Annotated in this window: 53 protein-coding genes and 5 tRNA genes (1 of these 58 cut by a window edge); 43 read left to right on the forward strand and 15 right to left on the reverse strand. The window is 56.3% G+C overall.

Going from position 1 to position 57,484, the window contains the following annotated elements; translation table 11 throughout:
- Positions 1–121: 121 nt before the first annotated feature.
- Positions 122–197, forward strand: a tRNA-Trp gene (locus IM271_RS17575).
- 98 nt (positions 198–295) lie between these two features.
- Here IM271_RS17575 and hdfR read toward each other — a convergent pair.
- Complete coding sequence (hdfR, locus tag IM271_RS17580) at positions 296–1,117, reverse strand: HTH-type transcriptional regulator HdfR (RefSeq protein WP_028014823.1); 822 nt, start codon at positions 1,115–1,117, stop codon at positions 296–298.
- A gap of 118 nt (positions 1,118–1,235) precedes the next feature.
- On the opposite strand from hdfR, the gene IM271_RS17585 reads away from it, so the two are divergent.
- A complete protein-coding gene (locus tag IM271_RS17585) occupies positions 1,236–1,574 on the forward strand; it encodes a DUF413 domain-containing protein (RefSeq protein WP_008501577.1) in 339 nt (112 codons plus the stop codon).
- A gap of 27 nt (positions 1,575–1,601) precedes the next feature.
- On the opposite strand, the gene IM271_RS17590 is transcribed toward IM271_RS17585, so the two are convergent.
- Positions 1,602–3,122, reverse strand: coding sequence for a YifB family Mg chelatase-like AAA ATPase (locus tag IM271_RS17590; protein WP_193052949.1), 1,521 nt, complete (start codon positions 3,120–3,122; stop codon positions 1,602–1,604).
- A 340-nt stretch (positions 3,123–3,462) separates the two neighbouring features.
- Here IM271_RS17590 and ilvL point away from each other — a divergent pair, with 340 nt between their 5' ends.
- The 7 genes from ilvL (at position 3,463) to ilvA (ending at position 10,013) form a co-directional block, all read left to right on the forward strand.
- Entirely contained in the window at positions 3,463–3,561 is a 99-nt protein-coding gene (gene ilvL / locus IM271_RS17595) for an ilv operon leader peptide (RefSeq protein WP_001311244.1), read from the forward strand.
- Positions 3,562–3,647: 86 nt separating this feature from the next.
- On the forward strand, positions 3,648–3,698 hold the full coding sequence (gene ilvX / locus IM271_RS17600) for a peptide IlvX (RefSeq protein WP_166792073.1): 51 nt from the start codon (positions 3,648–3,650) through the stop codon (positions 3,696–3,698).
- 2 nt (positions 3,699–3,700) lie between these two features.
- Positions 3,701–5,347 carry an acetolactate synthase 2 catalytic subunit gene (ilvG, locus tag IM271_RS17605; protein ID WP_193052950.1) on the forward strand — a complete coding sequence of 549 codons (1,647 nt, stop codon included), beginning with the start codon at positions 3,701–3,703 and terminating at the stop codon, positions 5,345–5,347.
- A complete protein-coding gene (ilvM, locus tag IM271_RS17610; RefSeq protein WP_003860184.1) occupies positions 5,344–5,607 on the forward strand; it encodes an acetolactate synthase 2 small subunit in 264 nt (87 codons plus the stop codon). The genes ilvG and ilvM overlap by 4 nt, the downstream gene beginning before the upstream one ends.
- Positions 5,608–5,625: 18 nt before the next feature.
- The gene (gene ilvE / locus IM271_RS17615; protein WP_193052951.1) at positions 5,626–6,555 is read left to right on the forward strand and encodes a branched-chain-amino-acid transaminase; all 930 of its coding nucleotides are present in this window, start codon (positions 5,626–5,628) and stop codon (positions 6,553–6,555) included.
- A 60-nt stretch (positions 6,556–6,615) separates the two neighbouring features.
- A complete protein-coding gene (gene ilvD, locus IM271_RS17620) occupies positions 6,616–8,466 on the forward strand; it encodes a dihydroxy-acid dehydratase (RefSeq protein ID WP_047362662.1) in 1,851 nt (616 codons plus the stop codon).
- Positions 8,467–8,468: 2 nt separating this feature from the next.
- Complete coding sequence (gene ilvA / locus IM271_RS17625) at positions 8,469–10,013, forward strand: threonine ammonia-lyase, biosynthetic (RefSeq protein ID WP_032660750.1); 1,545 nt, start codon at positions 8,469–8,471, stop codon at positions 10,011–10,013.
- On the opposite strand, the gene ilvY is transcribed toward ilvA, so the two are convergent.
- Positions 10,010–10,900: an HTH-type transcriptional activator IlvY gene (ilvY, locus tag IM271_RS17630; protein WP_008501572.1), complete on the reverse strand. Its 891-nt coding sequence runs from the start codon at positions 10,898–10,900 to the stop codon at positions 10,010–10,012. The genes ilvA and ilvY overlap by 4 nt on opposite strands.
- 152 nt (positions 10,901–11,052) lie before the next feature.
- On the opposite strand from ilvY, the gene ilvC reads away from it, so the two are divergent.
- Positions 11,053–12,528 (forward strand): ketol-acid reductoisomerase, encoded by a 1,476-nt coding sequence (gene ilvC, locus IM271_RS17635; RefSeq protein WP_021242831.1) that lies wholly within the window; start codon positions 11,053–11,055, stop codon positions 12,526–12,528.
- Between the two features lie 86 nt (positions 12,529–12,614).
- Here the strand turns inward: ilvC and ppiC are convergent, their stop codons facing one another.
- On the reverse strand, positions 12,615–12,896 hold the full coding sequence (ppiC, locus tag IM271_RS17640) for a peptidylprolyl isomerase PpiC (protein WP_004886861.1): 282 nt from the start codon (positions 12,894–12,896) through the stop codon (positions 12,615–12,617).
- 85 nt (positions 12,897–12,981) lie between these two features.
- On the opposite strand from ppiC, the gene rep reads away from it, so the two are divergent.
- Positions 12,982–15,006, forward strand: a complete 2,025-nt coding sequence (gene rep, locus IM271_RS17645) for a DNA helicase Rep (protein ID WP_028014817.1) — start codon at positions 12,982–12,984, stop codon at positions 15,004–15,006.
- Positions 15,007–15,057: 51 nt separating this feature from the next.
- Here rep and gppA read toward each other — a convergent pair whose 3' ends face one another.
- Together gppA and rhlB are read right to left on the reverse strand one after the other, a co-directional pair.
- Complete coding sequence (gene gppA, locus IM271_RS17650) at positions 15,058–16,542, reverse strand: guanosine-5'-triphosphate,3'-diphosphate diphosphatase (RefSeq protein WP_048957430.1); 1,485 nt, start codon at positions 16,540–16,542, stop codon at positions 15,058–15,060.
- 6 nt (positions 16,543–16,548) lie between these two features.
- Entirely contained in the window at positions 16,549–17,817 is a 1,269-nt protein-coding gene (rhlB, locus tag IM271_RS17655; protein ID WP_028014815.1) for an ATP-dependent RNA helicase RhlB, read from the reverse strand.
- Positions 17,818–17,961: 144 nt separating this feature from the next.
- Between rhlB and trxA the strand changes: the two genes are divergently transcribed.
- The 17 genes from trxA (at position 17,962) to IM271_RS17740 (ending at position 33,122) form a co-directional block, all read left to right on the forward strand.
- Positions 17,962–18,291 carry a thioredoxin TrxA gene (gene trxA / locus IM271_RS17660; protein ID WP_006179218.1) on the forward strand — a complete coding sequence of 110 codons (330 nt, stop codon included), beginning with the start codon at positions 17,962–17,964 and terminating at the stop codon, positions 18,289–18,291.
- 344 nt (positions 18,292–18,635) lie between these two features.
- A complete protein-coding gene (gene rho, locus IM271_RS17665) occupies positions 18,636–19,895 on the forward strand; it encodes a transcription termination factor Rho (protein ID WP_008501566.1) in 1,260 nt (419 codons plus the stop codon).
- Between the two features lie 242 nt (positions 19,896–20,137).
- Complete coding sequence (wecA, locus tag IM271_RS17670; RefSeq protein WP_048959810.1) at positions 20,138–21,241, forward strand: UDP-N-acetylglucosamine--undecaprenyl-phosphate N-acetylglucosaminephosphotransferase; 1,104 nt, start codon at positions 20,138–20,140, stop codon at positions 21,239–21,241.
- A gap of 13 nt (positions 21,242–21,254) precedes the next feature.
- Positions 21,255–22,301 (forward strand): ECA polysaccharide chain length modulation protein, encoded by a 1,047-nt coding sequence (gene wzzE / locus IM271_RS17675; RefSeq protein WP_048959809.1) that lies wholly within the window; start codon positions 21,255–21,257, stop codon positions 22,299–22,301.
- Positions 22,302–22,357: 56 nt separating this feature from the next.
- On the forward strand, positions 22,358–23,488 hold the full coding sequence (gene wecB / locus IM271_RS17680) for a non-hydrolyzing UDP-N-acetylglucosamine 2-epimerase (protein ID WP_193052952.1): 1,131 nt from the start codon (positions 22,358–22,360) through the stop codon (positions 23,486–23,488).
- Positions 23,485–24,747, forward strand: a complete 1,263-nt coding sequence (wecC, locus tag IM271_RS17685) for a UDP-N-acetyl-D-mannosamine dehydrogenase (RefSeq protein WP_028014811.1) — start codon at positions 23,485–23,487, stop codon at positions 24,745–24,747. The genes wecB and wecC overlap by 4 nt, the downstream gene beginning before the upstream one ends.
- Positions 24,744–25,421, forward strand: a complete 678-nt coding sequence (gene rffC, locus IM271_RS17690) for a dTDP-4-amino-4,6-dideoxy-D-galactose acyltransferase (RefSeq protein WP_028014810.1) — start codon at positions 24,744–24,746, stop codon at positions 25,419–25,421. The genes wecC and rffC overlap by 4 nt, the downstream gene beginning before the upstream one ends.
- 4 nt (positions 25,422–25,425) lie before the next feature.
- Positions 25,426–26,556 (forward strand): dTDP-4-amino-4,6-dideoxygalactose transaminase, encoded by a 1,131-nt coding sequence (rffA, locus tag IM271_RS17695; protein WP_041911819.1) that lies wholly within the window; start codon positions 25,426–25,428, stop codon positions 26,554–26,556.
- Position 26,557: 1 nt separating this feature from the next.
- On the forward strand, positions 26,558–27,808 hold the full coding sequence (gene wzxE, locus IM271_RS17700) for a lipid III flippase WzxE (RefSeq protein ID WP_045260999.1): 1,251 nt from the start codon (positions 26,558–26,560) through the stop codon (positions 27,806–27,808).
- Positions 27,805–28,884: a TDP-N-acetylfucosamine:lipid II N-acetylfucosaminyltransferase gene (locus tag IM271_RS17705; protein WP_193052953.1), complete on the forward strand. Its 1,080-nt coding sequence runs from the start codon at positions 27,805–27,807 to the stop codon at positions 28,882–28,884. The genes wzxE and IM271_RS17705 overlap by 4 nt, the downstream gene beginning before the upstream one ends.
- Positions 28,881–30,233 (forward strand): ECA oligosaccharide polymerase, encoded by a 1,353-nt coding sequence (wzyE, locus tag IM271_RS17710; RefSeq protein WP_028014806.1) that lies wholly within the window; start codon positions 28,881–28,883, stop codon positions 30,231–30,233. The genes IM271_RS17705 and wzyE overlap by 4 nt, the downstream gene beginning before the upstream one ends.
- 12 nt (positions 30,234–30,245) lie before the next feature.
- Positions 30,246–30,986 (forward strand): lipopolysaccharide N-acetylmannosaminouronosyltransferase, encoded by a 741-nt coding sequence (gene wecG, locus IM271_RS17715; RefSeq protein WP_193052954.1) that lies wholly within the window; start codon positions 30,246–30,248, stop codon positions 30,984–30,986.
- A 197-nt stretch (positions 30,987–31,183) separates the two neighbouring features.
- A complete protein-coding gene (locus tag IM271_RS17720; protein WP_192972111.1) occupies positions 31,184–32,569 on the forward strand; it encodes an amino acid permease in 1,386 nt (461 codons plus the stop codon).
- Between the two features lie 102 nt (positions 32,570–32,671).
- A tRNA-Arg gene (locus tag IM271_RS17725) sits at positions 32,672–32,748 on the forward strand.
- 68 nt (positions 32,749–32,816) lie between these two features.
- Positions 32,817–32,892 (forward strand) — tRNA-His (locus IM271_RS17730).
- Positions 32,893–32,913: 21 nt separating this feature from the next.
- Positions 32,914–32,999, forward strand: a tRNA-Leu gene (locus IM271_RS17735).
- 46 nt (positions 33,000–33,045) lie between these two features.
- Positions 33,046–33,122, forward strand: a tRNA-Pro gene (locus IM271_RS17740).
- Positions 33,123–33,629: 507 nt separating this feature from the next.
- Here the strand turns inward: IM271_RS17740 and IM271_RS17745 are convergent.
- The 5 genes from IM271_RS17745 to hemC form a co-directional block, all read right to left on the reverse strand.
- Complete coding sequence (locus tag IM271_RS17745; RefSeq protein ID WP_193052955.1) at positions 33,630–34,841, reverse strand: MFS transporter; 1,212 nt, start codon at positions 34,839–34,841, stop codon at positions 33,630–33,632.
- Between the two features lie 173 nt (positions 34,842–35,014).
- Positions 35,015–36,214, reverse strand: coding sequence for a protoheme IX biogenesis protein HemY (gene hemY, locus IM271_RS17750; RefSeq protein ID WP_028014802.1), 1,200 nt, complete (start codon positions 36,212–36,214; stop codon positions 35,015–35,017).
- A 2-nt stretch (positions 36,215–36,216) separates the two neighbouring features.
- The gene (hemX, locus tag IM271_RS17755) at positions 36,217–37,404 is read right to left on the reverse strand and encodes a uroporphyrinogen-III C-methyltransferase (RefSeq protein ID WP_041911826.1); all 1,188 of its coding nucleotides are present in this window, start codon (positions 37,402–37,404) and stop codon (positions 36,217–36,219) included.
- Positions 37,405–37,424: 20 nt separating this feature from the next.
- Entirely contained in the window at positions 37,425–38,165 is a 741-nt protein-coding gene (gene hemD, locus IM271_RS17760) for a uroporphyrinogen-III synthase (protein WP_028014800.1), read from the reverse strand.
- Positions 38,162–39,103: a hydroxymethylbilane synthase gene (gene hemC / locus IM271_RS17765; protein ID WP_032644935.1), complete on the reverse strand. Its 942-nt coding sequence runs from the start codon at positions 39,101–39,103 to the stop codon at positions 38,162–38,164. The genes hemD and hemC overlap by 4 nt, the downstream gene beginning before the upstream one ends.
- Positions 39,104–39,453: 350 nt before the next feature.
- Between hemC and cyaA the strand changes: the two genes are divergently transcribed.
- Positions 39,454–41,997, forward strand: coding sequence for a class I adenylate cyclase (cyaA, locus tag IM271_RS17770; protein ID WP_069733806.1), 2,544 nt, complete (start codon positions 39,454–39,456; stop codon positions 41,995–41,997).
- Between the two features lie 43 nt (positions 41,998–42,040).
- Here cyaA and cyaY read toward each other — a convergent pair whose 3' ends face one another.
- Positions 42,041–42,361: an iron donor protein CyaY gene (gene cyaY, locus IM271_RS17775; protein ID WP_063155593.1), complete on the reverse strand. Its 321-nt coding sequence runs from the start codon at positions 42,359–42,361 to the stop codon at positions 42,041–42,043.
- Positions 42,362–42,496: 135 nt separating this feature from the next.
- Between cyaY and IM271_RS17780 the strand changes: the two genes are divergently transcribed.
- The 8 genes from IM271_RS17780 to corA all read left to right on the forward strand — a co-directional run bounded on the left by IM271_RS17780 (position 42,497) and on the right by corA (position 49,429).
- Positions 42,497–42,700: a lipoprotein gene (locus IM271_RS17780; RefSeq protein ID WP_041911830.1), complete on the forward strand. Its 204-nt coding sequence runs from the start codon at positions 42,497–42,499 to the stop codon at positions 42,698–42,700.
- Between the two features lie 35 nt (positions 42,701–42,735).
- Complete coding sequence (dapF, locus tag IM271_RS17785; protein WP_136486841.1) at positions 42,736–43,560, forward strand: diaminopimelate epimerase; 825 nt, start codon at positions 42,736–42,738, stop codon at positions 43,558–43,560.
- Positions 43,557–44,264, forward strand: coding sequence for a DUF484 domain-containing protein (locus IM271_RS17790; RefSeq protein ID WP_045260992.1), 708 nt, complete (start codon positions 43,557–43,559; stop codon positions 44,262–44,264). Before dapF ends, IM271_RS17790 begins: the two co-directional genes overlap by 4 nt.
- Complete coding sequence (gene xerC, locus IM271_RS17795) at positions 44,261–45,163, forward strand: tyrosine recombinase XerC (protein WP_048959724.1); 903 nt, start codon at positions 44,261–44,263, stop codon at positions 45,161–45,163. Before IM271_RS17790 ends, xerC begins: the two co-directional genes overlap by 4 nt.
- The gene (yigB, locus tag IM271_RS17800; protein WP_193052956.1) at positions 45,163–45,879 is read left to right on the forward strand and encodes a 5-amino-6-(5-phospho-D-ribitylamino)uracil phosphatase YigB; all 717 of its coding nucleotides are present in this window, start codon (positions 45,163–45,165) and stop codon (positions 45,877–45,879) included. The genes xerC and yigB overlap by 1 nt, the downstream gene beginning before the upstream one ends.
- Positions 45,880–45,958: 79 nt before the next feature.
- Positions 45,959–48,121 (forward strand): DNA helicase II, encoded by a 2,163-nt coding sequence (uvrD, locus tag IM271_RS17805; protein WP_041911833.1) that lies wholly within the window; start codon positions 45,959–45,961, stop codon positions 48,119–48,121.
- A 149-nt stretch (positions 48,122–48,270) separates the two neighbouring features.
- On the forward strand, positions 48,271–48,327 hold the full coding sequence (gene ysgD / locus IM271_RS20245; protein ID WP_212743980.1) for a YsgD/CorL family protein: 57 nt from the start codon (positions 48,271–48,273) through the stop codon (positions 48,325–48,327).
- A gap of 151 nt (positions 48,328–48,478) precedes the next feature.
- The gene (gene corA, locus IM271_RS17810; RefSeq protein ID WP_008501540.1) at positions 48,479–49,429 is read left to right on the forward strand and encodes a magnesium/cobalt transporter CorA; all 951 of its coding nucleotides are present in this window, start codon (positions 48,479–48,481) and stop codon (positions 49,427–49,429) included.
- Between the two features lie 42 nt (positions 49,430–49,471).
- Here the strand turns inward: corA and rarD are convergent, their stop codons facing one another.
- The gene (rarD, locus tag IM271_RS17815; protein ID WP_048959726.1) at positions 49,472–50,368 is read right to left on the reverse strand and encodes an EamA family transporter RarD; all 897 of its coding nucleotides are present in this window, start codon (positions 50,366–50,368) and stop codon (positions 49,472–49,474) included.
- Positions 50,369–50,419: 51 nt separating this feature from the next.
- Positions 50,420–50,887 carry an acyl-CoA thioesterase YigI gene (gene yigI, locus IM271_RS17820; protein ID WP_028014789.1) on the reverse strand — a complete coding sequence of 156 codons (468 nt, stop codon included), beginning with the start codon at positions 50,885–50,887 and terminating at the stop codon, positions 50,420–50,422.
- A gap of 162 nt (positions 50,888–51,049) precedes the next feature.
- Here yigI and pldA point away from each other — a divergent pair, with 162 nt between their 5' ends.
- From pldA to rhtC, 3 genes are all read left to right on the forward strand, one after another.
- Positions 51,050–51,919: a phospholipase A gene (gene pldA / locus IM271_RS17825; RefSeq protein WP_028014788.1), complete on the forward strand. Its 870-nt coding sequence runs from the start codon at positions 51,050–51,052 to the stop codon at positions 51,917–51,919.
- Positions 51,920–52,009: 90 nt separating this feature from the next.
- Positions 52,010–53,839 carry an ATP-dependent DNA helicase RecQ gene (gene recQ / locus IM271_RS17830; RefSeq protein WP_032644788.1) on the forward strand — a complete coding sequence of 610 codons (1,830 nt, stop codon included), beginning with the start codon at positions 52,010–52,012 and terminating at the stop codon, positions 53,837–53,839.
- Positions 53,840–53,900: 61 nt separating this feature from the next.
- Positions 53,901–54,521: a threonine export protein RhtC gene (rhtC, locus tag IM271_RS17835; protein ID WP_010426287.1), complete on the forward strand. Its 621-nt coding sequence runs from the start codon at positions 53,901–53,903 to the stop codon at positions 54,519–54,521.
- Here rhtC and rhtB read toward each other — a convergent pair.
- Entirely contained in the window at positions 54,518–55,138 is a 621-nt protein-coding gene (gene rhtB / locus IM271_RS17840; protein ID WP_028014786.1) for a homoserine/homoserine lactone efflux protein, read from the reverse strand. The genes rhtC and rhtB overlap by 4 nt on opposite strands.
- A gap of 111 nt (positions 55,139–55,249) precedes the next feature.
- Between rhtB and pldB the strand changes: the two genes are divergently transcribed.
- The 3 genes from pldB to IM271_RS17855 form a co-directional block, all read left to right on the forward strand.
- Entirely contained in the window at positions 55,250–56,242 is a 993-nt protein-coding gene (gene pldB, locus IM271_RS17845) for a lysophospholipase L2 (protein ID WP_041911835.1), read from the forward strand.
- Between the two features lie 25 nt (positions 56,243–56,267).
- Positions 56,268–57,068, forward strand: coding sequence for a sugar/pyridoxal phosphate phosphatase YigL (yigL, locus tag IM271_RS17850; RefSeq protein WP_028014784.1), 801 nt, complete (start codon positions 56,268–56,270; stop codon positions 57,066–57,068).
- Between the two features lie 82 nt (positions 57,069–57,150).
- Positions 57,151–57,484, forward strand: partial view of a carboxylate/amino acid/amine transporter gene (locus IM271_RS17855; protein WP_032644934.1) — the 5' end (the start) only. 566 nt of this gene lie beyond the right edge of the window; only the first 334 of its 900 coding nucleotides appear in the window; its start codon is at positions 57,151–57,153; the stop codon falls past the right edge of the window.

A 57,484-nucleotide genomic window follows, 5' to 3' on the forward strand; every position in this document is an offset into this window, starting at 1 on the left:
TTCAGTCGGTTAGAATACCTGCCTGTCACGCAGGGGGTCGCGGGTTCGAGTCCCGTCCGTTCCGCCACTTATTAAGACGTTAAGCCTGCCAGTAATGGCAGGCTTAATGGCAAAAAACTTTAGGGGCGTAGCTCAGTTGGTAGAGCACCGGTCTCCAAAACCGGGTGTCGCGAGTTCGAGTCTCTCCGCCCCTGCCATATAGAATCCTTTGCTTCGGCAAAGGATTTTTTTTGCCTGAAACCCGGTGAAATTTCAGCATTCTTAAATGCAGCCAGCGTCCCTGCTGGCCTCAGCCTCAATCCATTACATTGATTTTTAATAGATCTTTTATTTGCGATTGCTTGTCGCTATTTTGCAACCAAATCGCATACAGCGGCCGCGAAAGGGTAGTGGAATCCACCACGGTATGCAGTCCAGGCTTGGTATCTGCCCAACGGACTGGTAACCAGGTGCAACCCTTCAGCAAGGGGAGTTGCTGACAGGCAATCTCGGCAGAACTGGTTGTTAACTGTGGAACATCATCAGGTGCGATCAATCCCGTCTCATGTTGCTGAAAATCAGGTCCCCACTCCAGCCGCAAATAGGTCAGGTCTGCTTTCATCTTTGAGGGTTCAGAAGCATAAAGAGCCAGACCGAACTGTCCAACAATCTGGCTGCTAAATTCGTCCATCTTGGGGGCTTCTGTAGTTATCAGCAGATCCAACTGACGCTCATGAAGTTGCTTAACCAGCGACTGACGTTGCGCAATTCTGGCTTCAAATTGTAAATGGCCATGGGAGTGATATAGCCGGGTAAGCCACTGACTGAGCATGCATTCCCACAGAGATGCGCTGGCCCCTATCGAGAACTCGTTGTGCCTCGACGTATGCGCAACCTCTTTGCGCGCTGCCTGCCAGGTATTCATCAATGTCTCCGCATACGGAAGCAGTTTTTCACCGGCAGGCGTGAGGCGGATATTGTTGCGATGGCGGGTAAAAAGATTCACACCCAGTTGATTTTCCAGCTGTCGAATACGAAAACTGACTGCTGACTGCGTCAGGTAAAGGGCTTCAGCGGCTCGCCCGAAGTGACGCGTTCTGCTCACTTCAAGGAAAGTTTTTAGCAATTCCGTATCCACATCTTTCTCCGCAAAATAATTTGTCGTTATGATTTAAATGTTTTGTTTTACACTCTGTCAAGCGTAACTAATACTCCGCGCCATAAATAGCTCGGCCAAAGAATTAGGAGCGTGTAGGATGGCGGAAAGCTTTACGACGACTAATCGTTTTTTCGACAATAAACATTATCCGCGCGGGTTCTCTCGTCACGGCGATTTCACCATCAAAGAGGCGCAGCTGCTTGAGCGTCATGGTTATGCCTTTAACGAGCTGGATCTGGGTAAACGTGAGCCTGCAACTGAAGATGAAAAACAGTTTGTCTCAGTGTGCCGTGGTGAGCGTGAGCCGCAGTCTGAAGCAGAACGTGTATGGATCAAGTACATGGCTCGCATTAAGCGTCCAAAACGTTTCCATACGCTGTCTGGCGGTAAACCGCAGATGGAAGGTGCAGAAGACTACACCGAGTCTGACGACTAATAAAAAAAGGGGCTACGGCCCCTTTTTTTATGCCAGTAACTTTTGCAGATGCAAAAGCAAACGATCGATCGCCCGATAGCTCAGCGCTTCCTGCAAGTGTTTCCTCGCAATATCAGTACAGCCCTCCACGTCCGCAATGGTTCTGGCTACTTTTAACAAGCGCTGCCACGCACGTATGGAAAGCCCAAAGCGCGTCAACGTCTCCTCCAGCCAAGCCGCATCTTCAACGTTAAGAGAACAAAACTGTCGGATCCCTGCATTATCCAGTCGTGCATTCAGCCTGTTTTGACGGGCATACTGTCTCGCCTGTGCCGCGATAACCCGCTCGCGAACATGCGCGGAGCTTTCACCCAGTTTATCCCTCTGCCTGAGCAGGCCCGGCGGCGGAAGGGGGATTTCCAGTGATAAATCGAAACGGTCGAGAAACGGGCCAGACAGCTTTCCCAGATAGCGCAGCGTCTGCTCTGGCGTACAGCGGTTATGGTTGCCCTGATAATGCCCCGTCGGACTGGGGTTCATCGCCGCCACGAGCTGAAAACGGGCGGGATAGCTTATTTTGGCTCGCGTGCGTGAAATATGTATCTCACCGGATTCAATGGGCTCCCTCAGCGCATCCAGCACGCGGCGCTCAAACTCAGGCAGCTCATCGAGAAACAGAATGCCATTGTGTGCCAGCGAGATCTCACCCGGCCCCGGAATAGACCCACCGCCGACCATTGCCGTCAGTGACGCGCTATGATGCGGGGAACGAAAGGGACGTCGACGCCACTGTTTGTGCAACGACGTCGAACCGATCAGGCTATAGATGGCGGCGCTTTCCAGCGCTTCATGGTTATTAAGCGGCGGGAGCAACCCGCTTAGCCTGCTCGCCAGCATGGTTTTGCCCGTACCCGGCGGGCCAATCAGCAGGAGATTGTGCCCACCCGCTGCCGTAATCTCCAGCGCCCGTTTCCCTTGCTCCTGTCCCATGATCTCGCTGAGGTCTTCTGGCGCATCCGCCATAGCCTCGTCGCACTCTTCCGGCTCGGACAGTTCATGGCGGCCTTCCAGCCAGGCGCACACTTCCTGAAGATGCCCGGCGATGAGACATCCCTTTTCTGCAATAAGACTCACTTCTGATGCGTTTTCATTGGCCACAACGATTTGCCGCCCTGCACGTATGGCTTCCAGCGCTCCCGATATCGCACCGGGAACGCCTCTCAGTGCGCCTGTGAGCGCGAGTTCACCCACGAACTCATACGAGCCTAGCCTGGTCGTATTAAGCTGCTCAGAAGCCGCGAGAAGCGCAATTGCGATAGGTAAATCGTATCGCCCACCCTCTTTGGGCAGGTCGGCGGGAGCAAGGTTGATGGTGATCTTCTTTGCGGGGAAGGTATAACCGCTGTTTATTATTGCGCTACGAACGCGGTCCCTGGCCTCTTTAACCGTGGTTTCAGGTAACCCGACAAGCGTGAGTCCGGGCAGCCCATTACTCAAATGAACCTCTACGGAAATAAGCGGAGCCTTTACCCCGAGAGCTGCTCGCGTATAAACAACTGACAGTGACATTTGTACTACCTCCTGGTCTGACTATGCCAGTGCCTGTTTTCTCTGTTTAGCGTCTTTTTACGTATTTACGCCGCCTGTTCAGAGATTTTCAGGGAGCATTGAAACCATTGCATCACCGTGGAAGCACACTCGCAAAATGTAAAAAGGCGCGCTTTAACGGTTAGATCTGCAATAAAAAATGAAAAATATTCACTTCCAAATTTCCTTATATAAAACAATGCGTTCATGAAATTTGGTTCGCTTGCTAACCAAATCCTTCATAAATAAATCTTGTGTTTGATTTAAAAACTGTGATAACTCTTTAGGTATTCCTTCGAACAAGATGCAAAAAGAACTGAAAATGACAGCCCTTCTACGAGTGATTAGCCTGGTCGTGATTAGCGTGGTGGTGATTATTATCCCACCGTGCGGGGCTGCACTTGGACGAGGAAAGGCTTAGAAATCAAGCCTTAACGAACTAAGACCCCCGCACCGAAAGGTCCGGGGGTTTTTTTATGACTAAAAAACTTAAATGAGGAGCAGAGAATGACGACTAGCACAAAATTCTGTTTCTCCAGATTTATGACGGGGAACTAACTATGAATGGGGCACAATGGGTAGTACATGCGTTGCGCGCGCAGGGAGTCGAAACCGTATTCGGTTATCCGGGTGGCGCAATTATGCCGATTTACGATGCACTGTATGACGGCGGCGTGGAACACCTCTTGTGCCGGCACGAGCAGGGCGCAGCGATGGCAGCCATTGGTTATGCCCGCGCGACCGGTAAAACCGGTGTGTGCATGGCGACCTCAGGTCCGGGTGCAACGAACCTGATCACCGGCCTGGCTGACGCGCTGCTCGATTCTGTTCCTGTCGTGGCGATTACCGGTCAGGTGGCCTCTCCGTTCATCGGCACCGATGCCTTCCAGGAAGTAGACGTCCTCGGCTTATCGCTGGCCTGCACCAAGCACAGCTTCCTCGTTCAGTCCCTCGAAGAGCTGCCGCGCGTGATGGCCGAAGCGTTCGAGGTTGCCAGTTCTGGCCGTCCTGGCCCGGTTCTGGTGGATATCCCGAAAGATATCCAGGTTGCACCTGGCGATCTGGAGCCGCATTTCTCCACCGTGAAAAGCGACGATGCGTTTCCGCATGCAGAGGTTGAAGAGGCGCGTCAGATGATGGCGGAGGCGAAGCAGCCGATGCTGTACGTCGGCGGCGGGGTAGGTATGGCGCAGGCTGTTCCGGCGCTTCGCGCGTTCCTTGCAACCACGCAAATGCCCGCCACCTGCACCTTGAAAGGTCTGGGTGCGGTAGACGCGGACTACCCGTACTACCTCGGCATGCTGGGAATGCACGGCACTAAAGCGGCAAACCTGGCGGTGCAGGAGTGCGACTTGCTTATCGTCGCAGGCGCCCGTTTTGACGACCGCGTCACCGGCAAGCTGAATACCTTCGCGCCGAATGCCAAAGTGATCCATATGGATATCGACCCGGCGGAGATGAACAAACTGCGTCAGGCGCACGTGGCGTTGCAGGGCGATCTTAACGCGCTGTTACCGGCGCTGGAGCAGCCGCTGGATATCAACGCATGGCGTCAGCACACCGCAGACATGCGCGCTGAGCATGCCTGGCGTTACGATCACCCAGGCGATGCCATCTATGCGCCGCTGCTGTTGAAGCAGTTGTCCGACCGTAAACCCGCCGACAGCGTGGTGACGACCGATGTGGGCCAGCATCAGATGTGGTCAGCCCAGCACATGACCTACACCCGCCCGGAGAACTTCATCACCTCCAGCGGCTTAGGCACGATGGGCTTTGGCCTGCCGGCAGCCGTAGGCGCACAGGTGGCTCGCCCGAACGATACCGTGATCTGTATCTCCGGTGACGGCTCCTTCATGATGAACGTTCAGGAGCTCGGCACCGTGAAGCGCAAGCAGTTACCGCTGAAGATCGTGTTGCTCGATAACCAGCGTTTAGGGATGGTTCGCCAGTGGCAGCAGCTGTTCTTCCAGGAGCGTTACAGCGAAACAACCCTGACCGATAACCCCGATTTCCTCACCCTGGCCAGCGCCTTCGGCATTCCTGGCCAGCACATCACCCGTAAAGACCAGGTTGAAGCGGCACTCGACACCATGCTGTCAAGCGAAGGGCCATACCTGCTTCATGTCTCAATCGACGAGCTTGAGAACGTCTGGCCGTTGGTACCGCCCGGTGCCAGTAACTCACAAATGCTGGAGAAATTATCATGATGCAACATCAGGTCGCCGTGCAGGCTCGCTTCAACCCGGAAACGTTAGAACGTGTTTTGCGTGTGGTCCGCCACCGTGGTTTTCAGATTTGCTCTATGAATATGGAAACGGCCACCGACGCCCAGAACATCAGTATCGAATTAACCGTTGCCAGTCCGCGGCCGGTCGACTTACTGTTTAGTCAGTTATCAAAGCTGGTAGACGTTGCCCATGTTGCCATCTGCCAGAGCACAACCACATCACAACAAATCCGCGCTTGAGCGTGACAGGACGAAAAAATGACGACAACAAAAGCTGATTACATTTGGTTCAATGGTGAGATGGTTCGCTGGGAAGACGCGAAAGTTCACGTGATGTCCCACGCGCTGCACTACGGTACCTCCGTGTTTGAAGGCATCCGTTGCTACGATTCTCACAAAGGGCCAGTGGTGTTCCGCCATCGCGAACACATGCAGCGTCTGCATGACTCAGCCAAAATTTATCGTTTCCCGGTCTCTCAAAGCGTTGATGAGCTGATGGAAGCCTGCCGCGAAGTGATTCGCCAGAACAAACTGACCAGCGCCTATATTCGTCCGCTGGTCTTCGTGGGTGACGTGGGCATGGGCGTGAACCCGCCGGCCGGTTACAACACCGATGTGATCATTGCTGCGTTCCCGTGGGGCGCCTACCTGGGCGCAGAAGCACTGGATCAGGGGATCGACGCAATGGTTTCTTCCTGGAACCGCGTGGCGCCAAACACCATCCCGACTGCCGCAAAAGCGGGCGGTAACTACCTCTCCTCACTGCTGGTCGGCAGCGAAGCGCGCCGCCACGGCTATCAGGAAGGCATCGCCCTCGACGTGAACGGCTACATCTCAGAAGGCGCGGGCGAAAACCTGTTTGAAGTAAAAGACGGCATTCTGTTTACCCCGCCGTTCACCTCTTCCGCGCTGCCGGGCATCACCCGCGACGCGATCATCAAGCTGGCGAAAGATCTGGGTATCGAAGTGCGCGAGCAGGTGCTGTCCCGCGAATCCCTCTACCTGGCAGACGAAGTGTTCATGTCCGGTACCGCGGCTGAAATTACGCCGGTTCGCAGCGTAGACGGTATCCAGGTGGGCGAAGGCCGCTGTGGCCCGGTCACCAAGCGCATTCAGCAAGCGTTCTTTGGCCTCTTCACCGGCGAAACAGAAGATAAATACGGCTGGTTGGATCAGGTTAATCACTAAATATAAATGTGGGACGGCACGCACCGTCCCATTAAATAGTCAGACGGGAGTCAATAAAGCATGCCTAAGTATCGTTCAGCCACCACCACCCACGGCCGTAACATGGCGGGTGCCCGCGCATTGTGGCGCGCCACCGGAATGACCGACGCCGATTTCGGCAAGCCAATTATCGCCGTGGTGAACTCTTTCACCCAGTTTGTACCGGGCCACGTGCATCTGCGCGATCTCGGTAAGCTGGTTGCCGAGCAAATCGAAGCCTCCGGCGGCGTGGCGAAAGAGTTCAACACCATTGCGGTGGATGATGGTATCGCAATGGGCCACGGGGGAATGCTCTATTCACTGCCGTCGCGCGAGCTGATCGCCGACTCGGTGGAGTATATGGTCAACGCCCACTGCGCCGATGCGATGGTCTGTATCTCCAACTGCGACAAAATCACCCCGGGGATGCTGATGGCCTCCCTGCGCCTGAACATTCCGGTGATCTTCGTCTCCGGCGGTCCGATGGAGGCGGGTAAAACCAAGCTCTCCGACAAAATCATCAAGCTCGACCTGGTCGATGCGATGATCCAGGGCGCAGACCCGAAAGTCTCTGACGAACAGAGCGATCAGGTGGAACGCTCCGCGTGCCCGACCTGCGGCTCCTGTTCCGGCATGTTCACGGCCAACTCCATGAACTGCCTGACCGAAGCGCTGGGCCTTTCCCAGCCGGGCAACGGCTCGCTGCTGGCGACCCACGCCGACCGTAAGCAGCTGTTCCTCAACGCCGGTAAACGTATCGTTGAGCTGACCAAACGCTACTACGAGCAGGACGATGCCAGCGCGCTGCCGCGCAATATCGCCAGTAAAGCGGCGTTCGAAAACGCCATGACGCTGGATATCGCTATGGGCGGCTCCACCAACACCGTTCTGCACCTGCTGGCCGCCGCGCAGGAAGCCGAAATCGACTTCACCATGAGCGACATCGACAAACTCTCCCGCAAAGTTCCGCAGCTGTGTAAAGTCGCGCCGAGTACCCAGAAGTACCACATGGAAGACGTGCACCGTGCGGGTGGCGTCATCGGTATCCTGGGCGAGCTGGATCGCGCCGGGCTGCTGAACCGCGACGTCAAAAACGTCCTCGGCCTGACGCTGCCGGAATCGCTGGAACAGTACGACGTGATGCTGACCAAAGACGACGCGGTGAAAAAGATGTTCCGCGCCGGCCCTGCAGGTATTCGCACCACCCAGGCGTTCTCGCAGGATTGCCGCTGGGACACGCTGGATGACGACCGTGCTGAAGGCTGCATCCGCTCGCTGGAGCACGCCTACAGCAAAGACGGCGGTCTGGCGGTGCTGTACGGTAACTTTGCAGAAAACGGCTGCATCGTGAAAACCGCAGGCGTGGACGACAGTATCCTGAAATTCACCGGTCCGGCGAAAGTGTACGAAAGCCAGGACGAGGCGGTAGATGCCATCCTCGGCGGCAAAGTGGTGGAAGGCGACGTGGTTGTCATTCGCTACGAAGGGCCGAAAGGCGGCCCGGGCATGCAGGAGATGCTCTACCCGACCACCTTCCTGAAATCGATGGGCCTCGGTAAAGCCTGTGCGCTGATCACCGACGGTCGTTTCTCCGGCGGCACGTCTGGTCTCTCCATCGGCCACGTCTCCCCGGAAGCGGCAAGCGGCGGCAACATCGCGATCATCGAAGATGGCGATCTGATTGAAATCGACATTCCGAATCGCGGCATTCAGCTCAAGCTGAGCGACCAGGAGATTGCGGCCCGTCGTGAAGCGCAGGAAGCCCGCGGTGACAAAGCCTGGACGCCGAAAGATCGCCAGCGCGAAGTCTCCTTCGCCCTGCGCGCCTATGCGAGCCTTGCAACCAGTGCAGATAAAGGCGCGGTGCGCGATAAATCTAAACTTGGGGGCTAATGATGGCCGAGTCACAACCCTTATCCGCCGCCCCTGAGGGGGCGGAATACCTGAGAGCGGTGCTACGCGCGCCGGTCTATGAAGCTGTGCAGGTCACGCCCCTGCAAAAAATGGAAAAACTCTCCTCGCGCCTCGACAACGTCATTCTGGTGAAGCGCGAAGACCGCCAGCCGGTGCACAGCTTTAAGCTGCGCGGTGCCTACGCGATGATGGCGGGGCTGACGGATGAGCAGAAAGCGCGCGGCGTCATTACCGCGTCGGCGGGCAACCACGCCCAGGGCGTTGCCTTCTCCTCGGCCCGTCTGGGGCTGAAGGCGCTGATCGTGATGCCGGTCGCTACCGCAGACATTAAAGTCGACGCGGTGCGCGGTTTTGGCGGAGAAGTGCTGCTCCACGGCGCGAACTTTGACGAAGCCAAAGCCAAAGCGATTGAGCTGGCGCAGCAGCAGGGCTTCACCTGGGTGCCGCCGTTCGACCACCCGATGGTGATTGCCGGGCAGGGTACGCTGGCGCTGGAACTGTTGCAGCAGGATGCCCATCTCGACCGCGTCTTCGTCCCGGTGGGCGGCGGCGGGCTGGCCGCAGGCGTGGCGGTGCTGATTAAACAGCTGATGCCGCAGATCAAAGTCATCGCCGTTGAGGCGGAAGACTCTGCATGCCTGAAGGCGGCGCTGGACGCCGGTCATCCGGTAGACCTGCCGCGTGTCGGGCTGTTTGCCGAGGGCGTGGCGGTGAAGCGCATTGGCGATGAAACGTTCCGTCTGTGCCAGGAGTATCTGGACGATATCGTCACCGTCGACAGCGACGCCATCTGCGCGGCAATGAAAGATCTGTTCGAAGATGTGCGTGCGGTAGCGGAACCCTCCGGCGCGCTGGCGCTGGCGGGGATGAAAAAATACATCGCCCAGCACAACATTCGCGGCGAACGTCTGGCGCACGTGCTCTCTGGTGCGAACGTGAACTTCCACGGCCTGCGCTACGTTTCCGAGCGCTGTGAGCTGGGTGAGCAGCGTGAAGCGCTGCTGGCGGTGACCATCCCGGAAGAGAAGGGCAGCTTTCTCAAGTTCTGCCAGCTGCTGGGCGGTCGTTCGGTAACGGAGTTCAACTACCGCTTTGCCGATGCGAAAGATGCCTGCATTTTTGTCGGCGTACGTCTGAGCCGGGGCGTGGAGGAACGTAAAGAGATCCTCAGCCTGCTGCACGATGGCGGCTACAGCGTGGTCGATCTGTCCGACGATGAAATGGCGAAGCTGCACGTGCGTTATATGGTTGGCGGTCGTCCCTCAAAGCCGCTCCAGGAACGCCTGTTCAGCTTCGAGTTTCCGGAATCACCGGGCGCGTTGCTCAAGTTCCTGCACACGCTGGGCACGCACTGGAACATCTCTCTGTTCCACTACCGTAGCCACGGCACCGACTACGGCCGCGTGCTGGCGGCGTTCGAGCTGGGCGAGCACGAGCCGGATTTCGAAACGCGCCTGAACGAACTGGGCTATGAATGTCATGACGAAACCCATAACCCGGCGTTCAGGTTCTTTCTGGCTGGCTAGTGGTTCGGCAATATCGTCCAGAACGCATCAATAAGCGGCTCATGCAGCCGCTTTTTTTGTGCGCACACGCCTAGCTCAAACGGCGTCTTCTCGTCGCTGCGCTCCAGAATCATCACGCGATTGCGCACCGGTTCCGGGCTGTTTTCCAGCACCACTTCCGGCAGCAGCGCCACGCCGCAGCCAAGCGCCACCATCGACACCATCGCCTCATGACCGCTAACGGTGGCGTAAATCGAAGGATTGCTGATTTTCTGACGGCGGAACCACAGCTCGATGCGGCGGCGCACCGGCCCCTGATCGGCCATGATAAACGGCACCGTCGACCAGTCCGGTTTTTCTACCGATACCTGATTACGCACCGGGCAGGGCAGCGCCGGGGCAATCAGCACCACCGCCAGATTCTCCAGCATCGAGAACGCCACCGCGCCCGGCAGGGTTTCGGGTTTTCCGGCAATGGCCAGATCCGCTTCGCCGGTCACCACTTTTTCCATTGCGTCGGCGGCGTCGCCGGTGGTGAGCTTAATTTCAACCGACGGATGCGCCGCGCGGAAGCGGTCAAGGATGGGGGGCAGATGGCTGTAGGCGGCGGTCACGGAGCAAAAAATATGCAGCTCACCGGAGAGTGATGGCCCCTGCTGATCAATAGAGTGCCGCAGCTGCTGGTACTGTAACAGCGTCTGCTGGGCAAAAATGCGCAACTCTTCGCCCGCTTCCGTGAGGGTAACGGTACGGTTATCGCGCACGAAAAGCGGCTGGCCGAGGTCTTCCTCAAGGCGCTGGATCTGGCGCGAAAGCGTGGACGGGCTGACGTGCATCGCCCGGGCGCTGCGGCCAAAGTGACGGCTTTCCGCCAGGTGCAGGAACATTTTTAGATCGCGTAAATCCACCGATTCCACTCCCTCTTTTTACATTGCAAAAATTGCAATGTGACGTTGTGAATATATCAATTTCCGCAATAAATTTCCTGTTGTAATGTGGGTACATTCTCGCTGAAACGCGAACCGAACAATAAGACACACAACATCACGAGGTATCACCCATGGCTAACTACTTTAATACACTGAACTTGCGCCAGCAGCTGGCGCAGCTGGGCAAATGCCGCTTCATGGCGCGCGATGAATTTGCCGATGGCGCAAGCTACCTTCAGGGTAAAAAAGTGGTCATCGTCGGCTGTGGCGCACAGGGCCTGAACCAGGGCCTGAACATGCGTGACTCCGGTCTGGATATCTCTTACGCCCTGCGTAAAGAAGCGATTGCCGAAAAGCGCGCTTCATGGCGTAAAGCGACTGAAAACGGCTTCAAAGTGGGTACCTATGAAGAGCTGATCCCGCAGGCGGACCTGGTCGTTAACCTGACGCCAGACAAGCAGCACTCTGACGTGGTGCGTTCCGTACAGCCGCTGATGAAAGACGGCGCCGCGCTGGGTTACTCCCACGGCTTCAACATCGTTGAAGTGGGCGAGCAGATCCGTAAAGACATCACCGTAGTGATGGTGGCGCCGAAGTGCCCGGGTACGGAAGTGCGTGAAGAGTACAAGCGTGGCTTCGGCGTGCCGACGCTTATCGCAGTTCACCCGGAAAACGATCCGAAAGGCGAAGGCATGGCGATTGCCAAAGCCTGGGCTGCTGCGACCGGCGGTCACCGCGCTGGCGTGCTGGAATCTTCCTTCGTTGCGGAAGTGAAATCTGACCTGATGGGCGAGCAGACCATTCTGTGCGGCATGCTGCAGGCGGGTTCTCTGCTTTGCTTCGACAAGCTGGTGGAAGAAGGTACCGACCCGGCATACGCAGAAAAACTGATTCAGTTCGGCTGGGAAACCATCACCGAAGCGCTGAAGCAGGGCGGCATTACGCTGATGATGGACCGCCTGTCCAACCCGGCAAAACTGCGTGCTTACGCGTTGTCTGAACAGCTGAAAACCATTATGGCGCCGCTGTTCCAGAAACATATGGACGACATCATCTCCGGCGAATTCTCTTCCGGCATGATGGCGGACTGGGCCAACGACGACAAGAAACTGCTGACCTGGCGCGAAGAGACCGGTAAAACCGCGTTCGAAACCGCGCCGCAGTATGAAGGTAAAATCGGCGAGCAGGAGTACTTCGATAAAGGCGTACTGATGATTGCGATGGTGAAAGCAGGCGTTGAGCTGGCGTTCGAAACCATGGTGGATTCCGGCATCATCGAAGAGTCGGCGTACTACGAATCTCTGCACGAGCTGCCGCTGATCGCGAACACCATCGCCCGTAAGCGTCTGTACGAAATGAACGTGGTTATCTCTGATACCGCAGAATACGGTAACTATCTGTTCTCTTACGCCTGCGTACCGCTGCTGAAAGAGTTCATGACCACGCTGCAGACGGGCGATCTGGGCAAAGCGATTGCGGAAGGTGCGGTAGACAACGCGCAGCTGCGCGACGTAAACGAAGCGATTCGCAGCCACCAGATCGAGAAAGTGGGCCACAAACTGCGCGGCTACATGACTGATATGAAACGTATTGCTGTAGCAGGTTAACAACCTTGTCGGGTAGCGCTTCGCTTACCCGACCTACAAAAACGTAAGATGTAGGCCGGGTAAGGTGCAGCCGCCACCCGGCTTTTTTATTTGCGATACAGCACTTTAATAATGTGATAACCGAACTGAGTATGCAGCGGACCGGTTGGCTCCAGCACCGGGCAGGAGAAGACCACTTTATCGAACGCCGGAACCATCTGGCCCTGACGGAATTCGCCTAAATCGCCGCCACGCTTGCCTGACGGGCAAATAGAGTGCTTCTTCGCCAGCTTGCCGAAGTCGGCGCCGTTTTTGATCTGCTCCAGAAGATCCAGAGCCAGTTTCTCTTCTTTAACAAGAATATGCAGTGCTGCTGCTGTTTTTGCCATGATCGTGCCTTGAGTGGTATGGATTAGGCTCGCTATACTACCACGCTGTTATTCTCCCCTCCTGACTTTCATTGAGCGATCATTTATGCGTCTAAATCCCGGACAACAACAAGCCGTCGAATTTGTAACCGGACCGTGTCTGGTGCTGGCGGGCGCAGGATCCGGTAAAACGCGCGTCATCACCAATAAGATTGCGCACCTGATCCGCGGCTGCGGCTATCAGGCCCGCCACATTGCGGCGGTTACCTTTACCAACAAAGCGGCGCGCGAGATGAAAGAGCGTGTTGGCCAGACGCTGGGGCGCAAAGAGGCGCGCGGGCTGATGATCTCTACCTTCCACACGCTGGGGCTGGATATCATTAAACGTGAATACGCCGCGCTGGGGATGAAATCCAACTTTTCGCTGTTCGATGACACCGACCAGGTGGCGTTGCTCAAAGAGCTCACCGAGGGGCTGATCGAGGATGATAAGGTGCTGTTGCAGCAGCTGATCTCAACGATCTCGAACTGGAAAAACGATCTGATGACCCCAGCTCAGGCTGCGGCGATCGCCAAAGGCGAACGGGATCGGATCTTTGCCCACTGCTATGGTCTGTACGACGCGCACATGAAAGCGTGCAACGTGCTGGACTTCGACGATCTGATCCTCCTACCGACGCTGCTTTTACAGCGAAATGAAGAGGTGCGCGAGCGCTGGCAGAATAAAATCCGCTACCTGCTGGTGGATGAATATCAGGACACCAACACCAGCCAGTACGAGCTGGTGAAGCTGCTGGTGGGGCAGCGCGCGCGCTTCACCGTGGTTGGCGATGATGACCAGTCAATTTACTCCTGGCGAGGCGCACGCCCGCAAAACCTGGTGCTTCTGAGCAAAGATTTCCCCGCGCTGCAGGTGATTAAGCTGGAGCAGAACTACCGTTCCTCCGGGCGCATCCTGAAGGCGGCAAACATCCTGATTGCCAATAACCCGCACGTTTTTGAAAAGCGTCTCTTCTCCGAACTTGGCTACGGTACGGAGCTGAAGGTGCTCAGCGCCAATAATGAAGAGCATGAGGCGGAGCGCGTGACGGGCGAACTGATCGCCCACCACTTCGTCAATAAAACCGAATACAAGGATTACGCGATCCTCTATCGCGGCAATCACCAGTCGCGCGTCTTTGAAAAGATGCTGATGCAGAACCGCATTCCGTACAAAATTTCCGGCGGCACTTCGTTCTTCTCGCGGCCAGAAATTAAAGATCTGCTGGCCTATCTGCGCGTGCTCACGAACCCGGATGACGACAGCGCGTTTCTGCGCATCGTGAATACACCAAAGCGCGAGATTGGTCCGGCGACGCTGCAAAAGCTGGGCGAATGGGCGATGACCCGCAATAAGAGCCTGTTTACCGCCAGCTTTGATATGGGGCTGAGCCAGACGCTGACGGGGCGCGGGTATGATAATTTAACCCGCTTCACCCACTGGCTGGGTGAAGTGCAGCGCCTGGCTGAGCGCGAGCCCGTGGCGGCGGTACGCGATCTGATCCACGGCATTGACTACGAATCCTGGCTGTACGAAACCTCTGCCAGCCCGAAAGCGGCAGAAATGCGTATGAAAAACGTTAACCAGCTTTTTAGCTGGATGACCGAAATGCTGGAAGGCTCTGAGATAGATGAGCCGATGACGTTAACGCAGGTGGTCACCCGCTTTACCCTGCGCGACATGATGGAGCGCGGCGAGAGCGAAGAAGAGGCCGACCAGGTTCAACTGATGACGCTGCATGCGTCAAAAGGGCTGGAGTTCCCGTATGTGTATCTGGTCGGTATGGAAGAAGGTTTATTGCCGCACCAGAGCAGCATTGATGAAGATAATGTCGACGAGGAACGCCGTCTGGCCTACGTGGGGATCACCCGCGCGCAAAAGGAGCTGACGTTCACGCTCTGTAAAGAGCGCCGTCAGTACGGTGAACTCGTGCGCCCGGAACCCAGCCGTTTCCTGCTGGAACTGCCGCAGGACGATCTGATCTGGGAACAGGAGCGCAAAGTGATTACCGCGGAAGAGCGGATGCATAAAGGGCAGGCTAACGTGGCGAACATTCGCGCCATGCTGGCAAAAGCCAAAGAGAAGGGATAATGATGAGTAGGCCGGGTAAGGCGAAGCCGCCACCCGGCAGTGTTCAGCGTATTACTTCACCTCAAGCACCCAGTGCACATAGCTCTGCCACTGGCACTCCTGATCGATCATCTCTGCCCCAAGCGGGTGATTCTCAATCCAGTTTTCCGGCAGCGTCAGCGTCAGCTTCTCATCATCGGCTAGCAGATTAATGGCGGGTAACAAATCATCGCGGCGGCGGCTGGCAAACAGAATTGCCAGACGCAGCAGGCGACACATATGCTCGGCCACGCGCGGCGGTACGGCATTTTGCTGATGCAAAGAGGAGAGATCGACGGCGTTGGTCTGGTTCAGCAGTAGCGTTGCCAGCAGCTTTTTCTGTGCGGGCGTGTAGCCCGGCAAATCCAGGTTGCGCACCAGATACGCTGCGTGAGCAGGTGCCTGCTTAAAATCTATGCTGAGCCCCACCTCGTGCAGCGCACAGGCGCTCAGCAATAAATCGCGGCTCAGATGATCAAGATCCCAGGTGTTAGCGACCTGGTCGGCAAAGCGTGATGCCAGCTGTGATACGCGACCAGCCTGATCGATATCAACCAGAAAACGACGCTGGACGTTGCGCAGCGTACGGTTGCGGATGTCCTGATCCACCGACAGATGCAGCATTCCATAGACCAGACCTTCGCGCAGCGCGCCGCCGGCCAGGGTCATACACTGGATATTTAGTTCGGTGAATATGGCGATTAGAATGGCCAGCCCGCTTGGGAAAACCAGGGCACGTTCCAGCGTCAGGCCTTCAATTTCCAGCTCTTCCAGACGTCCGCACTGAATGGCACGCTGTTTAAGCTGCTGAAGTTTGGCAAGCGTGATCCGCTCGTCCATGCCCTGCGCCATCATGATTTCCTGCAGGGCCTGCACGGTACCCGAAGCCCCGACGCAGACTTTCCAGCCGTGATAGCGCAGTTCGTCCATTACCGGGCGTAGCACTGCGCGCGCGGCGTTTTCCGCCTCGTCGAAGTTCTCTTTACCCAGATTCCGGTCAGTAAAGTAACGTTCAAGCCAGGTTACGCAGCCCATCGACAGGCTGAACAGCGACGTCGCCTGCGCGCCGGTGCCAGTTACCAGTTCGGTACTGGCACCGCCGATATCCACCACCAGACGGCGATCGTCACCCCCGGTGGTGTGGGCAACGCCCTGGTAGATCAGGCGTGCTTCTTCTTCACCGCTGATAACCTGAACCGGACACCCCAGAATTTCCTGCGCTTTGGCAATAAAATCTACGGCGTTAACCGCCAGTCTGAGCGTCGCTGTGGCGACAACGGTGATTTGAGCATGCGGGATATCCTGCAGACGCTCAGCAAAGAGCCGCAGGCACTGCCAGCCACGTTCCATGGCTTCAGGCGAGAGGTAATTATCACTGCTCAGACCCGCCGCGAGGCGGACCTTGCGCTTAATGCGCGTCAGCGTTTGTATGCTTCCCGCCACCTCACGCACAACCAGCATATGAAAACTATTCGAACCGAGATCAATTGCCGCATAGAGCGAGGTGGAGCTGAGCATAATGTATTAACCTGAACGACGACGATTACGCGGTGCGCCGCCTGAACGACGCGGACCATTGCCGGAGCGCGGGCGGGAAAGACGCTTAGGCGGCGGCAGTTCGCTTAACAGCGCTTCCGGATTGTATTTACTCTGCGGAATAGAGTGACCGATGTAGGTCTCAATGGCTGGAAGATTCAGCGCATACTCTTCACACGCAAGGCTAATCGAGTGACCGCTTGCGCCCGCACGACCAGTACGACCGATACGGTGTACGTAGTCTTCGCAGTCGTCTGGCAGATCGTAGTTAAAGACGTGCGTCACGGCTGGAATGTGTAAACCACGTGCCGCCACATCGGTTGCGACCAGAATATCAAGATCGCCACGGGTGAACTCGTCGAGGATACGAAGGCGTTTTTTCTGCGCCACGTCGCCGGTCAACAGGCCAACACGGTGACCGTCGGCAGCCAGATGGCCCCAGATGTCTTCACAGCGGTGTTTAGTGTTCGCGAAGATAATGGCGCGATCGGGCCACTCTTCTTCGATCAACGTTTGCAGCAGACGCATTTTCTCTTCATTGGAAGGATAGAAGAGCTCTTCTTTAATGCGGTGGCCCGTTTTCTGCTCCGGCTCCACTTCCACATACTCGGCGTTGTTCATCTGCTCGAACGCCAGTTCGCGTACGCGATAAGAAAGGGTGGCAGAGAACAGCATGTTCAGGCGCTGATTTGCCGGCGGCATGCGGCGGAACAGCCAGCGGATATCTTTAATGAAGCCCAGATCGTACATGCGGTCAGCTTCATCAAGCACCACAACCTGGATGGCACCGAGGTTGATATGGTTCTGTTTGGCGTAGTCGATAAGACGGCCGGTGGTCCCAATCAGGATATCCACGCCGCTTTCCAGCACTTTCAGCTGCTTATCGTAGCCGTCGCCGCCATAGGCCAGGCCAAGCTTCAGGCCAGTAGCCTGTGCCAGGGGTTCAGCGTCTGCATGGATCTGTACCGCCAGTTCTCGCGTCGGGGCCATAATTAGCGCGCGCGGCTGGTTAACTTTGCGGTCTGCAATCGCTGGGTGAGAAAGTAAATAATGGAACGTTGACGTTAAAAACGCCATCGTTTTGCCGGTACCGGTTTGCGCCTGCCCTGCAACATCGCGACCGGCCAGCGTCAGCGGCAGGGCGAGAGCCTGAATGGGCGTGCAGTTATGAAACCCTTTTGTTTCAAGGGCTTCGATCACTTTTGGGTGCAGGGCGAAGTCGGAAAACTTCTGTTCTGTTAAATGTGTTTTGCTCATAGTGTGGTAGAATATCAGCTTACTATTGCTTTACGAAAGCGTATCCGGTGAAATAAAGTCAACCTTTAGTTGGTTAATGCGACATCAACACGTCGTTGGTGGAGACAAAACCAACGTACCAGGCTTATTCCTGTGGAGTTATATATGAGCGATAAAATTATTCACCTGACTGACGACAGTTTTGACACGGACGTACTTAAGGCTGACGGGCTGATCCTCGTCGATTTCTGGGCTGAATGGTGTGGTCCTTGCAAAATGATCGCCCCGATTCTGGATGAGATCGCTGACGAATATCAGGGCAAACTGACGGTTGCCAAGCTGAACATCGACCAGAACCCGGGCACCGCACCGAAATACGGTATCCGTGGCATCCCGACCCTTCTGCTGTTCAAAAACGGCGAAGTGGCGGCGACCAAAGTGGGCGCGCTGTCCAAAGGTCAGTTGAAAGAGTTCCTGGACGCTAACCTGGCGTAAGGTTTCTCCGCTGTGCGTCCAGAGCCCACGGCTAAATGATGTGGAACTCTGGACGCCCGGCTGAAGTCGTGCTAAGTTAGCTATGACTTCGTTTTAAACATATCTATTGTTTGAATCTTGTTTTACCCGATACTTCCCTTTGTTGACATGAACAATGCGTGAAGTGGCTAAATTCCGGGCTTGTCACTCAATCCGTCTTGTCGTTTCAGTTCTGCGTTCTTTCCCTGTGACCAGACAGCGAACAGACATGAGGTGATGGCCGCTAAACAGGCATGGATGACCCTGCCATACCATTCACAACATTAAGTTCGAGAATCACTCCGAGTTTAAGAACCCACACCATTATGAATCTTACCGAATTAAAGAATACGCCGGTTTCTGAGCTGATCACTCTCGGCGAAAATATGGGACTGGAAAACCAGGCTCGTATGCGCAAGCAGGACATCATTTTCGCCATCCTGAAGCAGCACGCTAAGAGTGGCGAAGATATCTTTGGCGACGGTGTGCTGGAGATATTGCAAGACGGATTTGGTTTCCTCCGCTCTGCAGACAGCTCCTACCTCGCCGGCCCTGACGACATCTACGTATCCCCCAGCCAAATCCGCCGTTTCAACCTCCGCACTGGTGACACCATTTCAGGTAAGATTCGTCCTCCTAAAGAGGGTGAACGCTACTTTGCGCTGTTGAAAGTCAATGAAGTTAACTTCGATAAACCAGAAAACTCGCGTAACAAGATCCTCTTTGAGAACTTAACGCCTCTGCACGCGAACTCTCGCCTGCGCATGGAGCGTGGTAACGGTTCTACCGAAGACTTAACCGCGCGCGTCCTGGATCTGGCATCGCCAATCGGTCGCGGCCAGCGTGGTCTGATTGTGGCCCCGCCAAAAGCGGGTAAAACCATGCTGCTGCAGAACATCGCGCAGAGCATTGCCTACAACCACCCAGACTGCGTGCTGATGGTGCTGCTGATTGACGAACGTCCGGAAGAAGTGACCGAGATGCAGCGTCTGGTTAAAGGTGAAGTGGTTGCTTCTACCTTCGACGAGCCAGCATCTCGCCACGTTCAGGTTGCGGAAATGGTTATCGAGAAGGCGAAACGCCTGGTTGAGCACAAGAAAGATGTGATCATCCTGCTTGACTCCATCACCCGTCTGGCGCGTGCCTACAACACCGTGGTGCCAGCTTCCGGTAAAGTGTTGACCGGTGGTGTGGACGCTAACGCCCTGCACCGTCCAAAACGCTTCTTCGGTGCGGCACGTAACGTGGAAGAGGGCGGTAGCCTGACCATCATCGCAACGGCGCTGATCGATACCGGCTCCAAAATGGACGAGGTTATCTACGAAGAGTTTAAAGGTACAGGTAACATGGAGCTGCACCTCTCTCGTAAAATCGCAGAAAAACGCGTCTTCCCGGCTATCGACTACAACCGTTCCGGTACCCGTAAAGAAGAGCTGCTCACCACCCAGGAAGAGCTGCAGAAAATGTGGATCCTGCGCAAAATCATCCATCCAATGGGTGAAATTGACGCGATGGAGTTCCTCATTAACAAACTGGCGATGACCAAAACCAACGACGATTTCTTCGACATGATGAAGCGCTCGTAACGTAAATAAAGCCAGCGAACGCCACGTTTTTACGTGGCGTTTTTCTTTTATGGACTATACGCTAGTATCGCCTACTCCCAATTTTGACCGGTCAGTGCGACAATAAGACCGTTTGTACAGTCAAAGTAATAATTGTTTGAAAAATATACAAAGGGAGTTGTAGGAAGCCATCTTTATTACTTCTGAGGTAATGGCTTCATGGTTATACTTCCGGGACTAACATTTGTTGAGAGCAATCCATTGTGAATCTATTCACCGCCGTTACTGAACTGATCAGCATTTTTTTATTCACAACCTGTTTTTTGTTCATCGCGCGCAAGGTGGCAAAAAGAATAGGGTTAGTGGATAAACCCAATTTTCGTAAACGCCATCAGGGGCTTATTCCTTTAGTTGGCGGGATTTCTGTATATGCAGGGATTTGTTTCACGTTTGGTATTGCTGATTATTATATTCCGCACGCCGCCCTCTACATTGCCTGTGCCGGCGTCCTGGTATTAATCGGGGCCCTGGATGACCGCTTCGATATCGCGGTAAAGATACGTGCCACCGTTCAGGCGGCCATTGGTGTGATTATGATGGTAGTCGGCGGGCTGTATCTGAGAAGCCTTGGCTATGTGTTTGGCCCCTGGGAATTAGTTCTGGGTCCCTTTGGCTTCTTCCTGACGCTTTTTGCCGTCTGGGCGGCGATTAATGCTTTCAATATGGTTGATGGTATCGACGGTCTGCTCGGTGGCTTGTCATCCGTATCGTTCGCCGCCATCGGCATTATTTTGTGGTTTGATGGTCAGTACAGCCTGGCAATGTGGTGTTTTGCCATGATTGCCGCCATCTTGCCTTATATCCTCTTAAACCTTGGCGCGCTGGGTCGTCGCTATAAAGTGTTTATGGGGGATGCGGGCAGTACGCTAATCGGTTTTACCGTTATCTGGATTTTGCTGGAAACCACACAAGGTCAAACTCACCCAATCAGCCCGGTAACCGCCCTGTGGATTATCGCCATTCCGTTAATGGATATGGTGGCGATTATGTACCGCCGTCTGCGTAAAGGGATGAGTCCTTTCTCTCCCGATCGTCAGCATATTCATCACCTCATCATGCGTGCCGGTTTTACTTCACGTCAGGCGTTTGTCCTAATTACTCTGGCCGCCGCGATTTTGGCCGCAATTGGTGTAGCTGCAGAATATTCTCATGTTATTCCTGAATGGGTAATGTTGGTATTATTCTTGCTAGCATTTTTCCTGTACGGCTACTGCATTAAGCGCGCATGGAAGGTGGCACGGTTCATTAAACGTCTTAAGCGCAGGATGCGTCGTAACAGTGCCAAAAACACAACATTAACTAAGTAAAACCGGGACTATGATGACTCAACCGTTGGCGGGAGCGAAATCAGTGGTAACAGAGAATGAACTGGACATTCGGGGTTTGTTTCGCGTGTTATGGGCAGGCAAACTTTGGATTGTGGGGATCGCGCTGGGGTTTGCACTGTTAGCGCTAGCCTACACGTTCTTTGCAAAACAGGAGTGGAGCGCCACGGCAATCACGGACAGACCCACGGTTAACATGCTCGGGGGGTACTACTCCCAGCAGCAGTTCCTGCGAAACCTGGATATTAAAGCCAGCCTTGCCACCCCGGACCAGGCTTCCGTAATGGATGAGGCCTACAAAGAGTTTGTGATGCAACTGGCCTCGTGGGATACGCGCCGCGATTTCTGGTCCCAGACGGATTACTACAAGCAGCGTCGGGTTGATAACACCAAAGCCGATGCCGCGCTGCTGGACGATCTGATTAACAATATTCAGTTTATGCCGGGCGACGTGCTGCGTAACGTCAACGACAGCGTCAAGCTGATTGCCGAAACCGCGCCGGATGCAAACAACCTGTTGCGCCAGTACGTCGCGTTTGCCAGCCAGCGTGCCGCAAGCCATCTGAATGAAGAGCTTAAAGGCGCCTGGGCAGCCCGCACTATCCAGATGAAGGCGCAGGTCAAACGTCAGGAAGAGGTGGCAAACGCCATTTTTGCGCGCCGCGTGCATAATATTCAGCAGGCGCTGAAAATTGCGGAGCAGCACAACATTTCCCGCACTGAGACGGATGTTCCGGCTGATGAATTGCCTGATTCTGAAATGTTCCTTCTTGGTCGCCCAATGCTGCAGGCGCGTCTGGAAAACCTGCAGGCCGTTGGGCCTGATTTTGATCTCGACTACGATCAAAACCGCGCGATGCTTAACACGCTTAATGTCGGTCCCTCCCTGGACCCGCGTTTTCAGACCTATCGTTATTTGAGAACGCCTGAAGAACCTGTAAAACGCGATAGTCCGCGTCGTGCATTCCTGATGATCATGTGGGGGATTGTGGGCGCACTGACGGGCGCTGGCGTGGCGTTAACGCGTCGTCGCACAAACTAAGATCGCCGTCTACGATGAAGGCTGCGGCCTTCATCGCCTAATCGAAGAGAATCGATGTGAAAGTACTTACCGTATTTGGCACCAGGCCGGAGGCCATTAAGATGGCGCCTCTGGTTCATGCGCTGGCCAGCGATCCTGATATTGAAGCGAAGGTTTGCGTCACGGCCCAGCACCGTGAGATGCTCGATCAGGTCCTAACCCTCTTTTCCATCGTCCCGGATTACGACCTCAATATTATGAAGCCAGGACAAGGGTTGACAGAAATAACCTACCGCATTCTGCAAGAGCTCAAGCCGATCCTGGAGTCATTCAAGCCCGACGTTGTGCTGGTGCACGGGGATACCACGACGACGATGGCAACAAGCCTGGCCGCGTTTTACCAGCGTATTCCCGTCGGCCATGTTGAAGCGGGTCTGCGCACCGGCAATCTTTATTCTCCGTGGCCGGAAGAGGCCAACCGTACGCTTACCGGGCATCTGGCGATGTACCATTTTGCGCCAACCGAGAACTCTCGCCAGAACCTGCTGCGTGAAAATATCGCCGATAACAACATCTTTGTTACCGGCAATACGGTCATTGACGCGTTGATTTGGGTACGCGATCGCGTGCTGGCAAACAGCGATCTGCAGAAAGAACTCGCTGCCCGCTATCCTTTCCTGAATAACGGCAAAAAAACCATTCTGGTCACTGGCCACCGTCGCGAAAGCTTTGGTCGGGGCTTTGAGCAAATCTGTCACGCGCTGGCTGAAATCGCCGCGCAGAACGACGATGTGCAAATTGTCTATCCGGTACACCTTAACCCTAACGTCAGCGAGCCGGTCAACCGCATCCTGGGCCACGTCAAAAACGTCCTGCTGATTGAACCGCAGGACTACATGCCGTTTGTCTGGCTGATGAACCACGCCTGGCTGATCCTCACCGATTCCGGTGGGATTCAGGAAGAAGCGCCCTCTCTTGGCAAGCCGGTGCTGGTGATGCGTGAAACCACTGAACGTCCGGAAGCGGTTAAAGCCGGGACAGTGCGTCTTGTCGGCACCAACGCACAGCTCATCGTCGAAGAGGTCACGCGCCTTCTGCACGACGATGAAGCGTATCAGGCGATGAGCCGGGCCCACAATCCCTACGGAGACGGGCAGGCTTGTGGCCGTATTTTGCAAGCGCTTAAACACAATCGGGTATCGCTATGAGTTTTACTACCATCTCTGTCATTGGTCTTGGCTACATTGGCTTGCCTACTGCGGCGGCATTCGCCTCCCGTCAAAAGCAGGTTGTTGGTGTGGATATCAACGCACGTGCGGTAGAAACCATTAATCGTGGCGAAATTCATATTGTGGAGCCCGATCTTGACCGCGTGGTGAAAGAGGCGGTTGATGGCGGCTTCCTGCGCGCCAGCACGACGCCAGTGGAAGCGGATGCCTACCTAATTGCCGTTCCAACGCCCTTCAAAGGCGACCACGAGCCCGATATGGTCTACGTCGAGGCGGCGGCAAAATCTATTGCCCCCGTGCTGAAGAAAGGGGCGCTGGTAATTCTGGAGTCGACTTCTCCCGTCGGCGCTACCGAGCAGATGGCGCAGTGGCTGGCCGATGCGCGTCCTGATTTACGCTTCCCGCAGCAGGCCGGTGAGCAGGCGGATATCAACATCGCCTACTGCCCGGAGCGCGTGCTGCCGGGGCAGGTGATGGTCGAACTGATTAAAAACGACCGGGTGATAGGCGGCATGACGCCGGTCTGTTCTGAACGCGCCAGCGCGCTGTACAAGATTTTCCTGGAAGGCGAATGCGTGGTAACCAACTCCCGCACCGCCGAGATGTGCAAGCTGACGGAAAACAGCTTCCGTGACGTTAACATCGCCTTCGCAAACGAACTGTCGCTGATCTGTGCCGATCAGGGGATTAACGTCTGGGAGTTAATCCGCCTGGCGAATCGCCATCCGCGCGTCAACATTCTCCAGCCTGGCCCAGGGGTGGGCGGTCACTGTATCGCCGTCGACCCGTGGTTTATCGTGGCGCAGAACCCGGCGCAGGCGCGCCTGATTCGCACCGCGCGTGAAGTGAACGATAGCAAACCTCACTGGGTACTGAATCAGGTTAAAGCGACGGTAGCGGATTGTCTGGCAGAGAGCGGCAAGCGCGCCAGCGAGCTGAAAATTGCCTGCTTTGGTCTGGCATTTAAACCCAATATTGACGATCTGCGTGAAAGCCCGGCGATGGAAATTGCTGAGATGATTGCTGAATGGCATAAGGGCGAAACTCTGGTGGTCGAGCCGAATATTCATGAACTGCCGGCAAAACTGGCGGGGCACTGCATGCTGACGGCGCTGGATGACGCGCTGGCGACAGCGGACGTGCTGGTGCTGCTGGTGGATCATAAAGAGTTTAAAGCGACGTCCGGTGACGCGGTGCGTCAGCAGTATGTGGTTGATACCAAAGGCGTCTGGCGTTGAGTGCACTCCACGGCGTGCTGGAATCCCTTGAGTGGGAAAGCGCATTTTTTGCCCGTCCCTCGGCGATAGTCCGCTGGCGCGAGAATGCGCCCGCCCTGCAGGAAGTGGACTTCAGCGCCTGGCAGCGCGTGCAGGCTAAGATCCCGGCGGACCGTGCCGACCTGCTTGATGCGCTCCAGCAACACGGTTTTCAGCTGGTTGAAGGCGAGGTAGACCTTTCCATCACCCTCACCCGGCACGATGCGTCCGGCGCGGAAATTGCAACGGAACAGGACATTCCTGTGCTGCGCCAGATGGCGGCCCGGGCGTTTGCGCAAAGCCGCTTTCGCACGCCCTGGTATGCGCCTGACGATAGCGGACGTTTCTATGCCCAGTGGGTAGAGAATGCGGTCAAAGGTACCTTTGACCACGTCTGCCTGATTTTCCGTGCAGCGAACGGTCAGATTCAGGGATTTGTCTCGCTGCGCAAGCTTAACAAGCGCGAGGCGCGTATTGGCTTATTAGCCGGGCGCGGCATGGGGGAGAAACTCATGCAGGCGGCGCTGCACTGGGCGCAGCTGCAGCAGGTTGAGACGCTGCGGGTGGCGACCCAGGTGGGCAACACCGCCGCGCTTAAACGTTATATTGCGAGTGGTGCCAACATCGACGCCACCGCCTACTGGTTATACAGGTGACAAGATGATTCCATTTAACGCACCACCCGTCGTGGGAACCGAGCTCGACTATATGCAGTCTGCCATGGGCAGCGGCAAACTCTGCGGTGACGGCGGTTTTACCCGTCGCTGTCAGCAGTGGATGGAACAGCGTTTTCGCAGTGCTAAAGTGCTGTTGACCCCGTCCTGCACGGCATCGCTGGAAATGGCGGCCCTGCTGCTGGATATCCAGCCCGGCGATGAAGTGATCATGCCGAGCTATACCTTCGTTTCCACGGCGAACGCGTTTGTCCTGCGCGGAGCGAAAATCGTCTTTGTGGATATCCGCCCGGACACCATGAACATTGATGAGACGCTGATTGAAGCGGCGATCACCGACAAAACACGTGCGATTGTGCCGGTTCACTACGCGGGCGTGGCCTGTGAAATGGACACCATCATGGCAATCGCCAAAAAGCACAACCTGTTTGTGGTAGAAGATGCCGCGCAGGGCGTGATGTCCACCTACAAGGGGCGCGCGCTGGGCACTATCGGCCACATCGGCTGCTTCAGCTTCCACGAAACGAAAAACTACACTGCCGGCGGTGAGGGCGGTGCGACGCTGATTAACGATCGTGCCCTGGTTGAGCGTGCGGAAGTGATTCGTGAAAAAGGCACCAACCGCAGCCAATTCTTCCGCGGTCAGGTTGATAAGTACACCTGGCGCGATATCGGCTCAAGCTATCTGATGGCTGACCTGCAGGCAGCGTACCTGTGGGCACAGCTGGAAGCGGCAGAGCGAATTAATCTCCAGCGCCTGTCCCTGTGGCAAACCTATTACGATGCGCTTGAGCCGCTGGCAAAAGCCGGTCGCATTGAGCTGCCAACCATTCCGGCCGATTGTGTCCACAACGCCCACATGTTTTACATCAAGCTGCGCGATAACGACGATCGCAGCCAGCTCATCGCCTGGCTGAAAGAAGCCGAAATTATGGCGGTCTTCCACTATATTCCGCTGCACTCCAGTCCGGCGGGCGAAGCGTTTGGGATGTTCGCAGGGGAAGACCGTTACACCACGAAAGAAAGTGAGCGTTTGCTTCGCCTGCCACTGTTCTTCAACCTCGCGCCAGTTAACCAGCGTACGGTGATCAATACCCTTCTGAGCTATTTCGGCTGATATGTCTCTGGCAAAAGCATCGGTGTGGACCGCCGCGTCCACGCTTGTAAAAATTGGTGCCGGACTGCTGGTCGTCAAGCTGCTGGCCGTCTCATTCGGCCCCTCAGGCGTCGGGCTGGCGGGCAACTTCCGCCAGCTTGTTACCGTCCTTGGGGTGCTGGCCGGTGCCGGAATCTTCAACGGCGTAACCAAATACGTTGCTCAGTATCATGATGATGCGGCCCAGCTTCGCAGGGTAGTGGGCACCGCGTCGGCAATGGTCACGGGCTTTTCGACCCTGCTGGCGATTGTGTTTCTGCTGGCCGCGGCGCCCATTAGCCAGGGATTGTTCGGGCACACCCATTATCAGGGGCTGGTGCGTCTGGTCGCGCTGGTCCAGATGGGCATTGCCTGGGCTAACCTGCTGCTGGCGCTGATGAAAGGTTTTCGCGATGCTGCCGGGAACGCGCTTGCGCTCATCCTGGGTAGCGTCATCGGCGTGATTGCCTATTATTTCTGCTACCGCCTGGGTGGCTATGAAGGCGCACTGCTTGGGCTGGCGCTGGTTCCGGCACTGGTTGTTGTGCCTGCGGCGTTCATGCTGATGCGCCAGGGCGTTATCCCTCTGAGCTACCTGAAACCGCAATGGGACAAGGTGCTTGCCAGCCAGCTGGGTAAGTTTACCCTGATGGCGCTCATTACTTCCGTCACGCTGCCGGTGGCTTACGTGATGATGCGAAACCTGCTGGCGGCGCATTACAGCTGGGATGAGGTGGGGATCTGGCAGGGCGTAAGCAGTATTTCCGATGCTTACCTCCAGTTTATAACGGCTTCCTTTAGCGTTTATTTGCTGCCAACCTTATCGCGTCTGACGTCCAGGCAGGATATTACCCGCGAAATTTTCCGCTCCCTGCGTTTTGTATTACCCGCAGTGGCGGCGGCCAGTTTGACCGTCTGGTTATTGCGTGATGTCGCCATCTGGCTGCTGTTCTCGGCGAAGTTTACCGCCATGCGCGATCTTTTTGCCTGGCAACTGGTGGGTGATGTGCTGAAAGTGGGTGCTTACGTTTTCGGCTATCTGGTGATTGCGAAAGCCTCGCTGCGGCTGTATATCCTCGCGGAGGTTAGCCAGTTTGCATTGCTGACAGCATTTTCGCACTGGCTGATACCCGCGCACGGTGCGCTGGGGGCGGCTCAGGCCTACATGGCAACCTATATCGTTTATTTCGCTGCCTGCTGCGGCGTATTTTTATTGTGGCGTAAACGCGCATGACTGCACTGATTCACATCCTGGGATCGGATATCCCACACCATAACCAGACCGTTTTGCGGTTCTTCAACGACGAGCTGGCATCGGGCAATCCTGATGCGCGCGAGTTTATGGTTGCAGGTCAGGATAATGGCCTGAGCGCAGCGTTTCCGGCGCTGATAATCACCTTCTGGCCGGATAAAGCTACCCTGGCGAAGGCGGTTATTGCCAAAGCCAAAGCGGATCGTGAGCAACGTTTCTTTTTCCACGGGCAGTTCAATACCGGCCTGTGGCTGGCTCTGCTCAGCGGGGGAATTAAACCCTCCCAGTGCAGCTGGCATATCTGGGGAGCCGATCTCTACGAAGTCTCGCGCGGCTGGAAATTCCGTCTTTTCTATCCGCTGCGTCGCATGGCGCAGGGAAGGGTGGGCCGCGTTTTTGCCACCCGTGGCGATCTGAATTATTTTGCGAAGCAGCACCCTAACGTGCGCGGTGAGCTACTCTATTTCCCAACCCGTATGGATCCGGCGCTGAACACCATGGCGAATGACGCGGTTCGCGAAGGCAAGCTGACGGTGCTGGTGGGGAATTCCGGCGACCGCAGTAACGAACATGTCGCCGCGCTCCGGGCGGTACACCAGCAGTTTGGCGACACGGTGAACGTGGTGGTGCCGATGGGCTATCCCGCCAACAACGACGCCTACATTGATGAGGTTCGCCAGCAGGGGCTTGCGTTATTCAGCGAAGAAAATCTGCACATTCTCAGCGAAAAGCTGGAGTTTGATGACTATATTGCGCTGCTGCGAAAATGCGATCTGGGCTATTTCATCTTTGCTCGCCAGCAGGGGATTGGTACGCTGTGCCTACTGATTCAGGCGGGTGTACCGTGCGTGCTTAATCGTGAAAACCCGTTCTGGCAGGACATGGCCGAGCAGCATATTCCGGTGTTGTTCACCTCAGACGCGCTGAATGTCGAAGTGGTACGTGAAGCACAACGCCAGCTCACGCTGGTGGATAAAAATAGCATCGACTTTTTCAGCCCGAATTACCTCACGCCGTGGCACCGCGCGCTGCGTATCGCTTCAGGAGACAACGCATGAGTCAGTTGCAGTTTAGCGGCTTACTGGTTGTCTGGCTTCTGAGCACGCTATTTATCGCCACGCTCACCTGGTTTGAGTTCCGCCGGGTGCGCTTCAACTTTAACGTGTTCTTCTCGTTGCTGTTTCTGCTGACCTTCTTTTTCGGCTTCCCGCTGACCAGCATTCTGGTCTTCCGTTTTGACGTGAGCGTCGCGCCGCCGGAAATTCTTCTCCAGGCCCTGCTGGCGGCGACCTGCTTCTATGGTGTTTACTACGTCACCTATAAAACGCGTCTGCGACCAGCGCAGGCCGCTGCCCCGCGTCGGGCGCTCTTTACCATGAACCGGGTGGAGACCCATCTGACGTGGGTGATGCTCATGACCATCGCCCTGGTCAGCGTCGGCATCTTCTTCATGCATAACGGCTTCCTGCTGTTTAAGCTCCACTCCTACAGCCAGATTTTTTCGGCTGAAGTCTCAGGCGTGGCGCTTAAGCGATTCTTCTATTTCTTCATCCCGGCGATGCTGGTGATCTTCTTCCTTCGCCAGGACAGCAAGGCATGGCTGTTCTTCCTGGTCAGTACGGTTGCGTTCGGTATCCTGACCTACATGATCGTGGGCGGTACGCGTGCCAACATTATCATCGCTTTCGCTATCTTCCTGTTCATCGGCATCATCCGCGGCTGGATCTCGCTGTGGATGCTGGTTGCGGCAGGGGTATTTGGCATTGTGGGGATGTTCTGGCTGGCGCTGAAGCGCTACGGGATGAACGTGGCGGGCGACGAGGCGTTTTACACGTTCCTCTACCTGACGCGCGACACCTTCTCGCCGTGGGAAAACCTGGCATTGTTGCTGCAAAACTACGACAAAATTGATTTCCAGGGGCTGGCGCCGATTGTGCGCGATTTCTACGTCTTTATCCCGAGCTGGCTGTGGCCGGACCGCCCTGGCGTAGTACTCAATACCGCGAACTATTTTACCTGGGAAGTGCTGAACAACCATTCGGGCCTGGCGATCTCGCCAACCTTGATTGGTTCCCTGGTGGTGATGGGGGGAGGCTGGTTTATCCTGCCGGGCGCGTTTGTCGTAGGGTTGATTATTAAGTGGTTTGACTGGCTTTACGTGCGCGGTAACGAAGAGACCAACCGCTATAAAGCGGCCATTTTGCACAGTTTCTGCTTTGGTGCCATTTTCAATATGATCGTTCTGGCGCGCGAGGGGCTGGACTCGTTCGTTTCGCGCGTGGTGTTCTTCATGGTCGTTTTTGGCATCTGCCTGTTACTGGCCAAACTGTTGTACTGGCTGTTCGACAGCGCAGGGCTTGTGCACAAGCGCGAGCCGCAGGGCAGCACAACGCTGTCGCAAGTCTGAGTAGGGAAAGTAATGACTGATAAAACTTCTGCACCGCGCTATGCGCTTCGTGGTTTGCAGCTGATTGGCTGGCGCGACATGCAGCACGCGCTGGATTTTCTGTTCGCCGACGGGCAGATGAAATCCGGTACGCTGGTCGCTATCAATGCGGAAAAGATGCTGGCGGTGGAAGATAACGCCGAAGTCAAAAGCCTGATAGAAGCGGCTGAATTTAAATACGCGGACGGAATCAGCGTGGTCCGCTCTATCCGTAAAAAATATCCTGACGCTAATGTATCTCGCGTGGCGGGTGCCGATCTCTGGGAGCAGCTTATGGCTCGCGCTGGCGCGGAGGGCACGCCGGTGTTCCTGATTGGCGGTAAGCCTGAGGTGCTGGCCGAGACTGAAGAGAAACTGCGTCGTCAATGGAATGTTAATATTGTTGGTAGCCAGAATGGTTACTTCAAGCCTGAAGACCACCAGGCTTTGTTTGCCCGCGTGCGCGACAGTGGGGCAAAAATCGTCACCGTGGCGATGGGGTCCCCGCGCCAGGAGATCCTGATGCGCGACTGCCGCATGGTCAGCCCGGATGCGCTTTATATGGGCGTCGGCGGCACCTACGATGTCTTTACCGGCCACGTGAAGCGCGCGCCGAAGATTTGGCAAAATATGGGGCTGGAGTGGCTCTACCGCCTGCTCTCCCAACCCACCCGCATTAAACGACAGATTCGACTGCTTCGCTACCTCACCTGGCACTATACCGGTAAAATGTAATCAAAATGTAGCGCGATATGCTGTTCGCGCTGCAACTCACCTGCAAAACTGCCGATAATTTGTGCAATGCATTCATTTTTTTAATGCATCGTTTGCCATTTGGTCGATTTTAAGAAACCATTCGCACCGTATTTTAGTACCCCTAAAAAACAATAACCGGTATTAAGCCGGGAAACAGCAAACACAATCGAGGATCTATGGCAGAGAAAAAACCGGAGCTACAGCGTGGGCTGGAAGCTCGTCATATCGAACTGATAGCGCTGGGCGGCACTATCGGCGTGGGCCTGTTTATGGGCTCCGCAAGTACGCTCAAATGGGCAGGCCCTTCCGTATTACTGGCGTATATTATCGCCGGGCTGTTTGTTTTCTTCATCATGCGCTCAATGGGCGAAATGCTCTTCCTGGAGCCGGTAACCGGTTCCTTCGCCGTTTACGCGCATCGTTATATGAGCCCGTTCTTTGGCTACCTGACGGCCTGGTCATACTGGTTTATGTGGATGGCGGTGGGCATCTCTGAAATCACCGCGATAGGGGTCTACGTCCAGTTCTGGTTCCCGGACATGGTCCAGTGGATACCGGCACTCATTGCCGTGGGGCTGGTGGCGCTGGCAAACCTGGCCGCCGTGCGCCTTTACGGTGAAATTGAGTTCTGGTTCGCAATGATCAAAGTCACCACGATTATCGTGATGATTGTCGTCGGCCTGGGCGTGATTTTCTTCGGCTTTGGCAACGGTGGACACGCTATCGGCTTTGGCAACCTGACCGAAAACGGCGGCTTTTTCGCCGGCGGCTGGAAGGGCTTCCTGACGGCGCTATGTATCGTTGTGGCCTCGTATCAGGGCGTGGAGCTGATCGGTATTACTGCCGGTGAAGCGAAAAACCCGCAGGTCACGCTGCGTAGCGCGGTAGGCAAAGTGCTGTGGCGTATCCTGATTTTCTATGTGGGTGCAATCTTCGTTATCGTAACCATCTTCCCGTGGAACGAAATTGGCACCACCGGCAGCCCGTTTGTTTTAACCTTCGCCAAAATTGGTATCACGGCGGCGGCAGGTATCATCAACTTTGTGGTCCTGACGGCAGCGCTTTCAGGCTGTAACAGCGGGATGTACAGCTGTGGCCGTATGCTCTACGCGCTCTCGAAAAATAACCAGCTGCCTGCGGCAATGAGTAAAGTCTCACGTGCTGGCGTGCCGGTAGCGGGCGTGGCGGTCTCGATCGTCATACTGCTGATTGGCTCCTGCCTGAACTACATCATCCCTAATCCGCAGCGCGTGTTTGTTTATGTCTACAGCGCCAGCGTGCTGCCGGGCATGGTGCCGTGGTTTGTTATTCTCATCAGCCAGCTGCGTTTTCGCCATGCGCATAAAAAAGCGATCGCCAGCCATCCGTTCCGCTCGATCCTTTTCCCGTATGCGAACTATTTGACGATGGCGTTCCTGATTTGCGTATTAATTGGAATGTACTTTAATGAAGATACCCGCATGTCGCTGTTTGTCGGGCTGATCTTCCTGGCGGCAGTGACGGCCGCGTATAAGCTTTTTGGCCTGGGTCGCCGTGCCACCACGCAGAAAGTGGAGGAATAAGCGGCAAAATGTGCAAACCATAACCAAACGCGCATTTTTTTCAAAAAAGCACTAGACAGCGGGGACGGAGGTACGTAATATCCAGCCCCGCAACGGCGCTAAGCGCCCGTAGCTCAGCTGGATAGAGCGCTGCCCTCCGGAGGCAGAGGTCTCAGGTTCGAATCCTGTCGGGCGCGCCATTTTAGTTCCCGGCGCTAGAGCTGCGGTGGTCTGAGAAGTAGTCAGTACCGCGTGAAAGAATACAGTGGTGGCTATAGCTCAGTTGGTAGAGCCCTGGATTGTGATTCCAGTTGTCGTGGGTTCGAATCCCATTAGCCACCCCATTATTGAAAGAGTTGTGAATTGCGAAGGTGGCGGAATTGGTAGACGCGCTAGCTTCAGGTGTTAGTGTCCTTAGGATGTGGGGGTTCGAGTCCCCCCCCTCGCACCACGACTTTTTAAATGAATTGAACTAAAAATTCAAAAAAGCAGTACATCGGCGAGTAGCGCAGCTTGGTAGCGCAACTGGTTTGGGACCAGTGGGTCGGAGGTTCGAATCCTCTCTCGCCGACCAATTTTGAACCCCGCTTCGGCGGGGTTTTTTGTTTTCTGTAAGTTTTCTCCCCTGTCGTTATCTCCAGAAAGTACCCTTTATCATTGTCGCGATTCAGTGACATGCAAGCCATTGAAAATAAGATAAATAATTATTTATGGGATTTACTGTCTCTTCCTGGCGACATATTTCTGCTTTTGCCGATACGCTATGAAGCTTCAGAGGCTACTTAACAGCATAATTTCCTTTTATCTTAAAATGTTGCGCCATGTAAAAGTTCTGCGTGTAAATCTGGCACGTTACGTGCAATAATATACGCGTAGATGCTCATTCCATCTCTTATGTTCGCCTTAGTGCCTCATAAACTCAGGAATGACGCAGAGCCATTTACGGTGCTTATCGTCCACTGACAGATGTCGCTTCGGCCTCATCAGACACCATGGACATAACGTTGAGTGAAGCACCAAATATGTTGTCTTACAGACCTGTTTTAACGCCTGCTTTTATAGCAGGCGTTTTTTTTATGTCTTATTCCCGATACCCACGTATGATCAGGGCGACCAACAGCAGGGCGGCTGACGAGACCGTATAGAGCGCCAGCACTGAGCCAAGCCCAACAGCCACCATCGCTGTAATGCCGGTGAAAAGCGAGGCGCTGAGCATTTGCCAGCGCCAGGCTTTACCGCTGGCTGACGCGGTTTGCGTGATATGAAAACTGCTGAGTACGCCAAACGTACCGGCTGCGAAGAGAACGTTTGAGGCCAGATGCGCGATAAAGATCATCCCCAGCGCACATGCCATCCACCCGGACAACAACGGCAGCATTCCATAAGCGGCAAGAAAAATACCGAGACAAACGATGATTCGCGGCGTGTGGACGGCAAAGCGCGTCAGGCTCTCTTTTTTTAGCAGCATGGGGCCGCAAAGTTGCCCCATGCTCCTTGCGAAAAGCAGAGGCAGAGCAAGGCCCGCCGCATCCTGAGGATGGAGCTGCTGCGCCAGGGCCGGAAGTAGCGCCATAGCCGGTGAGCCGACGGCCGCCAGCGCCGGCAAAATGAGCAGGCTGCGCTTTTGCCGAACGGTCAACGTCCGCCAGCGCAGTGGCGCGGGGGCTGCCTCTTCACCGGGGAGAGGTAGCAATGGCGCAGAAAACCGCCGCCCAGCCAGCCACAGCAGCAGCAGCGACCCGAGAAAACTGGCGGCATCAATGGCCAGCAGGGTAAACACGGATGTCTTCTGAAACAGCAGCACGCCCAGTCCAGTACCTAATAACACCTGAGAAGCAAAAATCACATTTTCCAGACAGGTCGCAGCAGGCAGCTCTGTTTCGCTAAGTCCGCGTTTAAAGAGCAATGTCAGCGCGGGCCAGCTCATCCCGCTGAGCAGCGCTTCGGTGGATTGCACGGCGAGTAGCGAGGCAATACTGTGATAACCCGCACCGAGCAGGGGGAAGAGCAGGGCGAGCAATCCCAGCCCCTCGGTCAGTATCAGCAGGAATACTGGAGAATAGCGCGAGCACAGCTTTTCGCCGATCGCGCTGCCGATGAATCCCGGAACCGTTGCGAAAAGAAAAGCGAGGGTGAGCAGGGCGGGCGGGGCCGACCACGCTAACAGTAAACCAAAGACCACGACCTGGGTTAGACCATTTCCCAGCGAAGAAAAGATAAAAGCACAGGCAAGCAGGCGCAGCCAGCGGTGGCAGCGCAGCGCTTCAATAAGCGCATACAAAAGCGAGTTCATGAAGATTTCCTTTCAAAAACGATTTAATCCACGCAGCAGAAAGTGCGCGTGTGTGAAAAAAGGTTAATGAAAAGACTTCGTTACATTGGCGGGTTCGTTTGCAGATGTGGGTGTAAAGAATGTAGCAGGAGAAAGGCGATAAAAAAAGGAGGCCGTCTGGCCTCCTTTTTTATTTATTGCGGGTTACCGTTATTTTGCAGCGTCAGCAATAGCCCATCGCGCCGCATGGCGGCCGCCTCTTCTGGCTTATGCTGTTTGTCCAGCGTATCGGCAAGCCACGCGTAGTCAAACGCGTCCGGACGCTGTTTCAGTGCCGCACGGAAGGCCAGGCTCGCCTCTTGCCATTCGCCGTGCTTCATCAGCGACTGGCCCAGGGTACTCCACAGCAGCGGACGATCACCGACGGTTTTGATCTGCTGGCGCAGCACTTTTTCGACCTGCTCAGGGTTATTGGTTTTCAGGCGCGGGATCACCATGACCAGGCGATCGTCGTACTGGCGCTTCAGGCCGTCAAGAAGGATCTCCTGGGCAGTGTCATGATCGTCACATTCAATAAGATGTTCCGCCATGGCCACCTGCAGGGGGACCTGCTGGCGCGTTTTCCGGCTCTGATTCTTCCACCAGGTTTTCAGGCCTTCGCTGCCCAGGTCGGCGCGCGCCTGATCCATCAGGCCAATCCATGCCAGACGCTGAAGTTCATCACGATGTTCATCATCACCCACCTCGGCCTTCGCCATCGACGGAATGATGTCCAGCAACGAGCCCCACGCTCCGGTACGAATATAGGCCTGCTCCGCAAGGCGCAGGACTTCCGGATGACGCGGTGCGATTTCCAGCAGACGGTCAATGCCGTGGCGCGCCGCGTGGTTCTCATTGCGCGCGAGCTGCAGGCGGACGCGGGTAATTTCCACTGGGATCGGGTCGCCAGACGCCAGTTCTGACGCGCGTTCCAGATGCTGGTTAGCGCGGGCTTCATCACCGCGCTGCTGCGCCGCTTCGGCGGCCAGAAGATAGTTCACCACCGGCTGTTCAGCGTGGTCGGCGTTTTTCGACATCAGCTTTTCAACCTGCTGGTAATCGCCTTCGGCCAGCTTTAGCAGTGCCTGTTCCGTTTGCTTACGGGCGCGGCGACGCTTACGGCCAACGAACCAGCCGCGGGTATGGGCACCGGTGCGGAAAATACGGCGCAGGATCCATTCAACGGCAAGCAGGACCACGACGCCGAGGATCAGAACGATCGCCAGACCCGTTACGCTGGTTTCAATGTTGTAGTTATCGGTCTGGATCAGGACGTATCCCTGATGACCCGCAAGCATCGGGCCCAGGACGATCCCGGCGATCAGCAGGATGAAGAGTAAAAGGACTTTTAGCATCATTACTCTCCCTGTGGCGCGCTTTCAGGCGCTGGTGCCGCCGCTGTGCCGGTCTGCCCGGCCGGAACGCCCGGCTGCGCCAGCAGGTTACGCACGCGCGTCTGCATCAGCTTCTCCAGAATCGGCTGGCTGGCCAGTTTATCCGGCACGTTCATGGTGATGTTCTGCTGGCTCAGCTTGTCGATATCTTCGAGGAAGGCGGTGGTCGTTGCATCATCGGTGTTGTAGTAGGCGCGTACCCACGTCGAGACGTTATCCAGCGCCTGTTTGTACGTTTCTTCCTGATGGCGCGGCACGGCCTGCGCCGCGACCAGCAGGCGGGAACGGATGTTTTCGCGCAGATAGATATCCTGATTCGGCGCTAACAGCGGTACGGCGGTTTCATCGCGACGGCGGATGGTGATGAAGCTGTCCATAAAGTTCTGCCAGCTTTTCTGCAGGTTTATGCGCCATTCGCTCAGGGAGCTGGACAGCTCGGTACCGTCAGAGTCCATCGGGGAGTCGTCGTCATTGTTATCCGCCAGCTGCAGGTTATCTATTTGATTCGAAAGCTGGTTCACCTTGAGGATAATGCCGTCGTAATCCACCTGTGAAACGGCGGAGAGGCTGGCGATATCTTCGGTAATCGCACGGCGCGCGGTAATGAGGCTCGGATCGTTCATGTCGGCCAGGCTCGCATCGGCGCTTTTCAGCAGCGCGGCGGCGGTGGTCACGTCCTGATCGCTCCACAGCTTACGCCCGGCGAGTTTGACGAGGAAATCGGCCTGCGAGAGCAGCCAGGTTTTGGCATCGGTGCCGGAGATCGTGGCGACTTTCTGTTGTACTTCGCCCAGCTGTTTGGTCAGCTCTTCCTGTTTGCTGTTCGCCTCGGCAAGCGCGGCGGCCTGCTGCTTAATCACCGCTTCCAGCTCGGTTTTCTGCGTTTCCTGCGCTTTTTGCAGGGAGGTAAGCTGATTGACCAGCGTATCGCTGGTGGCCGTCTGGTTAGCACTCTGTTGCTTTACCAGACCATACAGGCCGACGCCTGCTGCCAGCGCAATGGCGATGGCAATCGCGCTCAGCGCGAGGCTGGTTTTATTGCTGCCGTTTTTCTTCTCAGCGGTTTTCTCAGTCGTCTCTGGCTGTGGCGTTGTCTCCACAGTCTCCCTGGTCTCTTCAACCACGGCGGAGGATTTTTCGTGTTCCGTCATTATGGCTTCCCATTTGAGAGTTATTGTAATGCGCGCAGCAGCGCATCGTTGTCGGCGTTATCAGCGATCCGAATATCCTGCCAGCCCAGTTCCCGGGCGAGGTTCGCCAGACGCTCACTGACGACCAGAAGCCGACAGCGGAGTAACCAGTTTTCGCGATACCAACGCGGTATCAGCGACCAAAGCTGTTGTAACATTTCACCGCTGGTGACCACCAGCGTATTAATACCGCGCGCGTGCCAGCGCATCGCCTCTTCAGCACCGTCGTAGTGTTTCGCACAGCGCTGGTAGCACTCAACAAACGTGACGTCAGCCCCGCGTTCCCGCAGCGTTTCACCCAGCAGTTCGCGGCCACCGTTGCCGCGCAAAATGAGCGCGCGCTTTCCGGCAATAGTTTGTAATTCAGGTAATTGTAGCAAGACTTCACTGATTTCCCGATCCAACGGGTAGCGAACGTCTGTTCCACTCACGGTATGTAAGGCCAGCGCGGTGGTTCTGCCGATAGCGAAATAGCGCGGAGCGGTCGGCCAGCGTGTCCCCGCCTGTAGCAGCTGCGCATGGGCAAATTCCACGGCATGCTGCGATAGCGCAAACAGCAGGTCGCCTTCCTGCAGGGTATTCATCTGGTCGGCGAGCGCAGAGAGCTCCCGACCGGGGGAGAATTCAATGAGCGGAAAACTCCAGGCCACCTGCCCCAGTGCGCGCAGACGGCTCACTAACTGCTCTCCTGCGGGAGAAGGGCGGGTGACAAGAATACTCATGCAGGGGGTTCTCCGTTATAGACCTCGGCCAGAATTTCACGCGCGCCGTTATTCAGCAGCTCTTCCGCCAGCGACACGCCAAGCGCTTCGGCATCCTGCGGCTTGCCGCGACGTTCGCCGCGCACCATCTGTGAACCGTCCGGCGCGCCCACCAGCGCGCGCAGCCACAGTTCACCGTCTGTTAATTCAGCATAGCTGCCAATCGGCACCTGACACCCGCCTTCGAGGCGAGTATTCATCGCCCGCTCGGCTTTTACGCGGGTTGCGGTCTCGTCATGGTTCAGCGGAGCGAGCAGCTCGCGGGTGCGCGCATCGTCCAGACGGCACTCAATGCCGACGGCGCCCTGTCCGACGGCCGGCAGCGACAGCTCTGGTGGCAACGCCACGCGAATGCGTTCCTCCAGCCCCAGGCGCTTCAGGCCTGCAACCGCAAGAATAATGGCATCGTAATCGCCGTTATCCAGCTTGCCCAGACGCGTGCCAACGTTACCGCGCAGCGAGCGGATGATAAGGTCAGGACGACGCTCCGCCAGCTGACACTGACGGCGTAAACTGGACGTGCCAACCACGCTACCCGCCGGCAGCGCGTCGAGCGAGTCATAGTGGTTCGAGACAAACGCGTCACGCGGATCTTCGCGCTCGCAGATGGTCACCAGCCCCAGCCCTTCCGGGAACTCGACGGGCACGTCTTTCATCGAATGTACGGCGATATCGGCGCGGTTCTCAAGCAATGCCAGTTCCAGCTCTTTGACAAACAGGCCCTTGCCGCCCACTTTCGCCAGCGGCGTATCCAGAATCACGTCACCGCGCGTGACCATCGGCACCAGCTCGACGCGCAATCCACTGTGGCAGGCTTCAAGGCGCTGCTTAACATAATGTGCCTGCCAGAGCGCGAGAGGGCTTTGGCGTGTGGCAATTCTCAAAACATTGTCTAACATGCTTGTTACCGTCATTATCAATCGCTAACCATCCTAACATTGTTGACTCTGGGATGGCAGTTTTACGGTTGATGAAGCGTGAGAGGGACAAGGCGGCGTATTCGTCAGCCATAGCCGTATTCAGGAATTTACACGTACAGAACGGTGCTACACTTGTATGTAGCGCATCTTTCTTTACGGTCAACCGGCAAGGTGTTAAATTGATCACGTTTTAGACCATTTTTTCGTCGGTACCACCATAATGACAAGGGCGAAAAAAGGGTAACGGTTATCTTTTTGAAATACTGCGGGCTCGCTGTTATTCGTGTTTTGAATAGCTTACGACACCCGGAAACATCAGGCGATACGTCTTGTACCTCTATATTGAGACTCTGAAACAGAGACTGGATGCCATAAATCAACTGCGTGTGGATCGCGCGCTTGCTGCCATGGGCCCTGCTTTCCAGCAGGTATACAGTCTGCTGCCGACATTATTGCACTATCACCACCCGCTGATGCCTGGCTACCTTGATGGTAACGTTCCCCAGGGCATTTGCCTCTTCACGCCTGATGAAACCCAACAGCATTATTTGAACGAGCTGGAACTCTACCGCGGCATGCCGCCTCAGGTTTCTCCGAAAGGTGAACTGCCGATTACCGGCGTTTACTCGATGGGGAGCACCTCATCGGTAGGGCAGAGCTGTTCTTCGGACCTGGATATCTGGGTCTGCCATCAATCCTGGCTCGATAACGAAGAGCGCCAGCTGCTGCAGCGTAAATGCAGCCTGCTGGAAAGCTGGGCGGCCTCGCTTGGCGTGGAAGTGAGCTTCTTCCTGATTGATGAAAACCGTTTCCGCCATAATGAAAGCGGCAGTCTGGGTGGTGAGGACTGCGGCTCGACTCAGCACATCCTGTTGCTGGATGAATTTTACCGTACTGCCGTTCGTCTGGCCGGGAAGCGTATTCTGTGGAATATGGTCCCGTGCGAAGAAGAAGAGCATTACGACGACTACGTCATGTCGCTTTACGCGCAGGGCGTACTGACGCCAAACGAATGGCTGGACCTGGGCGGCCTCAGCTCCCTGTCCGCCGAAGAGTACTTTGGCGCAAGCCTCTGGCAGCTCTACAAGAGCATTGATTCACCGTACAAAGCGGTGCTGAAAACCCTGCTGCTGGAAGCCTACTCGTGGGAATACCCTACGCCCCGCCTGCTGGCGAAAGATATCAAGCAGCGCCTGCACGATGGCGAAATTGTCTCCTACGGGCTCGACGCCTACTGCATGATGCTGGAGCGCGTTACCGAATACCTGAAAGCCATTGATGACGACACGCGTCTTGACCTGGTGCGTCGATGTTTCTATCTCAAGGTCTGTGAAAAGCTGAGCCGTGAGCGCGCCTGCGTGGGCTGGCGTCGTGAAGTGGTCAGTCAGCTTGTGAAAGAGTGGGGATGGGACGAAGCGCGTCTGTCCATGCTTGATAACCGCGCCAACTGGAAGATCGATCAGGTGCGTGAAGCGCACAACGAACTGCTCGACGCGATGATGCAAAGCTACCGTAACCTGATCCGCTTTGCGCGCCGTAATAACCTTAGCGTCTCCGCCAGCCCGCAGGATATCGGGGTGTTAACCCGTAAGCTGTACGCCGCGTTTGAAGCGCTGCCGGGCAAAGTGACCCTGGTTAACCCGCAGATTTCGCCTGACCTGTCTGAACCAAACCTGACCTTTATCTATGTGCCGCCGGGCCGCGCAAACCGCACCGGGTGGTATCTGTACAACCGTGCGCCAAGCATGGATTCGATTATCAGCCATCAGCCGCTGGAATATAACCGCTATCTGAACAAGCTGGTGGCGTGGGCCTGGTTTAACGGCCTGCTGACCTCGCGCACGCGCCTGTTTATCAAAGGCAATGAGGTTGTCGATTTAGCCAAGCTGCAGGAGATGGTGGCGGATGTCTCGCACCACTTCCCGCTGCGTCTGCCTGCCCCAACACCAAAAGCGCTCTACAGCCCGTGCGAGATCCGTCACCTGGCAATCATCGTTAACCTGGAGTACGACCCGACGGCGGCCTTCCGCAATCAGGTGGTCCATTTTGACTTCCGCAAGCTGGACGTCTTCAGCTTTGGCGAGCAGCAAAACTGCCTGGTGGGCAGCGTAGACCTGCTGTACCGCAACTCGTGGAACGAAGTGCGTACCCTGCACTTCAACGGCGAGCAGGCGATGATTGAAGCGCTGAAAACCATTCTCGGCAAGATGCACCAGGACGCCGCGCCGCCGGACAGCGTCGAAGTGTTCTGCTACAGCCAGCACCTTCGCGGTTTAATTCGTACCCGCGTGCAGCAGCTGGTGTCTGAATGCATCGAACTGCGTCTCTCCAGCACCCGCCAGGAAACCGGGCGCTTTAAAGCGCTGCGCGTCTCCGGGCAGACGTGGGGCCTGTTCTTCGAGCGTCTGAACGTGTCGGTGCAGAAGCTGGAAAACGCTATCGAGTTCTACGGCGCGATTTCACACAACAAGCTGCACGGCCTCTCAGTTCAGGTGGAAACCAACCACGTCAAGCTGCCGCAGGTGGTGGATGGCTTTGCCAGTGAAGGGATTATTCAGTTCTTCTTTGAAGAGTCGGGCGACGATGCCGGGTTCAACATCTACATTCTGGATGAGACCAACCGCGCCGAGGTGTATCACCACTGTGAAGGCAGCAAAGAGGAGCTGGTGCGCGACGTCAGCCGCTTCTACTCTTCCTCGCATGACCGTTTCACCTACGGTTCCAGCTTTATCAACTTCAATCTGCCGCAGTTCTACCAGATTGTGAATGTGGATGGCCGAGCGCAGGTGATCCCGTTCCGTACGCAGGCGATTACCCCTGCGGCGCCTGCTAATCAGGATACTGCACCGCTGTTGCAGCAGTATTTTTCCTGAGGCTTTTCGCCCGGTAAGGCGCAGCCGCCACCGGGCAACAAAACTACCTGAAACGCACGTCCTCGCCCGCCTGCGCGGTCGCCGCCTGTTCCAGCAGATCCCAGAACGTTTCGCCGCTGCGATCGCAAACCCACTCGTCACCCTTCAAATCAAAGTGATAGCCGCCCTGTTTGGCCGCCAGCCACACCTGGTGAAGCGGCTCCTGACGGTTAATAATAATTTTGCTGCCGTTTTCGAAGCTCAGGGTCAGAATGCCACCGTTGATTTCACAATCGATATCGCTGTCGCCGTCCCAGTCGTCGATACGTTCTTCGATGGTCATCCACAGGGTGTCGGCAAGGCGATGGAATTCACTGTCGTTCATGGTTTTGTTCCTGTTTTTCGTGATGGCGGCAGTATAACGCTAAATAATTCCCGTTGCAGGAAAGCGGCAAACTCTTGCTTTTGTGTCTTCTCCTGCGATGATAGAAACAGATTTGAACTTACGGGCAACTTTATAATGAAAAACGCTTTCCGAACGCTTGCCGTTCTCATCACGCTGTTTAGCCTGACCGGCTGCGGACTGAAGGGACCACTGTACTTCCCGCCTGCGGATAAAACCGCGCCGCCGCCGACAAAACCGGTTAACAGCGGCATCGAGTCTTCCACGCCAAAGACTAACGATCGTGGCGATAACGGCGGTCCGACTCAGGTTAACCTCTGACGACAACGTTCTGTACCCGCGCAATGGAGCAAATGATGCAGTTCTCTAAAATGCATGGCCTTGGCAACGATTTTATGGTCGTCGACGCGGTAACGCAGAATGTGTTTTTCTCCCCGGAACTGATCCGCCGCCTGGCGGATCGGCATGTGGGCGTGGGGTTCGATCAGCTGCTGGTGGTTGAGCCGCCCTACGATCCTGACCTCGATTTCCACTACCGTATTTTCAATGCTGATGGAAGTGAGGTTAACCAGTGCGGCAATGGCGCGCGCTGTTTTGCCCGCTTTGTCCGCCTGAAAGGGCTCACCAACAAGCGCGATATCCGCGTCAGTACCGCCAACGGTCGTATGGTGCTCAGCGTTACCGACGATGAGCTGGTGCGCGTCAATATGGGCGAGCCTAACTTCGAGCCTTCCGCCGTGCCGTTTCGCGCAAACAAAGTGGAAAAGACCTATATTATGCGTGCGGCCGAGCAGACAGTATTGTGCGGCGTCGTCTCAATGGGTAACCCGCACTGCGTGATTCAGGTGGATGACGTGGAAACCGCGGCGGTCGAAACGCTCGGTCCGGTGCTGGAGAGCCACGAGCGGTTCCCGGAGCGGGCGAACATCGGCTTTATGCAGGTGGTGAAGCGTGAACACATCCGTCTGCGGGTTTACGAGCGCGGCGCGGGCGAAACCCAGGCCTGCGGAAGCGGCGCCTGTGCGGCGGTGGCCGTCGGTATCTCCCAGGGGTTACTGGCTGAAGAGGTTCGCGTGGAATTACCGGGCGGGCGTCTTGATATCGCCTGGAAAGGAGCGGGTCATCCACTGTACATGACTGGCCCGGCGACACATGTTTATGACGGGTTTATCCATCTATGAAACAACCAGGGGAAGAACTGCAGGAAACAGTGACGGAACTGGACGACAGCGCTGTTGTTGATTATCTGCTGAACAATCCTGAGTTTTTTATTCGCAATGCACGCGTCGTCGAACGAATGCGCGTGCCGCATCCGGTTCGCGGGACCGTGTCGCTGGTCGAGTGGCACATGGCGCGCGCGCGTAACCACATCAACCAACTCGAAGAGAACATGACGCTGCTGATGGAGCAGGCCAGCACCAACGAAAGCCTGTTCTATCGCCTTCTGCACCTGCAGGCGCGTCTGGCCTCGGCGCACAGCCTTGAAGAGTTTCTCAGCCGCTTCCACCGCTGGGCGCGCGAGCTGGGGCTAGCGGGCGCAACGATTCGTCTGTTCCCTGACCGCTGGCGCATCGGCGCGCCGTCGGGATTTACCCATCTGGCACTGAGCCGTCAGGCGTTTGAACCGCTGCGCATTCAGCGCCTGGGTCATGAGCATCACTATCTGGGGCCGCTGAACGGACCTGAGCTGCTGGTAGTGCTGCCGGAAGCCAAAGCGATTGGCTCGGTGGCGATGTCGCTGATGGGACGCGATGGCGACCTGGGGGTCATATTATTTACCAGCCGCGACGCGCACCACTATGAGCAGGGGCAAGCCACGCACCTGCTGCAGGAGATCGCCCTGATGCTGCCCGAGCTGCTGGAGCGCTGGATTGAACGCGTATGACGGACGGACTGCTCGCCACTGACGTCTCGCGGTTTCTGCGCTATCTGGGCGTTGAGCGTCAGCTCAGCCCCATCACGCTGCTCAACTATCAGCGTCAGCTTGATGCCATCATGCAGATTGCCGAAGAAATCGGCCTGAAAAGCTGGCAACAATGTGACGCCGCCACGGTACGCGGGTTCGTCGTGCGTAGCCGTAAAAAAAATCTTAGCCCGGCGAGCCTTGCGCTCCGGCTCTCTGCGCTGCGCAGCTTCTTCGACTGGCTGGTCAGCCAGGGCAAGCTGAAAGCTAACCCGGCAAAAGGGATCGCCACGCCAAAAGCCCCGCGCCATCTGCCGAAAAATATCGACGTCGACGACGTAAACCGCCTGCTGGATATCGATCTAAACGATCCGCTCGCCGTGCGCGACCGCGCGATGCTGGAGGTGATGTACGGCGCGGGCCTGCGTCTCTCCGAACTGGTGAACCTCGACTTAAAGCATCTCGATCTGGAATCCGGCGAAGTGTGGGTGATGGGCAAGGGCAGCAAAGAGCGCCGCCTGCCGATTGGCCGCAACGCCGTCTCCTGGATTGAGCACTGGCTGGATCTGCGCGGCCTGTTTGGCGCGGAAGAGGATGCGCTGTTTTTATCAAAGCTCGGCAAGCGGATCTCCGCGCGTAACGTGCAGAAGCGCTTTGCGGAGTGGGGCATCAAGCAGGGGCTGAACAGCCACGTGCATCCCCACAAGCTGCGCCACTCCTTTGCGACACACATGCTGGAATCGAGCGGCGATCTGCGCGGCGTACAGGAACTGCTTGGCCACGCGAATCTGTCGACCACTCAAATCTATACCCACTTAGACTTCCAACACCTTGCCTCGGTGTATGACGCGGCGCATCCACGCGCCAAACGGGGGAAATAATGCGTTTTTACCGCCCACTCGGTCAGATCTCAGCCCTGACGTTTGACCTTGATGACACCCTTTATGACAACCGCGAGGTGATCCTGCGTACCGAGCAGGAGTCGCTGGCGTTTGTGCAGAACTACCATCCCGCGCTGAAGGCGATGCAGAACAAGGACTTCCAGAAGCTGCGTCAGTCCCTGCGGGAGACCGAGCCAGACATTTACCACGACGTGACCGAATGGCGTCGTCGCGCGGTTGAGCAGGCGATGCTGAACGCGGGTCTGAGCGCACAGGATGCCGCCGTCGGTGCCGAAGCGGCAATGGAAAACTTCGCCAAATGGCGCAGCCGTATCGACGTGCCGCAGGAAACCCACGACACGCTGGCGAAGCTTGCCGAAAAGTGGCCGCTGGTGGCCATCACCAACGGCAACGCCCAGCCCGAACTGTTTGGCCTCGGGGATTACTTTGAGTTTGTGCTGCGCGCGGGCCCGCACGGGCGCTCGAAGCCGTTCAGCGACATGTACCATCTGGCAGCGGAGAAGCTTAACCTGCCGCTGGGTGAGATCCTGCACGTGGGCGATGACCTGACCACCGACGTGGCCGGTGCCATCCGCTGCGGCATGCAGGCCTGCTGGATCAAGCCAGAAAATGCGGAGCTGATGACCGCAACAGACAGCCGTCTTCTGCCGCACGTGGAAATTTCGCGGTTGGCATCCCTCACGACGCTGATATAATCATCAATTGTTCTGTATAAATTAACAGGGTTTTGGCGAGTGGAAACATTTGCCTGCCCGACATGACGTGACGGTGCCAATGGACGTTTCTTACCTGCTCGACAGCCTTAATGACAAACAGCGTGACGCGGTTGCCGCCTCGCGCACCAACCTGCTGGTTCTGGCTGGGGCGGGGAGTGGTAAGACACGCGTGCTGGTTCACCGTATCGCCTGGCTGCAGAGCGTGGAAAACTGCTCACCGTACTCGATTATGGCCGTGACGTTTACCAACAAGGCGGCGGCGGAGATGCGTCACCGTATCGCCCAGCTGATGGGCACCAGCCAGGGCGGCATGTGGGTTGGCACCTTCCACGGCCTGGCGCACCGTCTGCTGCGCGCGCACCATATGGACGCTAACCTGCCGCAGGATTTCCAGATCCTCGACAGCGAAGATCAGCTCCGTCTGCTGAAGCGCCTGATCAAGGCGATGAACCTCGACGAGAAGCAGTGGCCGCCGCGTCAGGCGATGTGGTACATCAACGGTCAGAAAGACGAAGGTCTGCGCCCGCACCACATTCAGAGCTTCGGTAACCCGGTCGAGCAGACCTGGCAGAACGTCTATAAGGCCTATCAGGAAGCGTGCGACCGCGCCGGCCTGGTGGATTTCGCCGAGCTGCTGCTGCGCGCCCACGAGCTGTGGCTCAACAAACCGCATATCCTGCAACACTACCGCGAACGCTTCACCAACATCCTGGTGGACGAATTCCAGGATACCAACAACATCCAGTACGCGTGGATCCGCCTGCTGGCCGGAGATACCGGCAAGGTGATGATCGTGGGCGATGACGACCAGTCGATCTACGGCTGGCGCGGCGCGCAGGTGGAGAACATCCAGCGCTTCCTCAACGATTTTCCCGGCGCGCAAACCATCCGTCTGGAGCAGAACTATCGCTCAACCAGCAACATCCTGAGCGCGGCCAACGCCCTGATTGAGAACAACAACGGGCGTCTGGGCAAAAAGCTGTGGACCGACGGCGTCGACGGCGAACCGATTTCGATTTACTGCGCCTTCAACGAGCTCGACGAAGCCCGCTTCGTGGTGAACCGCATCAAAACCTGGCAGGACAACGGCGGCGCGCTGGAGCAGTGCGCCATTCTCTACCGCAGTAACGCCCAGTCGCGCGTGCTGGAAGAGGCGCTGCTGCAGGTGAGCATGCCGTACCGCATTTACGGCGGCATGCGATTCTTCGAACGTCAGGAGATCAAAGATGCGCTTTCGTATCTGCGCCTGATCGCCAACCGCAACGACGACGCGGCGTTTGAGCGCGTGGTGAACACGCCGACCCGCGGGATTGGCGACCGTACGCTGGACGTGGTGCGTCAGGCCTCGCGCGATCGCCAGTTGACGCTGTGGCAGGCGTGCCGCGAGCTGCTGCAGGAAAAAGCCCTCGCCGGACGTGCGGCCAGCGCGCTCCAGCGCTTCCTGGAATTAATTGATGCCCTGGCGCAGGAAACCGCCGACATGCCGCTGCACGTGCAGACAGACCGGGTGATTAAAGACTCCGGGCTGCGTACCATGTACGAGCAGGAAAAAGGCGAAAAGGGGCAGACCCGTATAGAGAACTTAGAGGAACTGGTCACGGCAACGCGCCAGTTCAGCTACAACGAAGAAGACGAAGACCTGATGCCGCTGCAGGCATTCCTCTCTCACGCCGCGCTGGAAGCGGGTGAAGGGCAGGCGGACACCTGGCAGGACGCGGTTCAACTGATGACCCTGCACTCCGCCAAAGGTCTGGAGTTCCCGCAGGTGTTTATCGTCGGCATGGAAGAGGGCATGTTCCCAAGCCAGATGTCGCTCGATGAAGGCGGGCGTCTGGAAGAAGAACGTCGTCTGGCTTACGTGGGCGTGACGCGAGCGATGCAGAAGCTGACGCTAACCTACGCTGAAACCCGCCGCCTGTACGGCAAAGAGGTCTATCACCGACCGTCGCGCTTCATCGGCGAACTGCCGGAAGAGTGCGTGGAAGAGGTGCGTCTGCGCGCCAGCATCAGCCGTCCGGTTAGCCATCCGCGCATGGGCTCGCCGATCTCTGAAACCGACACCGGCTACAAGCTGGGCCAGCGTGTGCGCCATTCTAAGTTTGGCGAAGGCACCATTGTGAATCTGGAAGGCAGCGGCGAGCACAGCCGCCTGCAGGTGGCGTTCCAGGGGCAGGGGATCAAATGGCTGGTGGCGGCCTACGCGAAGCTGGAAACAGTCTAACATTCAGAAAAATATCATTATTTTGTAATAATCTGCTAGCCTTATACAGTGAAGGTCAATTAATGCCCTTCAGCGTTCCGTTGCGTGTTGACGCCACAGTTACTGCTGGCGTAACATGCGCGCACGATTACGCTAAGAGGACATTCGCCTTGGACACACCCAGTAGATACTGGCTCAATTCCCTGTCATCCAGGAACAACTCCTAAGGCTATCTCCTCAATGCTGATGGCCTTAGTGGTTGTCAGCGACTACATTATTCCCGTCGCGCTGAGTCAGGCTGTTTAATGGTCTGAAACCCAATTTGTTTCTGTGTGCCCACCGAACTGTCCGATATTTTTTGCATTGGGAGTCCCGGTCATGTTGAGCGCATTTCAACTCGAAAATAACCGACTGACTCGGCTTGAAGCCGAAGAGTCACAGCCCCTCATTGATGCCGTATGGGTGGATCTGGTCGAGCCGGACGACGATGAACGCCTTCGCGTACAATCTGAGCTGGGGCAAAGCCTGGCAACCCGCCCGGAACTGGAAGACATCGAAGCCTCCGCGCGTTTCTTTGAAGATGAAGACGGCCTGCACATTCACTCCTTCTTCTTCTTTGAAGATGCGGAAGATCACGCGGGCAACTCCACCGTGGCGTTTACCATTCGCGACGGTCGTCTGTTTACTCTGCGTGAACGCGAACTGCCGGCATTCCGTCTCTACCGCATGCGCGCCCGCAGCCAGGCGATGGTGGACGGCAACGCTTACGAGCTGCTGCTCGATCTGTTCGAGACTAAAATTGAACAGCTGGCGGATGAAATTGAAAACATCTACAGCGATCTGGAAAAGCTGAGCCGCGTGATCATGGAAGGCCATCAGGGGGATGAGTACGACGAAGCGCTTTCGACGCTGGCAGAGCTGGAAGATATCGGCTGGAAGGTGCGTTTGTGTCTGATGGATACCCAGCGCGCGCTGAACTTCCTGGTGCGCAAGGCGCGTCTGCCGGGCGGTCAGCTGGAGCAGGCGCGTGAGATCTTACGCGATATCGAATCTCTGCTGCCGCACAACGAATCTCTGTTCCAGAAGGTGAACTTCCTGATGCAGGCGGCGATGGGCTTTATCAACATCGAGCAGAACCGCATCATCAAGATCTTCTCGGTAGTGTCCGTGGTGTTCCTGCCGCCGACGCTGGTGGCGTCCAGCTACGGGATGAACTTCGAGTTTATGCCGGAGCTGAAGTGGAGCTTTGGCTACCCGGGGGCGATTATCTTTATGATCCTCGCCGGGCTGGCACCGTATCTGTACTTTAAGCGTCGCAACTGGCTGTAAAATCTGGCGGGTGGCGCTGCGCTTACCCGCCCTACAAAACACCTACATTCCTCTGCGGGTTCTGCGCTGGGTATAAATCGCATCGGCGACGAAAATCGCCAGCGCCACCCAGATAAAGGCGAAGGTCACCATCTTATCCGCACCCGGCACTTCGCCGTAAAACACCACCGCCAGCAGGAACATCAGCGTCGGGCCAATGTACTGGAAGAAGCCCAGCGTGGAGAGGCGCAGGCGCGTTGCCGCACCGGTGAAGCACAGCAGCGGAATGGTGGTCACTACGCCCGCCGCCATCAGCATCAGGTTCAGCGACCACGGGTTGCTGCCCATATGGCTGGTGGCGCTGTCGGCGATACCGAACAGATAGATCGCCGCCACCGGCAGCAGCCACAGGGTTTCAAACAGCATCCCGGTTTGCGCTTCCACCGCGATTTTCTTACGTACCAGGCCGTAAAAAGCAAAGCTGAACGCCAGACCGAGGGCGATAACCGGCAGCGAGCCAAACGTCCACAGCTGCACCAGTACGCCGCAGAAGGCCAGAATCACCGCCACCCACTGCATCCGGCGGAAGCGTTCGCCGAGGAAAATCATCCCCAGCACGATATTCACCAGCGGGTTAATGAAGTACCCCAGGCTCGCTTCGAGCATGTGGTGGTTATTCACCGCCCAGATAAACAGCAGCCAGTTGCCGCCGATCAGCACCGCAGAAAGCGCCAGCAGGAAGACCTTTTTAGGGGTTTGCAGCAGCGTTTTAACGCCGGACCACTGACGGCTGATGCTCATCAGCGCGATCATGAAGAAGAACGACCAGATGACGCGGTGAGTGAGGATCTCGTCGGCCGGAACATAGGCGATAAATTTGAAGTACGCCGGGGCGATACCCCAAATAAAATAAGCGGCAAGGGCGAGTAAAACGCCCTGCCGCGTCTGTTTAGCATCCATCGGGAAAATCCATGACAAAAAAGTGAATCAATTTTACCCGAATTTGCCGCCTCAACCCACCATATAAGTGGCGGTTGCGCTGGCGATATAAACCTGCTCCTCGTTATGCAGCTCAACGCGGGCAACGGCAACTTTATTCCCGGCACGAAGCAGGCTGCTGGTGCAGGTAAAGCGGTTTCCGCGCCCCGGGCGAAGATAGTCGACGCGTAAATCAATGGTGCCCATGCGCGCCAGACGCTGGCGGAGTTCATCTTCGTTGATGGTGTCATGGCGCGTCAGCGTACTGCCCACGCAGACCAGGCCTGCCGCCACGTCCAGCGCGGAGGCAATCACCCCGCCGTGCAGAATACTTTGCGCCCAGTTACCCACCATCATCGGCTGGTTGTTGAAACTCAGCTGGGCAAACTCTTTCTCGTAACGCTCCAGCTCAAGACCCAGTGCACGGTTAAACGGCATATGGTAAACAAAAATCTCGCCCACGAGTTTTAACACTTCTTCGGCGGTAAGCATGGCTGACATGAGACATTACATCCTTATTGTTAATGAAATGTTGATTTTATGCTTCAGCAATAAGGAATTCCACTTTCAGAAACGAGGATGCAGCAGTTATCGCAGAAGTCTGTAGAATGTTCGCCTCATAACTATTCAGGTAATTTTACTCTTTGCAGGAGAACACCACCGATGCGGACGTATCTGGCCTGGTTACTGGCGGCGGTTGCGCTGCCCCTCACAGCATATGCGCAGGAAGCGACGATTAAAGAAGTCCATGATAAACCTGCCGTTAAGGGCAGCATTATCGCCAATATGCTGCAGGAGCATGACAATCCGTTCACGCTCTACCCGTATGACACGAACTACGTGATTTATACCCAAACCAGCGATCTCAACAAAGAAGCGATAAGCTCCTATAACTGGTCTGATAATGCGCGTAAGGATGAGGTGAAGTTCCAGCTTAGCCTCGCGTTCCCGTTCTGGCGCGGTATTCTGGGGCCAAACTCGGTGCTCGGCGCGTCTTATACGCAGAAATCCTGGTGGCAGCTCTCCAACAGCGGCGAATCTTCACCGTTCCGTGAAACCAACTATGAGCCGCAGCTTTTCCTCGGCTTCGCAACGGACTATGAATTTGCTGGCTGGACGCTGCGCGACGTCGAAGTGGGCTTTAACCATGATTCTAACGGACGTTCCGACCCAACCTCCCGTAGCTGGAACCGCGCCTATACGCGCCTGATGGCGCAGAACGGTAACTGGATGGTGGAAGTGAAGCCGTGGTATGTGCTCGGCAGCACCGATGACAACCCGGATATCACCAAATATATGGGCTACTACCAGCTCAAGGTCGGCTACCAGCTTGGTGATGCCGTGCTGAGCGCGAAAGGCCAGTACAACTGGAACACCGGCTACGGCGGTGCGGAGCTCGGTCTGAGCTACCCGGTGACGAAGCACGTGCGTCTCTATACCCAGGTGTATAGCGGCTACGGCGAGTCGCTGATCGACTACAACTTCAATCAGACTCGCGTTGGCGTGGGCGTAATGCTGAACGATATTCTCTAGGTTGCTCGAATGTTTTTGCGTTAAACGTTGAAGTTTCTCTCTCAGGCGCTGAAAATAGCGCCTGTTTTATTTTTCGCAAATGGGGTTAACGTGGCGCAGGCGGAAGTATTGAATCAGGAGTCGCTGGCTAAACAGGTTTTGCATGAAACCTTTGGCTACCAGCAGTTCCGCCCCGGCCAGGAAACCATCATTGAAACCGTGCTGGAAGGCCGCGATTGCCTGGTGGTGATGCCGACCGGCGGCGGTAAATCCCTCTGTTATCAGGTGCCCGCGCTGGTGCTTAACGGCCTGACGGTCGTGGTATCGCCTCTCATTTCCCTGATGAAAGACCAGGTTGACCAGCTGCTCGCCAACGGCGTGGCGGCGGCCTGCCTGAACTCGACCCAAACCCGCGAGCAGCAGCAAGAGGTGATGGCCGGATGCCGCACCGGGCAGATCCGCCTGCTGTATATCGCGCCAGAGCGCCTGATGCTCGATAACTTCCTCGACCATCTCGCGCACTGGAACCCGGTCCTGCTGGCGGTGGATGAAGCGCACTGTATCTCCCAGTGGGGACACGATTTCCGTCCGGAATACGCTGCCCTCGGCCAGCTGCGTCAGCGCTTCCCCGAGCTGCCGTTTATGGCGCTTACCGCCACGGCGGACGACACCACGCGTCTGGATATCGTTCGCCTGCTGGGGCTGAACGACCCGTATATTCAGGTCAGCAGCTTCGACCGCCCGAACATCCGCTACATGCTGATGGAAAAATTCAAGCCGCTGGACCAGCTCCTGCGCTACGTTCAGGAACAGCGCGGCAAGTCCGGTATCATCTACTGCAACAGCCGTGCGAAGGTGGAAGACACCGCCGCGCGTCTGCAAAACCGTGGCTTTAGCGCCGCCGCATATCACGCCGGGCTGGAGAACCACATCCGCGCCGACGTGCAGGAGAAATTCCAGCGCGACGACCTGCAAATCGTCGTCGCGACGGTGGCGTTCGGGATGGGCATCAACAAGCCCAACGTGCGCTTTGTGGTGCATTTCGACATTCCGCGCAATATCGAATCCTACTATCAGGAGACCGGCCGCGCCGGGCGTGACGGGCTGCCTGCGGAAGCGATGCTGTTTTACGATCCGGCCGATATGGCGTGGCTGCGCCGTTGTCTGGAAGAGAAGCCGCAGGGACAACTCCAGGACATTGAGCGCCACAAGCTCAACGCGATGGGTGCCTTCGCTGAAGCGCAAACCTGCCGCCGTCTGGTGCTGCTCAACTACTTTGGTGAGGGGCGACAGGAGCCGTGCGGCAACTGCGATATCTGCCTGGATCCGCCAAAGCAGTACGATGGCCTGATGGACGCGCGCAAAGCGCTCTCGACCATTTACCGCGTGAATCAACGCTTCGGGATGGGCTACGTGGTGGAAGTACTGCGCGGTGCCAATAACCAGCGTATCCGCGACATGGGGCACGACAAGCTGCCGGTTTACGGCATCGGTAAAGACCAGAGCCACGAGCACTGGGTCAGCATTATTCGCCAGCTGATTCACCTCGGTTTTGCCACGCAGAACATTGCTCAACACTCCGCGCTACAGCTGACCGAAGCAGCGCGTCCGGTGCTGCGCGGTGATGTTGAGCTCAAGCTCGCCGTGCCGCGCGTGGTCGCCCTCAAGCCGCGCGTGATGCAGAAATCCTACGGCGGTAACTATGACCGCAAGCTGTTTGCCAAGCTTCGCAAGCTGCGTAAAGCTATCGCTGACGAAGAGAACATCCCGCCATACGTGGTGTTCAACGACGCGACGCTGATTGAGATGGCCGAGCAGATGCCGCTCAGCGCCAGCGAAATGCTCAGCGTTAACGGCGTGGGGACGCGCAAGCTGGAGCGCTTCGGTAAAGAGTTTATGGCGCTTATCCGCTCTCACGCCGATGGTGATGATGAGGAGTAGTCAGACGGGCGAAAAAGTGCCAGGATGATGACTCACTGAATTATTTCCCCGCGAGCTAATTATGTTAATGCTATTTCTCACCGTGGCGTTAGTGCACATCGTTGCGCTGATGAGCCCTGGCCCAGACTTTTTCTTCGTGTCGCAAACTGCCGTCAGCCGCTCCCGCAAAGAAGCGATGATGGGCGTGCTCGGTATTACCATGGGCGTTATGGTCTGGGCGGCGGTCGCGCTGCTCGGTCTGAACCTGATCCTGGCGAAGATGGCCTGGCTGCATAATATCATTATGGTTGGCGGCGGGCTGTACCTGTGCTGGATGGGCTACCAGATGCTGCGCGGGGCGCTGAAGAAAGAAGAGAAAAAACCGGAAGAGCCAAAGGTAGAGCTGGCAACGGGCGGCCGCAGCTTTGTAAAAGGGCTCCTGACTAACCTGGCAAACCCGAAAGCGATTATCTATTTCGGCTCCGTGTTCTCGCTGTTTGTGGGTGACAGCGTCGGCGCAGGCGCGCGCTGGGGGATCTTCCTGCTGATCGTTGTTGAGACGTTCGCCTGGTTCACTATTGTTGCCAGCCTGTTCGCCTTACCGGCGATGCGCCGCGGCTATCAGCGCATCGCGAAGTGGATCGACGGCTTTGCCGGCGCGCTGTTCGCCGGCTTCGGCATTCATCTCATCATCTCTCGCTAAGCATGACGCGCTGACGCAAGCAGCGCGCCAACCAGCATAAACAGCGAACCAAAGACTTTATTCAGGGCCTTCATCTGCTTAGGCCCTTTAATCCACGCCGCTATCCGCTGCGCCAGCGTCGCGTAACCAATCATCACGATGATATCGACGATGATGGTGGTCGCGCCCAGCACCACGTACTGCATCACCTGGGGCTGATGTGGCACGATAAACTGTGGGAACAGGGCGGCGAGGAACACGATGCTTTTCGGGTTCGTCAGGTTCACGAACACCGCGCGCTTAAACAGATGGCCGCGCGTTTGCGTCCTGGAGAGCGTATTCAGGTCAATCGAGCCTGCCGCGCGCCACTGCTGGATACCGAGCCAAATCAGATATGCCGCACCGGCCCACTTCAGCACTTCAAACGCCAGCACCGAACGAGAGAACAGCGTCCCCAGACCAATCCCCACCAGCACAATATGAATGCCGAGCCCGGTCTGTAAACCGGCAATGGACGCCGCCGCACCGCGATAGCCGTGGTTGATGGAGGTGGTCATAGTGTTAATGGCGCCAGAGCCGGGTGAAAGGCTAAGGATGATTGATGTCAGCAGGTAGGCGAACCACCACTCGAAGGTCATTTGAAGCTCCCGAACCGTCTATTTTTATGCCACAATACGCTATTGTTGAGTCATTTTGTGACCAGTGACGAAAAAAAACGATATTCCCTGGATTACGTGAGTGGAAACCCAATGTTTCAGCAGAAAAAGGACTGGGAAACACGAGAAAACGCGTTTGCTGCTTTCTCAATGGGGCCGCTGACCGATTTCTGGCGGCAGCGTGAGGAAGACGAGTTTACGGGCGTCGGGGGTATCCCGGTGCGCTTCGTTCGCTTCCGCAATGAAAAAAATGACCGGGTGATCGTGGTCTGCCCCGGGCGTATCGAAAGCTACGTTAAATATGCCGAGCTGGCCTACGACCTGGTCAACATGGGGTTTGACGTGCTGATCATCGACCACCGTGGACAGGGGCTGTCCGGGCGCATGCTGCCGGATACGCACCGCGGGCATGTGGATCACTTCAGCGATTATGTCGACGATTTTGCCGCGTTCTGGCAGCAGGAAGTTCAGCCCGGCCCCTGGCGCAAGCGGTACATCCTTGCGCACTCCATGGGCGGCGCCATTTCGACGCTGTTTTTGCAGCGGTATGAGCACCAGTGCGACGCCATTGCGCTCACCGCGCCGATGTACGGTATTGTCATTCGTTTTCCCGACTGGATGGTGCGCCATCTTCTCGACTGGGCTGAGGGCCATCAGCGCATTCGTGAAGGCTATGCCATCGGAACCGGACGCTGGCGTGCATTGCCGTTCGCCATCAACGTCTTAACCCACAGTCGGCAGCGCTATCGCCGCAACCTGCGCTTTTATGCCGATGAACCGCGCTTGCGCGTCGGCGGCCCGACCTGGCACTGGGTGCGTGAGGGTATTCTGGCCGGTGAGCAGGTGCTGGCAGGCGTAGGCGATGATGACACGCCGACGCTTCTGATTCAGGCGGAAGAAGAGCGTGTGGTGGATAACCGCATGCATGACCGCTATTGTGAACTGCGCGCTGCCGCCGGTCACCCTTGTGAAGGGGGTAAACCGCTGGTCATCAACGGCGCGTACCATGAGATCCTTTTTGAAAAGGACGCTATGCGCTCAGTCGCGCTTAACGCCATCGTCGAGTTTTTCGACCGGCATAACTGATTTTCTATTGAGGTTAAATTTTCCTATGTACCAGGTTGTTGCATCTGATTTAGATGGCACGCTGCTTTCCCCCGACCACACCCTGTCGCCTTATGCGAAAGAGACCTTAAAGCTTCTGACCGCCCGTGGCGTGAACTTTGTGTTCGCTACCGGCCGCCACCACGTGGACGTGGGGCAGATCCGCGATAATCTGGAGATCAAGTCGTACATGATCACCTCCAACGGTGCGCGCGTGCATGATACCGACGGCAACCTGATCTTCACCCATAACCTGGATCGCGATATTGCCGCCGATCTCTTCGGCGTGGTGCATAACAATCCGGCTATCGTCACCAACGTATACCGTGACGACGAATGGTTCATGAACCGCCACCGCCCGGATGAAATGCGTTTCTTCAAGGAAGCGGTATTCAACTACTCCCTGTATGAGCCGGGCCTGCTGGATCCAGAGGGGATCAGCAAGGTGTTCTTCACCTGCGACAGCCACGAAGAGCTGCTGCCGCTTGAGCAGGCGATCAACGCCCGCTGGGGCGATCGCGTCAACGTGAGCTTCTCCACCCTGACCTGTCTGGAAGTGATGGCGGGCGGCGTTTCTAAAGGTCACGCGCTCGAAGCGGTTGCGAAGCGTCTGGGCTTCGCGCTTAAAGACTGTATCGCCTTTGGCGACGGCATGAACGACGCCGAGATGCTCTCTATGGCGGGCAAAGGCTGCATCATGGAAAACGCGCACCAGCGCCTGAAGGATCTACATCCGGAGCTGGAAGTCATCGGCACCAACGCAGACAACGCGGTACCGAAATACCTGCGCAAACTGTTCCTTGAATAATCTTCATTTGGTTGTTTATTGTTCAGTTGTCAACTAAAGAGTTCGCTACAATGCCTGTCCTTCTTTCTGAGAGACAAGCATTGTGGCGCTACTCATTATCACCACTATCCTGTGGGCCTTCTCCTTTAGCCTGATTGGCGAATACCTTGCCGGTTCGGTCGACAGTTACTTCTCGGTGCTGATGCGCGTCGGGCTGGCGGCGCTGGTGTTCCTGCCGTTCCTGCGCACGCGCGGGCAATCGCTGAAAACCATTCTGCTGTACATGCTGGTGGGGGCGATGCAGCTTGGCATCATGTATCTGTTCAGCTTCCGGGCTTACGTCTACCTGTCCGTCTCCGAATTCCTGCTTTTTACCGTGCTGACGCCGCTCTATATCACGCTGATTTACGATCTGCTCAGCAGGCGCCGCCTGCGCT

Source organism: Enterobacter cloacae complex sp. I3, assembly GCF_014896175.1.
Classification (GTDB): Bacteria; Pseudomonadota; Gammaproteobacteria; order Enterobacterales; family Enterobacteriaceae; genus Enterobacter; species Enterobacter bugandensis.

Bases quoted from the DNA above. Each gene is read 5' to 3' on its own strand.
- IM271_RS17585 (WP_008501577.1), top strand. From the start codon at position 1,236: ATGGCGGAAAGCTTTACGACGACTAATCGTTTTTTCGACAATAAACAT.
- IM271_RS17590 (WP_193052949.1), bottom strand. From the start codon at position 3,122: ATGTCACTGTCAGTTGTTTATACGCGAGCAGCTCTCGGGGTAAAGGCT.
- ilvL (WP_001311244.1), top strand. From the start codon at position 3,463: ATGACAGCCCTTCTACGAGTGATTAGCCTGGTCGTGATTAGCGTGGTG.
- ilvG (WP_193052950.1), top strand. From the start codon at position 3,701: ATGAATGGGGCACAATGGGTAGTACATGCGTTGCGCGCGCAGGGAGTC.
- ilvM (WP_003860184.1), top strand. From the start codon at position 5,344: ATGATGCAACATCAGGTCGCCGTGCAGGCTCGCTTCAACCCGGAAACG.
- ilvE (WP_193052951.1), top strand. From the start codon at position 5,626: ATGACGACAACAAAAGCTGATTACATTTGGTTCAATGGTGAGATGGTT.
- ilvD (WP_047362662.1), top strand. From the start codon at position 6,616: ATGCCTAAGTATCGTTCAGCCACCACCACCCACGGCCGTAACATGGCG.
- ilvA (WP_032660750.1), top strand. From the start codon at position 8,469: ATGGCCGAGTCACAACCCTTATCCGCCGCCCCTGAGGGGGCGGAATAC.
- ilvC (WP_021242831.1), top strand. From the start codon at position 11,053: ATGGCTAACTACTTTAATACACTGAACTTGCGCCAGCAGCTGGCGCAG.
- ppiC (WP_004886861.1), bottom strand. From the start codon at position 12,896: ATGGCAAAAACAGCAGCAGCACTGCATATTCTTGTTAAAGAAGAGAAA.
- rep (WP_028014817.1), top strand. From the start codon at position 12,982: ATGCGTCTAAATCCCGGACAACAACAAGCCGTCGAATTTGTAACCGGA.
- gppA (WP_048957430.1), bottom strand. From the start codon at position 16,542: ATGCTCAGCTCCACCTCGCTCTATGCGGCAATTGATCTCGGTTCGAAT.
- rhlB (WP_028014815.1), bottom strand. From the start codon at position 17,817: ATGAGCAAAACACATTTAACAGAACAGAAGTTTTCCGACTTCGCCCTG.
- trxA (WP_006179218.1), top strand. From the start codon at position 17,962: ATGAGCGATAAAATTATTCACCTGACTGACGACAGTTTTGACACGGAC.
- rho (WP_008501566.1), top strand. From the start codon at position 18,636: ATGAATCTTACCGAATTAAAGAATACGCCGGTTTCTGAGCTGATCACT.
- wzzE (WP_048959809.1), top strand. From the start codon at position 21,255: ATGACTCAACCGTTGGCGGGAGCGAAATCAGTGGTAACAGAGAATGAA.
- wecC (WP_028014811.1), top strand. From the start codon at position 23,485: ATGAGTTTTACTACCATCTCTGTCATTGGTCTTGGCTACATTGGCTTG.
- rffA (WP_041911819.1), top strand. From the start codon at position 25,426: ATGATTCCATTTAACGCACCACCCGTCGTGGGAACCGAGCTCGACTAT.
- wzxE (WP_045260999.1), top strand. From the start codon at position 26,558: ATGTCTCTGGCAAAAGCATCGGTGTGGACCGCCGCGTCCACGCTTGTA.
- IM271_RS17705 (WP_193052953.1), top strand. From the start codon at position 27,805: ATGACTGCACTGATTCACATCCTGGGATCGGATATCCCACACCATAAC.
- wzyE (WP_028014806.1), top strand. From the start codon at position 28,881: ATGAGTCAGTTGCAGTTTAGCGGCTTACTGGTTGTCTGGCTTCTGAGC.
- wecG (WP_193052954.1), top strand. From the start codon at position 30,246: ATGACTGATAAAACTTCTGCACCGCGCTATGCGCTTCGTGGTTTGCAG.
- IM271_RS17720 (WP_192972111.1), top strand. From the start codon at position 31,184: ATGGCAGAGAAAAAACCGGAGCTACAGCGTGGGCTGGAAGCTCGTCAT.
- IM271_RS17745 (WP_193052955.1), bottom strand. From the start codon at position 34,841: ATGAACTCGCTTTTGTATGCGCTTATTGAAGCGCTGCGCTGCCACCGC.
- hemY (WP_028014802.1), bottom strand. From the start codon at position 36,214: ATGCTAAAAGTCCTTTTACTCTTCATCCTGCTGATCGCCGGGATCGTC.
- hemX (WP_041911826.1), bottom strand. From the start codon at position 37,404: ATGACGGAACACGAAAAATCCTCCGCCGTGGTTGAAGAGACCAGGGAG.
- hemD (WP_028014800.1), bottom strand. From the start codon at position 38,165: ATGAGTATTCTTGTCACCCGCCCTTCTCCCGCAGGAGAGCAGTTAGTG.
- hemC (WP_032644935.1), bottom strand. From the start codon at position 39,103: ATGTTAGACAATGTTTTGAGAATTGCCACACGCCAAAGCCCTCTCGCG.
- cyaY (WP_063155593.1), bottom strand. From the start codon at position 42,361: ATGAACGACAGTGAATTCCATCGCCTTGCCGACACCCTGTGGATGACC.
- IM271_RS17780 (WP_041911830.1), top strand. From the start codon at position 42,497: ATGAAAAACGCTTTCCGAACGCTTGCCGTTCTCATCACGCTGTTTAGC.
- dapF (WP_136486841.1), top strand. From the start codon at position 42,736: ATGCAGTTCTCTAAAATGCATGGCCTTGGCAACGATTTTATGGTCGTC.
- IM271_RS17790 (WP_045260992.1), top strand. From the start codon at position 43,557: ATGAAACAACCAGGGGAAGAACTGCAGGAAACAGTGACGGAACTGGAC.
- xerC (WP_048959724.1), top strand. From the start codon at position 44,261: ATGACGGACGGACTGCTCGCCACTGACGTCTCGCGGTTTCTGCGCTAT.
- yigB (WP_193052956.1), top strand. From the start codon at position 45,163: ATGCGTTTTTACCGCCCACTCGGTCAGATCTCAGCCCTGACGTTTGAC.
- uvrD (WP_041911833.1), top strand. From the start codon at position 45,959: ATGGACGTTTCTTACCTGCTCGACAGCCTTAATGACAAACAGCGTGAC.
- corA (WP_008501540.1), top strand. From the start codon at position 48,479: ATGTTGAGCGCATTTCAACTCGAAAATAACCGACTGACTCGGCTTGAA.
- rarD (WP_048959726.1), bottom strand. From the start codon at position 50,368: ATGGATGCTAAACAGACGCGGCAGGGCGTTTTACTCGCCCTTGCCGCT.
- yigI (WP_028014789.1), bottom strand. From the start codon at position 50,887: ATGTCAGCCATGCTTACCGCCGAAGAAGTGTTAAAACTCGTGGGCGAG.
- pldA (WP_028014788.1), top strand. From the start codon at position 51,050: ATGCGGACGTATCTGGCCTGGTTACTGGCGGCGGTTGCGCTGCCCCTC.
- rhtC (WP_010426287.1), top strand. From the start codon at position 53,901: ATGTTAATGCTATTTCTCACCGTGGCGTTAGTGCACATCGTTGCGCTG.
- rhtB (WP_028014786.1), bottom strand. From the start codon at position 55,138: ATGACCTTCGAGTGGTGGTTCGCCTACCTGCTGACATCAATCATCCTT.
- pldB (WP_041911835.1), top strand. From the start codon at position 55,250: ATGTTTCAGCAGAAAAAGGACTGGGAAACACGAGAAAACGCGTTTGCT.
- yigL (WP_028014784.1), top strand. From the start codon at position 56,268: ATGTACCAGGTTGTTGCATCTGATTTAGATGGCACGCTGCTTTCCCCC.